General features: G+C 65.8%; 47 protein-coding genes and 1 pseudogene (1 of these 48 running past the window's edge). 29 read left to right on the forward strand and 19 right to left on the reverse strand.

Features of this window, described 5'->3' with window-relative positions; genetic code table 11:
• A protein-coding gene (gene thpR / locus C449_RS16535; RefSeq protein ID WP_006079194.1) for an RNA 2',3'-cyclic phosphodiesterase crosses the window boundary here: on the reverse strand, nt 1-491 show its 5' portion. 61 nt of this gene lie to the left of the window's left edge; the window shows 491 of its 552 coding nt (coding positions 1-491); the start codon lies at nt 489-491; its stop codon lies off the left edge, out of view.
• A gap of 53 nt (nt 492-544) precedes the next feature.
• Between thpR and C449_RS16540 the strand changes: the two genes are divergently transcribed.
• Both C449_RS16540 and C449_RS16545 read left to right on the forward strand, forming a co-directional pair.
• Nucleotides 545-1411 (forward strand): tetratricopeptide repeat protein, encoded by an 867-nt coding sequence (locus C449_RS16540; protein WP_006079195.1) that lies wholly within the window; start codon nt 545-547, stop codon nt 1409-1411.
• Entirely contained in the window at nt 1392-1685 is a 294-nt protein-coding gene (locus tag C449_RS16545) for a DUF424 domain-containing protein (RefSeq protein ID WP_006079196.1), read from the forward strand. Before C449_RS16540 ends, C449_RS16545 begins: the two co-directional genes overlap by 20 nt.
• A gap of 10 nt (nt 1686-1695) precedes the next feature.
• Here C449_RS16545 and C449_RS16550 read toward each other — a convergent pair whose 3' ends face one another.
• Entirely contained in the window at nt 1696-1980 is a 285-nt protein-coding gene (locus C449_RS16550; protein ID WP_006079197.1) for a GYD domain-containing protein, read from the reverse strand.
• Between the two features lie 152 nt (nt 1981-2132).
• On the opposite strand from C449_RS16550, the gene C449_RS18430 reads away from it, so the two are divergent.
• From C449_RS18430 to C449_RS16575, 6 genes are all read left to right on the forward strand, one after another.
• Complete coding sequence (locus C449_RS18430; protein ID WP_006079198.1) at nt 2133-2279, forward strand: hypothetical protein; 147 nt, start codon at nt 2133-2135, stop codon at nt 2277-2279.
• Between the two features lie 60 nt (nt 2280-2339).
• Nucleotides 2340-3587, forward strand: a complete 1248-nt coding sequence (locus tag C449_RS16555; RefSeq protein ID WP_006079199.1) for an aminotransferase class V-fold PLP-dependent enzyme — start codon at nt 2340-2342, stop codon at nt 3585-3587.
• Between the two features lie 250 nt (nt 3588-3837).
• Nucleotides 3838-4290, forward strand: coding sequence for a winged helix-turn-helix domain-containing protein (locus tag C449_RS16560; protein WP_006079200.1), 453 nt, complete (start codon nt 3838-3840; stop codon nt 4288-4290).
• On the forward strand, nt 4290-4565 hold the full coding sequence (locus C449_RS16565) for a DUF7521 family protein (protein WP_006079201.1): 276 nt from the start codon (nt 4290-4292) through the stop codon (nt 4563-4565). Before C449_RS16560 ends, C449_RS16565 begins: the two co-directional genes overlap by 1 nt.
• 148 nt (nt 4566-4713) lie before the next feature.
• Nucleotides 4714-7383, forward strand: coding sequence for an efflux RND transporter permease subunit (locus tag C449_RS16570; protein ID WP_006079202.1), 2670 nt, complete (start codon nt 4714-4716; stop codon nt 7381-7383).
• 97 nt (nt 7384-7480) lie between these two features.
• Entirely contained in the window at nt 7481-7900 is a 420-nt protein-coding gene (locus C449_RS16575) for an iron-sulfur cluster assembly scaffold protein (RefSeq protein ID WP_006079203.1), read from the forward strand.
• 304 nt (nt 7901-8204) lie between these two features.
• Here the strand turns inward: C449_RS16575 and radA are convergent, their stop codons facing one another.
• The 3 genes from radA to htpX form a co-directional block, all read right to left on the reverse strand.
• The gene (gene radA / locus C449_RS16580; RefSeq protein ID WP_006079204.1) at nt 8205-9239 is read right to left on the reverse strand and encodes a DNA repair and recombination protein RadA; all 1035 of its coding nucleotides are present in this window, start codon (nt 9237-9239) and stop codon (nt 8205-8207) included.
• A 124-nt stretch (nt 9240-9363) separates the two neighbouring features.
• Nucleotides 9364-9966, reverse strand: coding sequence for a PspA-associated protein PspAB (gene pspAB / locus C449_RS16585; RefSeq protein WP_006079205.1), 603 nt, complete (start codon nt 9964-9966; stop codon nt 9364-9366).
• 515 nt (nt 9967-10481) lie between these two features.
• The gene (htpX, locus tag C449_RS16590; protein WP_006079206.1) at nt 10482-11351 is read right to left on the reverse strand and encodes a zinc metalloprotease HtpX; all 870 of its coding nucleotides are present in this window, start codon (nt 11349-11351) and stop codon (nt 10482-10484) included.
• Nucleotides 11352-11487: 136 nt separating this feature from the next.
• Between htpX and C449_RS16595 the strand changes: the two genes are divergently transcribed.
• Both C449_RS16595 and C449_RS18895 read left to right on the forward strand, forming a co-directional pair.
• Entirely contained in the window at nt 11488-12594 is a 1107-nt protein-coding gene (locus tag C449_RS16595) for a 60S ribosomal export protein NMD3 (RefSeq protein ID WP_006079207.1), read from the forward strand.
• Nucleotides 12595-12880: 286 nt separating this feature from the next.
• Nucleotides 12881-14554, forward strand: coding sequence for a Na+/H+ antiporter NhaC family protein (locus C449_RS18895; RefSeq protein WP_006079208.1), 1674 nt, complete (start codon nt 12881-12883; stop codon nt 14552-14554).
• Nucleotides 14555-14584: 30 nt separating this feature from the next.
• On the opposite strand, the gene C449_RS16605 is transcribed toward C449_RS18895, so the two are convergent.
• Both C449_RS16605 and C449_RS16610 read right to left on the reverse strand, forming a co-directional pair.
• Complete coding sequence (locus C449_RS16605) at nt 14585-16324, reverse strand: helicase C-terminal domain-containing protein (protein ID WP_006079209.1); 1740 nt, start codon at nt 16322-16324, stop codon at nt 14585-14587.
• A gap of 38 nt (nt 16325-16362) precedes the next feature.
• Entirely contained in the window at nt 16363-16587 is a 225-nt protein-coding gene (locus tag C449_RS16610; protein ID WP_006079210.1) for a DUF7561 family protein, read from the reverse strand.
• A 336-nt stretch (nt 16588-16923) separates the two neighbouring features.
• On the opposite strand from C449_RS16610, the gene C449_RS16615 reads away from it, so the two are divergent.
• Nucleotides 16924-17859 carry an NAD(P)H-binding protein gene (locus tag C449_RS16615; RefSeq protein WP_006079211.1) on the forward strand — a complete coding sequence of 312 codons (936 nt, stop codon included), beginning with the start codon at nt 16924-16926 and terminating at the stop codon, nt 17857-17859.
• Nucleotides 17856-18584 (forward strand): DUF7530 family protein, encoded by a 729-nt coding sequence (locus C449_RS16620; RefSeq protein WP_006079212.1) that lies wholly within the window; start codon nt 17856-17858, stop codon nt 18582-18584. The genes C449_RS16615 and C449_RS16620 overlap by 4 nt, the downstream gene beginning before the upstream one ends.
• Here C449_RS16620 and C449_RS16625 read toward each other — a convergent pair.
• Entirely contained in the window at nt 18571-18753 is a 183-nt protein-coding gene (locus tag C449_RS16625) for a DUF5786 family protein (protein ID WP_049914391.1), read from the reverse strand. The genes C449_RS16620 and C449_RS16625 overlap by 14 nt on opposite strands.
• A 112-nt stretch (nt 18754-18865) precedes the next feature.
• On the opposite strand from C449_RS16625, the gene C449_RS16630 reads away from it, so the two are divergent.
• Complete coding sequence (locus C449_RS16630; RefSeq protein WP_049914392.1) at nt 18866-19861, forward strand: DUF5784 family protein; 996 nt, start codon at nt 18866-18868, stop codon at nt 19859-19861.
• 21 nt (nt 19862-19882) lie between these two features.
• On the opposite strand, the gene C449_RS16635 is transcribed toward C449_RS16630, so the two are convergent.
• The gene (locus C449_RS16635; protein WP_049914394.1) at nt 19883-20170 is read right to left on the reverse strand and encodes a DUF5789 family protein; all 288 of its coding nucleotides are present in this window, start codon (nt 20168-20170) and stop codon (nt 19883-19885) included.
• A gap of 123 nt (nt 20171-20293) precedes the next feature.
• Here C449_RS16635 and C449_RS16640 point away from each other — a divergent pair, with 123 nt between their 5' ends.
• From C449_RS16640 to C449_RS16655, 5 genes are all read left to right on the forward strand, one after another.
• Nucleotides 20294-21076 (forward strand): PHP domain-containing protein, encoded by a 783-nt coding sequence (locus tag C449_RS16640; RefSeq protein ID WP_006079216.1) that lies wholly within the window; start codon nt 20294-20296, stop codon nt 21074-21076.
• A 38-nt stretch (nt 21077-21114) separates the two neighbouring features.
• Entirely contained in the window at nt 21115-21276 is a 162-nt protein-coding gene (locus tag C449_RS18435) for a DUF6757 family protein (protein ID WP_006079217.1), read from the forward strand.
• Between the two features lie 108 nt (nt 21277-21384).
• A complete protein-coding gene (locus tag C449_RS16645) occupies nt 21385-21915 on the forward strand; it encodes a cupin domain-containing protein (protein ID WP_006079218.1) in 531 nt (176 codons plus the stop codon).
• A gap of 63 nt (nt 21916-21978) precedes the next feature.
• Nucleotides 21979-22221, forward strand: a complete 243-nt coding sequence (locus C449_RS16650) for a hypothetical protein (RefSeq protein WP_241430136.1) — start codon at nt 21979-21981, stop codon at nt 22219-22221.
• A gap of 98 nt (nt 22222-22319) precedes the next feature.
• Entirely contained in the window at nt 22320-22706 is a 387-nt protein-coding gene (locus C449_RS16655; protein ID WP_006079220.1) for a DCC1-like thiol-disulfide oxidoreductase family protein, read from the forward strand.
• A gap of 8 nt (nt 22707-22714) precedes the next feature.
• Here C449_RS16655 and C449_RS16660 read toward each other — a convergent pair whose 3' ends face one another.
• The 3 genes from C449_RS16660 to C449_RS16670 all read right to left on the reverse strand — a co-directional run bounded on the left by C449_RS16660 (nt 22715) and on the right by C449_RS16670 (nt 25830).
• The gene (locus C449_RS16660) at nt 22715-23638 is read right to left on the reverse strand and encodes a phosphotransferase family protein (RefSeq protein WP_006079221.1); all 924 of its coding nucleotides are present in this window, start codon (nt 23636-23638) and stop codon (nt 22715-22717) included.
• 272 nt (nt 23639-23910) lie between these two features.
• Entirely contained in the window at nt 23911-25074 is a 1164-nt protein-coding gene (locus C449_RS16665; protein ID WP_006079222.1) for an acyl-CoA dehydrogenase family protein, read from the reverse strand.
• A gap of 42 nt (nt 25075-25116) precedes the next feature.
• Nucleotides 25117-25830, reverse strand: a complete 714-nt coding sequence (locus tag C449_RS16670) for a type 1 glutamine amidotransferase (RefSeq protein WP_006079223.1) — start codon at nt 25828-25830, stop codon at nt 25117-25119.
• Between the two features lie 162 nt (nt 25831-25992).
• Here C449_RS16670 and C449_RS16675 point away from each other — a divergent pair, with 162 nt between their 5' ends.
• The 3 genes from C449_RS16675 to C449_RS16685 all read left to right on the forward strand — a co-directional run bounded on the left by C449_RS16675 (nt 25993) and on the right by C449_RS16685 (nt 29557).
• Complete coding sequence (locus tag C449_RS16675; RefSeq protein ID WP_006079224.1) at nt 25993-27255, forward strand: ABC transporter substrate-binding protein; 1263 nt, start codon at nt 25993-25995, stop codon at nt 27253-27255.
• Nucleotides 27252-28526 (forward strand): ABC transporter substrate-binding protein, encoded by a 1275-nt coding sequence (locus C449_RS16680; RefSeq protein WP_006079225.1) that lies wholly within the window; start codon nt 27252-27254, stop codon nt 28524-28526. Before C449_RS16675 ends, C449_RS16680 begins: the two co-directional genes overlap by 4 nt.
• A 71-nt stretch (nt 28527-28597) precedes the next feature.
• Nucleotides 28598-29557, forward strand: coding sequence for an ABC transporter ATP-binding protein (locus C449_RS16685; protein ID WP_006079226.1), 960 nt, complete (start codon nt 28598-28600; stop codon nt 29555-29557).
• Nucleotides 29558-29587: 30 nt separating this feature from the next.
• On the opposite strand, the gene phaC is transcribed toward C449_RS16685, so the two are convergent.
• The 3 genes from phaC to C449_RS16705 form a co-directional block, all read right to left on the reverse strand.
• Nucleotides 29588-31018: a class III poly(R)-hydroxyalkanoic acid synthase subunit PhaC gene (gene phaC, locus C449_RS16690; protein WP_006079227.1), complete on the reverse strand. Its 1431-nt coding sequence runs from the start codon at nt 31016-31018 to the stop codon at nt 29588-29590.
• Nucleotides 31015-31560, reverse strand: a complete 546-nt coding sequence (locus tag C449_RS16695; protein ID WP_006079228.1) for a poly(R)-hydroxyalkanoic acid synthase subunit PhaE — start codon at nt 31558-31560, stop codon at nt 31015-31017. Before C449_RS16695 ends, phaC begins: the two co-directional genes overlap by 4 nt.
• 671 nt (nt 31561-32231) lie before the next feature.
• A complete protein-coding gene (locus C449_RS16705) occupies nt 32232-32546 on the reverse strand; it encodes an AbrB/MazE/SpoVT family DNA-binding domain-containing protein (protein WP_006079230.1) in 315 nt (104 codons plus the stop codon).
• 227 nt (nt 32547-32773) lie between these two features.
• Between C449_RS16705 and C449_RS16710 the strand changes: the two genes are divergently transcribed.
• Nucleotides 32774-33370 carry a MaoC family dehydratase gene (locus C449_RS16710; RefSeq protein WP_006079231.1) on the forward strand — a complete coding sequence of 199 codons (597 nt, stop codon included), beginning with the start codon at nt 32774-32776 and terminating at the stop codon, nt 33368-33370.
• On the opposite strand, the gene C449_RS16715 is transcribed toward C449_RS16710, so the two are convergent.
• Genes C449_RS16715 through C449_RS16725 form a run of 3 tightly spaced genes read right to left on the reverse strand, consistent with a single transcriptional unit; the run spans nt 33367 to nt 37063 of the window.
• Nucleotides 33367-34230: an alpha/beta fold hydrolase gene (locus C449_RS16715; RefSeq protein WP_006079232.1), complete on the reverse strand. Its 864-nt coding sequence runs from the start codon at nt 34228-34230 to the stop codon at nt 33367-33369. The two genes, C449_RS16710 and C449_RS16715, sit on opposite strands and share 4 nt — an antisense overlap.
• A 44-nt stretch (nt 34231-34274) precedes the next feature.
• Entirely contained in the window at nt 34275-34799 is a 525-nt protein-coding gene (cgi121, locus tag C449_RS16720) for a KEOPS complex subunit Cgi121 (RefSeq protein ID WP_006079233.1), read from the reverse strand.
• Between the two features lie 29 nt (nt 34800-34828).
• Entirely contained in the window at nt 34829-37063 is a 2235-nt protein-coding gene (locus tag C449_RS16725; protein WP_006079234.1) for an ATP-dependent DNA helicase, read from the reverse strand.
• 355 nt (nt 37064-37418) lie between these two features.
• Between C449_RS16725 and C449_RS16730 the strand changes: the two genes are divergently transcribed.
• The gene (locus tag C449_RS16730; protein ID WP_006079235.1) at nt 37419-37661 is read left to right on the forward strand and encodes a ferredoxin; all 243 of its coding nucleotides are present in this window, start codon (nt 37419-37421) and stop codon (nt 37659-37661) included.
• 317 nt (nt 37662-37978) lie between these two features.
• Nucleotides 37979-38344: a nuclear transport factor 2 family protein gene (locus C449_RS16735; protein WP_006079236.1), complete on the forward strand. Its 366-nt coding sequence runs from the start codon at nt 37979-37981 to the stop codon at nt 38342-38344.
• Nucleotides 38345-38378: 34 nt separating this feature from the next.
• Here the strand turns inward: C449_RS16735 and serS are convergent, their stop codons facing one another.
• Nucleotides 38379-39761 (reverse strand): serine--tRNA ligase, encoded by a 1383-nt coding sequence (gene serS / locus C449_RS16740; RefSeq protein ID WP_006079237.1) that lies wholly within the window; start codon nt 39759-39761, stop codon nt 38379-38381.
• A gap of 81 nt (nt 39762-39842) precedes the next feature.
• On the opposite strand from serS, the gene C449_RS16745 reads away from it, so the two are divergent.
• The 5 genes and pseudogenes from C449_RS16745 to C449_RS16765 all read left to right on the forward strand — a co-directional run.
• Nucleotides 39843-40745: an MBL fold metallo-hydrolase gene (locus C449_RS16745; protein ID WP_006079238.1), complete on the forward strand. Its 903-nt coding sequence runs from the start codon at nt 39843-39845 to the stop codon at nt 40743-40745.
• A gap of 36 nt (nt 40746-40781) precedes the next feature.
• Nucleotides 40782-41048, forward strand: a complete 267-nt coding sequence (locus C449_RS16750) for a hypothetical protein (RefSeq protein WP_049914397.1) — start codon at nt 40782-40784, stop codon at nt 41046-41048.
• Between the two features lie 302 nt (nt 41049-41350).
• A complete protein-coding gene (locus C449_RS16755; protein ID WP_006079240.1) occupies nt 41351-43288 on the forward strand; it encodes an AMP-dependent synthetase/ligase in 1938 nt (645 codons plus the stop codon).
• Between the two features lie 84 nt (nt 43289-43372).
• Nucleotides 43373-45253 carry a cation:proton antiporter gene (locus C449_RS16760; protein ID WP_006079241.1) on the forward strand — a complete coding sequence of 627 codons (1881 nt, stop codon included), beginning with the start codon at nt 43373-43375 and terminating at the stop codon, nt 45251-45253.
• Nucleotides 45254-45788: 535 nt separating this feature from the next.
• Nucleotides 45789-45974: pseudogene (locus C449_RS16765) on the forward strand (universal stress protein); the annotation flags it as partial.
• Nucleotides 45975-45989 lie beyond the last annotated feature (15 nt).

A 45989-nucleotide genomic window follows, 5' to 3' on the forward strand; every position in this document is an offset into this window, starting at 1 on the left:
GTCAGTCGGACCTCCCCGATATCGAGCGTCCCGACTGTGGGATCGTCCTCACGGAGCGCGCGCTGGACTCGATCCTTGCCGCCGGCGTGATCCATTCGCGCGATCGTCGCGTGCGGCGTGAACTCGTGATCGGCGGGATCGAACCCCGTCTCGACGGTCCAATCCTCGATCGCCTCGTGGAGTCTGGCAAGCTCGTCGCCACCCTCGCGGACGCCGATCCAGAGCACGCGGATGTACTCCTCGCTCGGGAACGCACCGAATCCACCGAACGCGGCCTCGAACGGCTCGACACCCGCTTCGTCGACTGCCTCGGCCAGATTCTCCCGGAGGTCCGATACTCGATCCGCCTCGACCTCGCCGAGGAACTTCAGCGTCACGTGGACGTTGCCGGGGTCAGTGAGTCGCACCCCACTCGCGTCGGCGATCGTTTCCTGAACGGCCGCGATCTCTTCGGCGAGCCCGTCGAGGTCGACGCTCACGAACAGTCGCATACCCAGCGTACGCGGTCGTAGCCCTTAATCGCGGTCGTCGTCTATGGACCCCCATGACCGACGACGAGCCCGAACGCTCCCCCGACAGCGAACCGAGCCGCGACGCCGACAGCGAACCGAGCCGCGACGCCGACGACCGCGACCCCCGCCCCGCATCCGACGAGCCGGTCCCAGACCCTGCCGACGACGCCGCGGGAGACCACCAGTTCTCCGAGGGACAGGGCTTTTCGGAGCCCGAGGGATTCGATCTCGACCCGCCCGAACTCTCGGTCGACCCGAGCGAGGTCGACCCCGTCGACTCGCGCGCGGTGGCCGACCTGCTCGACGAGCGCCAGCTCGGTGCCGGCGACGTGGATAGCGAGGAGCTCGTCGACGTCGGGCTGAACTACCTCCGGATCAATCGGTACGAGCAGGCGACTGAAACGCTGGAACGCGCGGCCAGATTCGCCGACGACGAACCGATCGAACAGGAGGCGTGGGTCAACAAGGGTGCGGCCCACGCCGAACTCGAAGAGTACGACGAGGCGATCGGGGCGTACCAGGAAGCCCTCCGGATCGACGACCGGAGCGAACACGCCGCGAGCGCCGAGACCAACCTCGCCTCCGCGCTCTGGGAGGCCGGCCGGACCGAACAGGCCTTGGAACACGCCGAACGCGCGGTCGAGATCGACGCGCGCTTCCCGCAAGCGTGGTTCAATCGCGGGTTCTTCCTGCTCGAACGCGGGCTCGCGAGCGAGGCGCTCGACGCGTTCGACAACGCGATCCGGCTCGGCTTCCGGAACGCCGAGGTCATCGAAGAGAAAGCCCGCGCCCTGGAGGAGGTCGGCAAGGACGAGCGTGCGGAGGAACTCGCCGCGGAGGCCCGCGAACTCCGCGAGGAGGCGGAGGAGGAGCTCGTCCGTGATCGTCAACGAGCGTGAGACGCCCGAGGGCCGTCTGGTCTCGGTCTGCGATCCGGAGGTACTCGGCGAGACCTTCGCAAACGGCGAGATCGACTTCGAAGTGAACGAGGAGTTCTACGACGGCCAGCCCGCCGACGAGGAGGAGGTAGTGGCGAGTCTCGCGGGTGCGAGGGTGGCGAACATCGTCGGCAACGACGCCGTGGCACTCGCGGTCGAGCACGGGTTCGTCGACGAGGAGAGCGTGCTCGACCTCGGCGAGACCCGCCACGCCCAACTGCTGCGCTTGGAGTGAATCGCGTCGACTACTCGTCGACGAGCCCGCCGAACTCCTCGATCGGGACGCCCTCCATCGAATCCATGTCGAGGCCGTGGCGCTCGGCGGCCAGCGAGACCTCGAACACCGACTCGCGGTCGGGGGCCTCGAACACCACGAGGAAATCGTATCGCCCGAGCAGCGCGTAGGTCTCCTGGAGTTCGGCCTCGACCTCCTCCAGCTCGATGTTGATGTCGCCCCAGAGCGAGGCGAGTTCTTGGAGGTCCTGAAACTCACCGTCGACGACTTCGACGAGCGCAACCCAGGTCTGCATGGCCGGCGTTCCGCTCGCGGCAACTAAAACCGTTCCGGCCGAGCATATCACTAGACGGCTCGTCGGATGGTTTCGGCCGTCCGTGCTGCACAAAAGCCGGGGCTTGCAGATGCCGACGGGGAGCTTTACCCGTTCGCGTCCGGTGTAGTTCCATGAGCTACTCCACAACTGCTGGTTGGTCGCTGTTCACCTCCGGTATCGTCACGCTGCTGTTGGTCTGGGTCCCCGGCGATTCGCTGTACTGGGGTATCGCGCTGCTCGTGCTTGGTCTACTGGTGATGTCGCGCCGCGTCGTCTGAGCGCCACGAACGCGCGACTGACCGAAGGAATGTTCCCCCTCCGGACCGTACGCAGCGTCAATGAGCAGTCAGACCGCCGAACCGCTCGATGTCGAACGGATTCGGGGCGAGTTCCCGATCCTCGAACGCGAGGTGGGTGACGGCCAGCGCCTCGCGTATCTCGACAACGCCGCTACGAGCCAGACGCCCGATCGCGTGATCGACGCGATGAGCGATTACTACCGGGGCACCAACGCGAACGTCCACCGGGGCATCCACCACCTGAGCCAGGAGGCCTCGATCGCGTATGAAGAAGCCCACGACCGCCTCGCCGAGTTCGTCGGAGCCTCGGGCGGCCGCGAGGAGATGATCTTCACGAAGAACACCACCGAGGGACTCAATCTCGTTGCGTACGCGTGGGGCCTGAACGAGCTCGGCGAGGGCGACGAAGTAGTCCTGACCGAGATGGAACACCACTCCTCGCTGGTGACGTGGCAGCAGATCGCCAAGCGGACCGGCGCGGACGTGCGCTACATCGGGATCGACGACGCGGGTCGCCTCGACATGGACCACGCCCGCGAGGTGATCGGTCCCGACACCGAGATGGTCTCGGTAACCCACGTCTCGAACACCCTTGGCACGATCAACCCGATCGCCGACCTCGCCGACCTCGCCCACGACCACGACAGCTACATTTTCGCCGACGGTGCCCAGGCTGTGCCGCACCAGTCCGTCGACGTCGAGGCGCTCGACGTGGATTTCTACGCCTTCTCGGGCCATAAGATGTGCGGCCCGACGGGGATCGGCGGGCTCTACGGCAAGAAAGCGATCCTCGAAGCGATGGAGCCGTTCATGTACGGCGGCGGGATGGTCCGGAAGGTCGAGTTCGAGAAGACCACGTGGGCCGACCTGCCGTGGAAGTACGAGGCGGGCACGCCGCTGATCGCCGAGGGGATCGCGCTCGCCGAGGCCGCCGATTATCTCGACGAGATCGGTCTCGATCGGATCGATCGCCACGAGCGCGAGCTCGCCGATTACGCGGTGGAGCGGTTGAACGAGTTCGACGACATCGAGATCTACGGCCCGCCGGCCGGCGAGCGTGCGGGCCTCGTTTCGTTCAATCTCGACGGCGTCCACGCCCACGACCTCGCGAGCATCATGAACGATCACGGCGTCGCGATCCGGCCCGGCGACCACTGCACCCAGCCGCTTCACGACGTGCTCGGCACGGCGGCCTCCGCCCGTGCCTCGTTCTATCTCTACAACACGAAAAGCGAGGTCGACACCCTTGTCGAGGCCATCGACGACGCCAGGCAGCTGTTCGCGTAGGCTGCTACGGCTCACTCGATCGATTACCGTCCGCACTCGATCCGAACGAGTATCGAACGCGGTCTCGGGAACGACCTGTCCGGGGTCGGGAGTCGCGAACGGCCGGGAATCGAATGGCGGGTACAACCGTCCCGTTCCGAGATGTTGGGAACGACCGGGACGCCTATACCGGCTCCGGGAAAAACGGTAGCAACGACGGACATGACTCTCGCTGCTCTCCGAACGGCCGACACGGTCGACGCTACCTGACATGAGCGATCGACACGTCGGTTCGAGCCGCCTGCCACTCATCCCGTCGCATACCGATCCGACCGACTCGGCCACCGACCTGGCCCGCTGGTCGACCGACGAGCCGGACGGTCCCGATCTCGAAACGGTGTTGCGATCGCTCGACGACGACAACTGTCGGGCGATCCTTCGACTGCTGGATCGCCCGAAATCCGCGAGCGAGCTCTGCGAGGCGTGTGATCTCTCCAGCTCGACGGTGTACCGAAAGCTCGAACTGCTCCGCGACGCCGCGCTCGTCCGGGAGTACACAGACGTTCGGTCCGACGGGCCGAACGTCACGCGCTACGAGCGCGATTTCACCGATGTCTCGATCACCATCACCGACGACGGGTTCACGGTGTCGGTCGCCCGGCCGGAGCGAGACGCGGAGGATCGCCTGGCATCGTTCTGGTCGGCGATGAAAGAGGAATCGTGATGGAACCGCTCGTCGCTCTGGTCGTCGTCGTCAAACTCGTCGCGCTCGTCCTCGGTGGCGTGGTCTCCGTGCTGGCGTACCGGGCCTACAGACGGACACGGATCGCCGGCCTCCAGTACTTCTCGGTGGGACTGCTCGTCATCACCCTCGGCACGGTTCTGGTCGGTGTCTTCCACCACTTCCTCGGCGTCCCGACTACGATGGGAATGCTCCTCGAAAGCGTGATCGTCTGTGCCGGGTTCGGTGTCATGATCGTCGGACTGTATGAAGGGTGACTCAGAAACGAAGTCCAGTTTCCCACGTTCTGGGAACTCCCCATTGGTCTTTATCGGTCTCCCTCGGAGGGCGTTGCATGACCGACGCTTTGCCCTCCGTTAGCCGCTCCGCATCCGGCGCGACCACAGTCGGTGGTACCGGGAACCGATGAAATCGGGACTGTCGTCTCGATACGCGGACGTTCTCGCCTCGCGAAGCAAGCTGGTGATCGCGCTCTTGCTCGTCCTTACCGCCGTCGTCGGTGCGGGCGCGATCGTCGGCACGACCGGCCAGGGATCGATCGGCCAGGCCGCGATCGACTCACCCGAACAGGCCGCACTCGACCGGATCGACGCGACTTACGACACGGACGAGGCGGTGGTCGCACAGGTCGTCGTCAGGGACGAAGGTGGCGACGTCCTCACCCGCGACTCACTGCTCGAAAGTCTGCGACTCCAGCAGGAACTCCGCACGAACGCGTCGATCAACGCGACGCTCCAGAACGGAACCGGTGTGGTCGGCATCGAGAACGCCGTCGCGACCGCCGCATTCGCCCAGAACGCCAGCGAGCGCACCAACGCACCGAACACCAACGCGTCGGGTGCCAACGAATCGAGCGCCGACGCGTCGAATGCCAGCGCTGGCGCGGATTCGGGCGCGAGCAACGCCACCACCGCAGCGGCGGCGGGCGGGACCGGCCAGCCGCGGGCTCCGACGCTCGACCAGCAGATCGCGGCGCTCGAATCGCGCTCCGACGAGCAGGTTGAGGCGCTGCTCGGTCGGCTTCTCGACTCGAACGCGACCGCTCCGGGCGGCGATCCAACCCAGTTCCTGCCCTCGGACTACGAGCCGGGGACGACGCAGGCCGACGCGCGGAGCACGCTCGTCTTCCAGCAGAACCCGGAGACATCGGGAACGACCGAGGGAGCGGTCTACGACGCCCAGGTGGCGATCGAGTCGCGGGTCGAGGCGCGCTTTGCCGACGCGTTCGTCTTCGGGCCGGGTATCATCGACGCGGAGACCTCCCAGGCCATCGGCGACACGTTCACGATCATCACGCCCGTCGCGCTCGTGCTCCTGTTGACCGTTCTCACGATCGCCTACCGTGACGTGGTGGATGTCCTCGTGAGCCTCTTCGGGGTCGCCGTCGTGCTGGTCTGGTACGCCGGCATTCAGGGCTGGCTCGGCATCGCGATGAACTCGATCCTGATCGCCGTTCCCTTCCTGCTCATCGGCCTGAGCATCGACTACTCGCTGCACGTCATCATGCGCTACCGCGAGGCGCGCGAGGGGGTGCTCGACACCGATGACGGGAGTGCAGCGCGGCGAGATCCCATCACAGCGATGCGTCTCGGGATCGGCGGCGTCGTGCTCGCGCTGGCTACCGCAGCGTTCTCGACGGCTGTCGGTTTCCTCTCGAACTACGTCAGCCCGCTTGGCTCGATTCAGGACTTCGCCGTCCTGAGCGGTGTCGGCATCGTCGCCATCTTCCTCGTCTTCGCGGCGCTCGTGCCGGCGGTCAAACTCGAACTCGAACGCTTCTTCGATCGGCGCGGCCGCGACCGCGAGAAGAGCGCCTTCGGCGTCGGCTCGGGGCTGGTCAACCGTGCTCTCGCTGGGAGCGCCACGCTCGCACGGCGTGCCCCCGTCGTCGTCATCGCCGTCGCGCTGGTGCTCGCCGCCGGTGGCGCGTACGGTGGGACGACCATCGACACGGAGTTCAATCAGGCCGATTTCCTCCCTCAGGATGCCCCGGAATGGATGGACTCGCTCCCGGATCCCTTCGCGCCCGGCGACTACGAGGTGAGTCAAAATCTCAATTACCTGAGCGAGAACTTCCAGCAGCGCGGGCAGGGATCGACGGGACAGGTGCTGATACGCGGGGACGTGACGGCACCGGCGCTCCTCACCGCGGCCGAGAACGTGACCCGGACGACCGAGGGCGGCACGATCGTCGTCGATCCCGACGGACGGGCCGCCATCGAAAGCCCAGCGTCCGTGCTTCGAACCGTTGCCGCCGAGAACGAGACGGTCGCCGGCGCGATCGAGACGCGCGATACGGACGGCGACGGACTCCCCGACAGGAACGTCGCGGCGGTCTACGACCGACTGTTCGACGCCGCCCCCGATCGGGCGTCGTCAGTGCTGTATCGTGCGGAGAACGGTTCGTATGCGTCCGCTCGTCTCACCGTTGGTGTCCAGGGGAACGCCTCCTCCCAGTCGGTCGCGGGCGACGTTCGCGACGTTGCCGCGTCGATCGAGGCGAACGCGCCGGTGCGGGCCATCGCGACGGGCGGGCCGGTCATCACCGGCGTCGTTCAGACCGCGCTCCTCGAAACGCTCATCGAGGGGTTCGCCATCACGCTCGGCGTCATTCTCGCGCTCCTCGTCGGACTGTACTGGTGGCGACACCGTGCGCCGGGGTTGGGCGTCGTGACGCTCGCTCCCGTCGTCGTCGCGCTCGCGTGGCTGCTCGGCACGATGGCGGCGCTCGGCCTGCCCTTCAACAGCGAGACCGCCGTCGTCACGAGCCTCGCGATCGGTCTCGGGGTGGACTACAGCATCCATCTCGGCGAGCGCTTCGTCGACGAACGGAGCCGTCACGACTCGCTCGCGGACGCGCTGTCGGCGGCGCTCACGGGAACAGGTGGGGCGCTGCTCGGGAGTGCGGTGACGACCGCCGCTGGGTTCGGTGTGCTCGCGCTGGCGCTGTCGCCACCGCTCCGACGGTTCGGCATCGTGACCGGGCTGAGCATCGTCTACGCGTTCGTGGCGTGCGTGACGGTGCTTCCCGCGCTGCTCGTGCTCCGGGAGCGGTTGGTCGCACGCCTGGCGTAGATCGCGCGACACTGCCCGGATGGATTCCCCCGTCTGACGCGGCCGTTCGACCCCGCCCGGAATCCTTTTGCGTCGCACGCGCGTACCTCGATTCACTATGAGCATGGGTTCGGATATGTATCGCCAGCAGATCCTCGATCACTACAAGAACCCGCGCAACTACGGCGACCTCGACGATCCCACCTTCAGTCACGTCGGCGAGAACCCGATGTGTGGCGACGAAATCAAGGTCGACGTCAACCTCGCCGACGACGGCGAAACCATCGAGTACGCCGCCTTCTCGGGTGAGGGCTGTGCGATCAGTCAGGCAAGCGCGAGCATGCTGACCGACGAGCTTCAGGGGATGACGCTCGACGAACTCGACGAGCTCGACCGCGACGACGTGATCGATCTCCTCGGGGTGGACATCAGCCCGATGCGGGTGAAATGCGCGGTGCTCGTCGAGATGGTGGCCCAGGACGGTGCGGCGATCTATCAGGGCGAAAAGACCTCGATCGAGAAGACCACGACCGAATAGCGGTTTTTGCTGTGGCTGTGGTGCGGCGGCGGTGCCTGGCGTCCTGCGTTCGCGGAGCGAACGCAGGGCTCAGGCGAGCACTGCTCGCCTGGTGGATGAAGGGCGAGCGGCGCGAACGAACGGAGTGAGTGAGCACGCGAGGGCTTCGGCGGTGCTGTGCGGTGGCGGAAGTGCTAGGAGTCGTACCGTGAGCGACCGCAGGGAGCGAGCGGGCCGACGACCGACCAACGGGAGGGAGGAGGCTTTTGGTCCAGATTTTGCCAGCGAACGAGCGAAGCGAGTGAGCGCAGCAAAAGGTGGGTGTCTACTCGGGCTTCAACCCCTCCTCCTCGACGCGCATCACGGCCTCGCCGTCGGCGAGGTTTGGAGCGTCGACGAGCCGGACGATCCGTTTGGTGCCCTTCGACTTCCGGAGGTACATCCGGAACGTCGACTTGTGGCCGAGGATGTTCCCGCCGATGGGCTGTGTCGGGTCGCCGAAATAGGAATCGGGGTTCGAGGCGACCTGGTTCGTCACGACGGTGGCGGCGTTGTAGAGGTTGCCGACCTTGTCGATGTCGTGGAGATGTTTGTTGAGCTTCTGCTGGCGGGAGGCGAGCTCGCCCCGACCGACGTACTCCGCGCGGAAGTGGGCGGTGAGCGAGTCGATACAGACCAGCCGGACGGGCCACTCCGAGTCTTCGTGTTCGCTCGCGATGTCTTGGGCCTTCTGCGCGAGGAGGATCTGGTGGTTGGAGTTGAACGCCTTCGCGACGTGGATGTTGTCGAGTACGGACTCGATCAGTTGATCCATCGCGTCCTCGCTTTCGGGACCGCCCTCGATCTCGCGAGCCTCCAGCGCGGCGGCGATCGCCTCGTCGGGGAGCCCACGGACCATCTGGGCGATGCGCTCGGGACGGAACGTGTCCTCGCTGTCGATGAAGATCGCGCTACCCTCGAGGCCGCCGTACTCCTTGGGGAGCTGGACGTTGACCGAGAGTTGGTGGGTGACCTGGGACTTGCCCGCGCCGAACTCGCCGTACACTTCGGTGATCGACTGGGTTTCGACCCCGCCGCCGAGAAGGTCGTCGACCTCGTCGACCTGCCAGCTGAGCTTGCCGATCTCGTTGCGGCGTTCGAGGACGTTGGCACCGGTCTCGAACCCGCCGATGTCGGCGGCGTCGCGTGCGGCGTTGATGATGTCTGCTGCCGTGCTCTCGCCGATGTCGGCGGTGTTCGAGAGTTCGCCCGGGCTCGCGACCGCGATGCCCTGATACGAGTCGAAGCCGGATTCGGTGAGCTTGTCCGCGGTTGCCGGCCCGACGCCGGGCAGGCTCTCGAGATCCTCGGTTGTCGCCATACCTCCGGGTTGTGCGGCTCCCCTGATAAAGCCTCGTTAACAGCTCAGTGTAAGTGAAACCTGTCGGCATCGAGGTGTTGTCTTCTCCTGTTCGTCCGATTTGCGTTGCATCAACTTGGGGCGGCTACTCCCACGGATGTCGCCCACTGTCGGGCCAGAGCGGATACCAGTAATCTTTGTCCGACTCGATGTCGAGTTCACCGTCGAGCACCGATTCGAGCTTGAACTCCACGGTCGAGTCGCGCTCGCTGCTCGACCGCGGTGCGAAGGGGTAGTACGCGCCGCGCCGGAAGGAGTAGACCCAGTAGATCGGGCCGTCCTCGTCCTCGAAGCCGAACAGCGCGGCGAGCAGTCGTGAGCCGTACCCGCGCTCGATCAGCGTGTCGGCGGCGAAGTGAACGCTCGTCACCAGGTCCTCGAAGTCCCGATCCGCGAGGACGACCCACTCGTACCCATGAGAGTCGTCGACGAAGCGGGCCTCAGTGCCGGTCTCGACTTCGCCTGCTTCGAGGATCGCCTCGACTTCCTCCACGGCGTCCGCGAAGTCCGTACTGTCGACGCCCGAAAAGCAGAGTGCGGCCACTCCCGCGGGATCGTAGCCGAGATCGGCCTCCATCGTGAGGTAGGCGGTGCTCATCCCGAAGAGGTCCTCGGGGTCGGCGTCGCGGGTCGCGTCCGCCTCCGCGCTCATCCCGAGCGCCGACCGGAGTCCGTCGAAGATGCCCATATCGGGGGTTACGGCGCTGGGAATAAAAACCCGAACCGATCCGGCTCGAACGTCTCCACTATCTCTCGCGGAAGCTCGCGTAGCGAACGGGTTGTGCGGTCACAGTGTGGTTGCAGTGCGGTTGGCGCACGGCTGCGCGCCGCCTGTCGGCGCGCAACTCTCGTGCGAGGGATGACTGAGGGAGCGAACGGAGTGAACGACTGAAAGAGTCGGTTGGGGAGGCGTGTGGCTTGCGGTTCTCATTTGAGTCGGCATCAGTGCGGTCTCGACAGCGGCAGACCGTCGACCACGACTCCTTCGAAAGCCCCCGGCGGCTCGGCTTCCGGGCCTCGCTGTGCTCCGCGCCTCGATCACTCCGTTCGCTCACGAAGACGCCGAGCCGCCGGCCCCTTTCAGTCCCGGAAGACGCGGCGCGTCTTCCGACCCTCACGGTGGCGAAGCCGCCGCTCAGTCCCACCCGTAGCGGTTGCTCGAGGGTCGTCGATCGGTGTAACTCGCAAAAATTCAGTACGCGATCAGGCCGTTTCGAGTTCGCTCTGCATGTCTTTCAGCCGTTCGACGCGCTGTTCGGTCGAAGGGTGTGTCGAGAGCAGCTTTCCGATCGCGCCGCTCTTGATCGGGATGATGAAGAACGCGTTCATGTCGGCCTGGTCGCGGAGATCCCGATCCGGGACGCGATCCATCTGGCCGTCGATCTTCACGAGCGCTGACGCGAGCGCCGATGGCCGGCCGGTGATGATCGCTCCACCCCTATCGGCGGCGTACTCCCGGTAGCGCGAGAGCACACGCACGAGCAGGAACGAGACGATCCCGACCACGAGCGAGACGAGGATCGCGACGATGACCGGTGCGCCACCGCCCTCGCGGTCGCCGCTGAACAGCCAGCCCCACCGCACGATCATGAACGCGAGCGTCGAGAGGAACGTGGCGATCGTCATCACCATCACGTCGCGGTTCTTGACGTGGGTGAGTTCGTGCGCCATCACGCCCTCTAACTCCTCTTGGTTCAGTGTGTCCATGATCCCCTGCGTGACGCAGACGGTCGCGCTCGACTGCGAGCGGCCGGTCGCGAAGGCGTTCGGCGTCCGGCTGTCGGCGACCGCCACCGTGGGCTTCGGGAGGTCGGCCTGCTGGGCGAGCCGCCCGACCATCGCGTGGAGCTCGGGATACTCCTCCTCACTGACCTCGTGTGCGCCCATGCTGTAGAGCGCGATCTTGTCGCTGAAGAAGAACTGTCCGACCATGAACAACCCCATCACGAGAACCATCACGCCGAGGTTCGTATACACCGACAGCACGCCGATGAAGACGACGTAGAGCGCGAGCAGCAGGAGCATCGTCAGGCCCATCCTCGCCTGAAGGCCCCAGTCGGTCTTCCATTCCATATGGGCCTTACTAAGCGTTCAGGTCATAAATCTTCGTCGCTCCGTGCCACGGATTCCCGAGTCCCGCCATACCGACTCCGCGTTCGCCACCGGACGAGTCACGCCGCTTAACCCGCTGAGGGACGTTCCTCGTTCAATGAGCGAGTCGCGGCAGTTCTGTCCTCGGTGTGGCGACCCCGTCGAGTCGACGGTCGCCGCGGCCGACGGACGCGCACCGATCTGTGAGGACTGCTTCTTCGAGGACTTCGATCTCGTCGACGCGCCCGATCGGATCGAGGTTCTCGTGTGTGCGACCTGTGGAGCGGTCCGACGCGGCAAGCGCTGGGTCGACGTCGAGGCGCGCGATTACACCGACGTCGCGATCGACGAGGTGGCCGAGGCGCTGACGATCCACGTCGACGCCGAGGCGTTCGAGTGGCGGGTCGAGCCCGAACAGGTCGACGAGACCACCGTCAGGATGCACTGTCTCCTCTCGGCGAGCGTCCACGACCGCCCGATACAGACCGAACTCACGATCCCTGTCAAAATCTCGCGGGGCACCTGCACCCGGTGTGGTCGGATCGCGGGCGATTACTACGCGAGCACGGTCCAGGTTCGCGCCCGCGGACGCACCCCGACCGACCACGAGGTCGAGCAATCGATCGCCATCATCACCGAGTACGTCGACGAGCGTGAGGCCGACGGCGACCGCGACGCGTTCGTGACCGAACTCGACGAGACTGCCGATGGTGTCGACGCCAAACTCTCGACCACCCAGATCGGCCGGGCGGTCGCCGAGCGGATCGTTCGCCAGCTTGGCGGCACCGTCGACGAATCCGCGACGCTCGTGACCGAGGACGAGGACGGCGACGAGGTGTACCGCGTGACCTACGCCGTCCACCTTCCGGAGTTCACGCCGGGTGACGTCATCGATCCCGACGACGACGATCCGCTGCTCGTCCGGAGCGTCCAGGGGAACTTGAAGGGGGTCCACATCACGACCGGCGAACCCTACGAGGCGGCCTTCGAGGACGGCGAGGCACCCGACGCCCGCCGGCTCGGGGACCACGGGGACGCCGACGAAACCACGCTGGTCGCGATCGAGGACGATCACGCCGTCCAGGTGCTCGATCCCGAGACCTACGCGGCAAAGACGATCCCACGGCCCGACTACCTCGATTCCGACGCCGACAGGGTACGAGTACTCAAGAGCCGCGCCGGTCTCCACGTCCTGCCGGACATCGACGCCAGCGAAACCGACTAATTCCCGGGTTCACAACGACCGATATGACTCGCCAGCAGTGGTTCGCGCTGCTCCTCGTGGTGTTGATGATCTCTTCGACGTTCGTGTCCGTGATCGGGACCTTCCTCTGAGCGCCACCCCTGTCTTCGGCACCGGTTGCTGTCGCCTGCTTGAGTGCCTTCACCGACGGTTGCCGACGTGAACCGACGGACGACGATCCGACGAGTCGTGATCGGTCTTTCGGTGTCCTCTCCCGCGGGAAGCTTCCTTCATCGACTTTTTATCCGCGCCTCCGATCGTGATTGGCATGCCGCTCGAAAGTATTGCCGCGGGCCCGTGGTCGTTGCTGCCCGCGCTCCTCGCTATCGTGATCGCGTGGTACACCCGCGACGCGCTCATCGGCCTGTTCGTCGGCATCGCCGGCGGGGCCGTCGTCTACGGTGCCTTCCGTCCCGGAGTGGTTGGGGTCCCGGACGGTCTCGTCGGGGAACTTCCCGGCACCGTTCTCGGCGGACTGCTCGGTCCGACGGTGATTCCCGAACTGATCGCCACGTCGCCGCTGTTCGCCGACCCCTGGTACGTCAAGAACGTCCTGCTCGCACTCTTCGCGATCGGCGGGCTGATGGGGCTGATGATCCGCGCCGGCGCGATCCGCGGCGTGCTGGAGGCGCTCGCCAGCCGGGTCGACTCGCCCGCTGACGCCGAGAAAGCCTCCTTCCTCGCGGGGATCATCATCCACATCGACGACTACTTCAACTGCTTGGTGGTCGGCTCGATGATGCGCCCCCTCACTGACGAGTACGATGTCTCGCGCGCGAAACTCGCGTACTACGTCGACAGCGCGGGCAGTCCGGCCGCCCGCCTCGCGTTCTACTCGACGTGGGGGGTCGCGCTGGTGGGGTTCATCGGCGCCGGAATCACCGCCGCGGCCCAACAGGACGTCCTCCCGTCGGGGATGTCGAACTACGTCACCCAGTCGGGCGACGGGCTCCAGGCCGCCACCGACGCGGTCTGGCCGCTGTTTTTCAACAGCATTGGCTTCGCCTTCTACTCGTGGACCGCGCTCCTCATCGCCGCCCTCGTCGCGTGGCAGGTCATCCCCAATGTCTTCGGGATGGGACGCGAGGAGGAGCGCGCCCGCAACGGCGGTGGTGTCGTGGGACCCGACGACGACCCACTCGTCTCCGACGAGATGGCGAACTACGAGATGTACGAGGGCGCGACGCCCGACTGGCGTAACTTCGCGATCCCGGTCGCGGTGATCGTCGGCGTCGGCCTCATGGCGATGTTCTGGCGCGCTTCCCCCGTCGTGAACGCGCCGCAGATATCGACGGTGTTTGCGGCGTTCGGCTACGAGTTGATCGTCCCCGCTGGCGGGCCGTGGTCGTTCAACATCGGCGGGATCCGGCTCGGTCTCGCCGCGCTCACGGGACTGATCGTCGGCTTTCTGCTCTTTCGGGCGCGCGGTGACATTCCCTCGAACGCCGACGCGACCGACGCGATGGTCAACGGGTTCAAGGGTATCTTCCTCGCAGCCGCGATCCTCACGCTCGCCATCACGATCCAGAACACCGTCTCGACCCTCGGGATCTCCGATTTCGTTACCGACTGGTTCCGCGGCGTGCCGGTCGGACTCATTCCGGTGCTCGTCTTTCTCGTGACGGGGTTCGTCAGCTTCTCCGACGGGAGCTCGTGGGCGACCTACGGCATCATGTTCCCCATCGCGATTCCGGTGGCGTTTTCGACCGGCGCGAACCTCCCCCTCGTGCTCGGTGCGGTGCTCTCGGGGGGTATCTTCGGCGATCACTGCTCGCCGATCTCCGACACCACGGTGCTCTCTTCGTCGACCAGCGGTGCGGATCACATGGTCCACGTCCGGACGCAGATCCCCTACGCGCTCATGTGTGCGGGGGTCGCTGGCACGCTCTTTCTCGTGCTCGGCTTCGTGGTTCCAGGGGGATTCTCGCTCATCCCGTACTGATTCCTCGGGTGCTTCGCCCGATTCCGTTCCTCAGTCCGATCCCCAGACGTCGGCGAGTGGGTGGTCGTCGGGATCGGTCCGTGAGCTTCGCGTCCGCCGATTCGTGGCGGCGGTACCGACACTGCCACCGTCGCCGCCGGCAGCGTCGGGATCGAACTCTGGTAGTTCCGAACGGCTCATCCGATCGACCTGAGCGGCGAACCAGTCGGGCATCGCGCCGCGCGAGCGATCGAACAGGTCGAGCAGGCTCGCGTCCGCGAGATACGTCGCGCCGTGATCGTCGGGCGCGCGCACGACTCGACCGCACGCCTGGATCACGGTCTTGAGCGCCGTTCGGTAGTACCAGCCCCACTGGCCCTCCTCCAGCCGCCGCGCGACCCGCGAATCACGAGTGTTCGGATACGGGGCCTTGCAGAGCACCTGCCATCGGGCGAGATCCCCCTCCAGATCGAGCGCCTCCTCCATTTTCACCGATACAAATAGTTCGGGATCGTCGGTCGCGAGCCACGTCTCCAGCGCCTCGTCCCGGTTCTCGCGGTCGTGCGTACGGATCCGCTCGCCGACGCCGAACTCCCGCAGACGATCCACGAGACGCTCCGCGATGGCGTAGGAGTGGGCGTGGACGATCCCCTTTTCCTCGGCGTGACGGGTCATGAGCTGGACGATCAGGCGCGCGATCTTCGGGAGGGTCTCGTCGCGGTGCTCGTAGGTCATCTTTCCCTGCGTCACGTCGTACAGTGGTCGATTCTCGACTGGAAATGTATGGGAGACGTCGACCAGCGCCGCGTCGTCGGGATCGAGCCCGACGCCACGACAGAACCCCTCTTTGTCGAGAATGGTCGCCGACAGCAGCGCGAAGTTGTTGGCGCGGTCCCAGACCGTATGCTGGAGGTAGCGTTCGGGGTTGAGCGGCTTGATCGTCACCGTTCCACCCTCACCGCCCGGCTGATCGACGATCCACGTGCTCGCACTCCCCGGGTCCCGGTAGTCCGAGACGAACCAGTCGAGGTTCGAGATGAGTTCTTGCAGTCGGTCGCGCTCGGTGACTTCCGCGATCGTGAGTTCGTCGGCTCCCACGAGCGTGTCCTTCCGGCGACCGCAGACGCCCGAGAGACGGTCGGCGAAGCGGGCTGCGGCCTCAGCGCCGTCGATGTCGGGGATCGAAAGCTCGTCCCACACCGGTACCGTGTCGGGCCGGAGGTCGATGGTGGCGTACATCTCGGCCCACTCGGCGAGTCCGTGAGCCTCGTCGATCACCGCCACGTCGCGCTGGCCGAAGGCCTCGGAGCCCGCGGTCTGCATGAAGTAGGCGAGCGTCATCGCCGCGATCGAACGGTTCGAGGCGATCGCCCGATCAGAGAAGTACGGACAGCGGTGTCTGATCGAACAGTCGAAGCCTGTCTCGCGCGCACACGGCGCACGATCCACCGGGGTGTCGGTTTCGCCAGCGACCAGACACGTGTAGTTGCGCTTGCCGCGGATGACCTGGAGATCAGAGAGGAGGGGATCGGCCGCCACGTCGTCGAGCTGGGAGACTTGCGGGGTGGTGTAGTACGCGCCGACCGGTTCGGCAGGTGCGGCCTCGTCGGCCCGCACCGCACACCCCGCGATCGCCCGTGCGAGCAGCGACTTCCCCGAACCTGTGGGCGCGCGCACCAGCACGACGTCGTTGCCCGCCGCGAACGCCTCGCGGATCTCGTGGAGGGCTGCCTGCTGGTTCCCCCGGTAGGATGGCGCGGGAAACTCGCTCTCGATCCGGGCGGGGTTCACGTTCGGAAAATCGCCGCCCGGAAGGTAAATCCTCCGGGCTACTCGTCGATCGTGTGCTCGTACCCGTCGAGCGCCGCGACGTCCCTCGCCCGCGCGTCCTCGGGGAGTTCCTCGATACAGTCATAACAGAGGAGATGCTCGGAGCCGTCTTCGAATTCGAGGGTCAGCCCCTCGCTCGCGTCACCGCCAAACGTCCAGAGGTTCGCGATCCCGCCCGCGATCTGCACCGCACGCCCACAGCCGTCACACGGCTCGGTAGTCATGTATTGTCGGTGGGTACGCCCAGAGAAAGCCCTTTCTCTGACTCCTGGCGGCCGAAGCATTCGCTACCGGTCGAGCGTCGCGATTACTGTCGATCGGGTCGGTGATGAGCGCTAATTTGTCCGAACCGAACTCCGATACAAATGAGAACCGCAAGCCACACCCTCCCCAGCCGATTCGCTCACTCGCTTCGCTCGTTCGCTCATCCCTCGCGCGAGTCGGGCGTCTTCGACGCCCTCCCGCGCGCCACCGCACCGAAACCGAGTGACAGTCCGACCAATAACGCCCGGATCTACCGGCGAGCGTGGACTTATACTCCGCCGGCCCCTCCCTCGCGTATGCGCGTGTTGGTGACCGGCGCGACGGGGTTCGTCGGAAGTCGCCTCGTCCCGGCGCTGATCGAGGCGGGCCACGACGTCAGAGTGCTCACCCGCGACGCCGACGGGTACGACGGGCCGGCCGGCGAGGTGTGCGAGGGCGACATCCTCGATGCCGGCACGTTCGAACACGCTCTGGAAGGGATCGACGCCGCGTACTACCTCATCCACTCGATGGAGTCCGGGACCGACTTCGCGGCGCGAGATCGCCGAGCGGCCCACAACTTCCAGCGCGCGGCGAGCGAGGCGGGTATCGATCGGGTGCTCTACCTCGGTGGGCTGGGCGAAACCCGCCAGGGCCTCTCCGAGCACCTGATGTCCCGCCGCGAGGTCGAGACCATCCTCGCCGACGGCAGCTACGACCTCACCACGCTCCGGGCTGCGATCATCGTGGGCGAGGGCTCGTCGAGCTTCGCGATGGTCGAACAGCTCGTCCACCGGCTTCCAGTGATGATCACGCCGAAGTGGGTCCGTACCGAGTGCCAGCCCATCGCGATCGCGGACGTGATCGCCTATCTCGTGGGCTGTCTCGACGTCCCCGAAACCGCGGGTGACACCTTCGAGATCGGCGGTCCCGAGGTGCTGACCTACCGCGAACTCCTCGAACGCACCGCCGGGATCGCCGATCGGTCGCTGTTCATCCTTCCCGTGCCGGTGCTCTCGCCGAAGCTCTCGGCGTACTGGGTTGATCTCGTCACCGACATCCCGAAGGCGGTCGCCCACCCGCTGATCCTTGGGCTCAAGAACACCGTCGTGGTCGACGACACGCGGATCGAGGAGCTGGTGCCGATCGAGCGCACCGACTTCACGACTGCTGTCGAACGGGCACTCGGCCAGCAAACGGAGCCTGACTCGGCCGAACGCGCCGAGCGGGCACAGATCGAACCCGAGCGATGAGTCGGCCCACCGACTTCGGCGAGACGTGGACCTACGAGAGCATCGTCGGCGCGCTTCCGGGCATCGAAGTTTCGACCACGCTCGCGCTCGCGATCCAGCTCGGTGTGTTCGAGGCGGGTGTGGTCGTCCTCGCGTGGTTCTACGACCTCTGGGATCTCGTGTTCGTCGGCAGCGCCGCGGTGTTCGTCGCCGGCATCGGCTCCATCGAAATGGTGCGAGTCGCACGGCGCATCCGATCGGTCGACCTGCCCGACGCCTACCGCCGCCTCGTGTTCGGCTCGAACATGGACGTCCTCCTCGCGGTGCTCGCGTTCTGTGCGATGTTGACTTACCTGTTCGTGCCGAACCCCGCCAGCGACCGCGCCCCGCTGCTCGATCGATTGTTGGGCCCCGATCCGCCCGTCCTCGTGGTCTACTTCCTCCTCCTCGTGCTCTGGGACGTCTGTTATCGTATCGGAACGGGCTGGTGGGCGACCGTGACTGCGCTCTGGCGTTCGTACCGCTACCGGTTCGACGCCGACACCGCACACACCTTCTTCTGGGCCGACGTCGAGACGATCGCGTTCGGCGTCATTCAACTCTTACTCGTCCCGTTCGTGCTCGACTATCCGGTGCTTCTCGCGGTGCTCCTCGCTCACGTCTCGGCGGTGCTCGTGGTCACGAGCGCATCGCTCTGGTTGTTACACACGAAACGGAGGGCGGTGGAGGACGCTACCGCGACTTGATCTCGCGGAACTGCGCGAGCAGATCGTCCGCATCCGCATCGCCGACATCGTACTCGACGTCGCCTTCGTACTGGGTCCGCTCGTCGTCGTCAGCGGCGTTCGCGCCCACTTCGCTCGTCTTCTCCTCGCGGCGTTGGTGTTCGGCCGCGTCATAGGCACCCATTGACATGGTAGATACACTCGTCGTTCGTCCCTCATGATTATCAATGTATCGCTGCTGGAACTGACAGTCGACGGGTGGGGACCGACACCGCTAACCGCCCGGCCCGCGAACCACACACGTGGCTGGTCCCCTTCGGTTCCGGCGCTCACGCGAGCGGTGGGACGCCTCTCGCGTGCGACGCGATCTCCACGCGCCGCTCGACGAGACCTTCGGCGCGACGCTCTCCTCGGCGTGGTACAAACCACCCGGCGGCTACACCGCCTGCCGCCTCGAAATGAAAAACGGCGACCGCGCGCTGTTCGTCTGGGACGAGAACGCCTACTGGCTCGGCAACACGAAAACTCCGGAAGCGCTGTGGCGCACCGAGAAGTACACCTTCGAGGAGGTGCCCTATCCCGTGGCGCGGTGGGCCCAGCGCGAACTTCTCGCCGAACTCGACATGACCGATCCGTGGCTCGCGGCGTACGAACACGTCGCGTGGTTCTTCCTGCCGATCCTCTTCTCGAAAGACGGCCGGGCGAGCTCGCGAGCCTTCTTCGCCGACCACGCCGCGGGCTTTCCGGACGCTAACGCCGAGGACGCACTCGGATTCTACGAGCGATTCCTTTCTTCGGGCGTGTTCGACGATCACCGCTACACCATGGCGGCGAAGCTCGGCACCAGCGAGCACGTCGATCGGACGCGAATGAGCGCGACGATGGGCGAGTTCAACGCCGCGAAACTCCTCACCGACGCCGGCTACGCTCCCACACCGGAGATCGAACTCGACTCGGGCTACGCCCTGGATTTCCGCGTGACGACCGACCGCGGCCCCGTTCTGGTCGAGGTCACGCGCCCCGGACGGCCCGCCGGGCGATCCGCGGGCACGCCGGCGGCCGCGATCCGCCAAACTGGTGCGGCGAAGACCGACGACCAGCTCGCCGCCCATCCCGACGCCGTCCTCTTCGTCGACTGTTCGTCGTTTCACGACGACGAGTGGGCTGCACTCGCGGGCGAACGTCCCGACGCCGGCCATCGGCCGGCGGTCGTCTTCCGTGCGCGGCCCGATGGCTCGGTTGCGGGTTACGAGAAAGGGTCGGTCCCGCTCGCACTCGACGACGTTCTCGGGAAGTAGCGGGAGAGCCGTTTTCGATCGTTAAAGTGACACCTGATCGTGGCCGGACTCGCCGGGCGCGGTCGGATCGCGGTCGGAGTACCCCTTCCGGCCGATCGCCGCATCGCCGACTGCGCTGTAGGCCACGAGCCGCGCGGCCTCCGCCGATTCCACGGTGTCGGATCCGATCCGCCCCAGCGCATCGCCAAACGTCTCGGTGCCGTTCGGGAGCGAGAGTTCGATTCCGCCGTAGGCGTCGATCAGCTCGTCGGTCGTCGCGGGATAGCTGTGGGCGTCGAGCCGGTCCTCCACTTCGATCATGCACTGCATGCTCGTTGCGGGGTGTGTGAACATCATAAACGTTCCCTACAATCTCTTGGGTCGGATATTCATTGATTAAGGACCTTGGACTCGCCCGGAAGAGGCTTGTCGCCGGCGGTGCACGTCCCCGGCATGCCGCCCGTCGCCGACCTCCACGTTCACACGACGAACTCCGACGGGACGATGAGTCTCCACGAGGTCCCCCACGCGGCCCGCACGGCCGGCGTCGAGATCGTCGCCATCACCGATCACGAGCGCCTCCACGACGATCTCGACACCCCGACCGACGACCTCGATGGCGTGCCCGTGATCCACGGGATCGAACTCCGGGTCGAGACCGACGCGGGCCAGGTCGATCTGCTGGGCTACGGCGTCGAGCCGACGCCCGAACTTGCCCGCGAGATCGACCGGCTCCAGGCCGACCGGGTCGAACGCGGCCACGCGATCGTCGACTGTGCCGAGGACCGTCTTGATACTGAGCTCCCGCTCGAACCCGCCGCGGGCATCGGCCGACCCGACATCGCGCGCGCGATCGCCGACGTTACCGAGTACGACTATCAGGGAGCTTTCGAGGAGGTGATCGGTCGCGGCTGTCCGTGTTTCGTCGCCCGGAACCTCCCGGATTTCGAGCGTGGGGCCGCCCTCCTCGCCGAGACGTGTGGTCTCGTCTCGCTCGCTCACCCGCTGCGCTACGGTGATCCCGAGACCGCGCTCGAACTTACGGGCTCGGCGTACGTCGACGGCGTCGAGCGCCACTACGAGTACGGTCGGTCGGTGGATCCGACGCCGGTCGACCGCGCGATCGAACGCCACGATCTCGTTCCAACCGGTGGAAGCGACGCCCACGACGACGTACTCGGGCGTGCGGGGCTCGACCGCGAGGGGTTCGATCGCGTCGCCAAACGTCTCCCCTAACGGAGGATTGAACCTTCGTCGGCTCCGAGGGGCAGGTGATGCAGTGTCACTACTGCGAGACCGAAGCCGCCGTCGCCGTCGAGAAGAACGCTCTGAAGGTCGGTCTCTGCCGAACACACCTCCGCGAGCGACTCCAGGAGCTCGCCGACGACGACGCGCTCGCCGGGATCGAAGACGAACTCGACATCGATCGATCCTGACGGTACTCGCCGTCTGCTCTCTGCCACCCCGCAGTCGACGACACGGGGGACACCGTCGGTCTTCGTCCGTCCGAGCGCCTATCACGCCGTGGCCCTTCGTGCCGAGCGATGCCCGTCGACGAAACCGACCTCGACTGGAGCCCGATCGGCCCCGACGACACCGACTTCCGGCGCAAACAGCTCGGCGACGCCGACGGTGGCGACCAGTTGGGCTGTAGCCTCTACGAACTCCCCGCCGGCGAGCGCTCGTGGCCGTACCACTACCACACGAAAAACGAAGAGGCGGTGTACGTCCTCGCTGGTGCTGGAATCCTGCGCCTCGACGACGAGGAGTACTCGCTGTCGGCCGGCACGTACGTCGCGCTTCCGACCGGCGAGGAACACGCCCACCGGATCGTGAACGACGGCGACGAGACGCTCCGCTACCTCGTGCTGTCGACGATGGACGAGCCCGACGTGGTGGGCTATCCCGACGCGGGTGCGGTCGGGGTGTACGCCGGCTCGCCGCCCGGTGGCGACGAGGACGACCGTGTGCTCTCGGGGTTCTTCGATCCCGAGGATCGGCTCGACTTCTGGTCCGACGTGGCCGATGCGGGATCGACGACGGTGGCGGAGTCGAGCGATGCGTCCGAAAACTGACGCAGGTGGCTTGCAACTGACGGCAGCAAGTATAGCCCGTCATCGCTCGTGGTAGCAATCGCCATGTTGGGGGATACCTCTGAAATCGATTCGGGGATGGACGTACTGGACAGCAACGGCGACGAGGTCGGAACGGTCGCCTCAGTGGACGACGACACGGCCTACGTCGACCTCGATCCGAGCCTGACCGACGAGGTGAAGTCGAGCCTCGGGTTCGGCGACACCGACGACGACACCTACGCGCTCCGCGACGAGATGGTCGACACCGTCAACGACGACGGCGTCCACCTCCACGGCGACCACTGATCGGCGTCGTCAATTCGGCGCTATCGCCAGCGGAAGGCCGACCGGTGGACCGCTGCAACGACCGACGTCGTTTTTCGTGGCCCGCCCGTGCTCGGGACATGAGCAGCGCCGACCGATCCGCGCGGCCGCGACTCGTCTACGACGACGACTGTGGGTTCTGTACGTGGTGGGCCGAGTGGGCCGTGCTGAACGGCGAGTTCGAGCCGTGCGGCTTCTCGGAACTCACCGACGCCGAGCGCGACCGCCTCCCCGACGGCTGGGAGGAGTGCGTCCACCTCTTCGCTGACGGCACGGTGTACTCCTGTGGGGCGGCCACCGAGGAGGTCCTCGCGCGCACCGGCACGGTTCCACCTACGATTCTCGGCTTCTTGAACGGGTTTGCGGACTACGAGGGGCTCCGCGAGGACCTCTATCGAAAGGTCGCCGACCGACGAGATCTGCTCGGGAAGATCGTCAGCGCCGAGCCGCCGGCCAAGTCCCGATAGTATTCGAACTACCCGTACATCTCGCGCAGGTCGACGAGCGCATCGTGGACGTAGCCGGCCATCCGTTCGGCGCGGCGTTCGGCCTCGTCACCGGTGATCTGTTGCTGGAGATGGAGAGCTTTCAGGTACGACACGCTGTTGACCATCCGATAGCACTCGGCCCGTCGATCGAACCCGTCCGGCAGCGCCCGGATCGATTCGTAGCCGGTCCGAAAGGATCGCTGGAGGTCGGGCCGCTCTCGCGCCTCGAACGCCGGAAGCGCAGTCCGCCAGTAGTCGTACTCGCCCGGTCCCACGAGCGCGTGCTCGAAGTCGATGATGCAGGCGACGCCGTTATCGTTGATTCCGAGGTGAGCGGGCAGGAGGTTGCCGTGACAGAGGACGGGATCACCGCAGTCCTTGAACGCTACGGGATACTCGCGGACGAACTGGAGCGCCTCGTGGGCCACGTCGGCGTACCCCACTCCAGCGAGATACTCGCGTCGGTCTTCGAGGACGGTCTCGATCGTCTCGGGCCACGTTTCGTGTGCGTCGAGGCTCAGTCCGTCTTCACTAGTGCGTAGCAGTCCTGTCGCCTCGACGTCGGCAGTGGTTTCGGCGTGGAGCGTCGCCATCCCAGCGCCAGCGATGCGTGCCCATCTCTCACCGATCTCGTCCGTTTCGGGGACGCCGTCGTGCCACTCTGCAATGAAGTGGTTCTGCCCGATGGCGATGATTCGTGGAACCGGAATCGACGTATGTTCACCGACGTACCGTACGATACGCGCCTCCGTCGCCGGGTCCGCCTCTGAGCCAGTGGCGAGTTTGCAGACCGCACGGGCTCCGTCGATCGAAACATCGTAGGTACGATGCGGTGGGACGTCGTGGAGTTCCCGGTGGATCTCGTACTCGGTCGTGTGCGATGCGAGCGCGTCGTGAGCGTCTCGTGTCATGGTGGTATCGTCGCGTGACGGGCGACGACCGGCCGGAGTCTCGGGTGCCGCGGCTCCGGCCGAGAAGAGAATAACGGTACTGTGTAGCTATCTTCTGATAGTTCTTTCGTCATTTTGCCCGGTAACAGAAGTGTCCGCGAGCGCGAAGCGTTCGCGGGGGTTTTTGATGCGGAGTTTCACGAGGCCGTACGGAACGGCTTTGCCGTTCCGTGATGCCAGAAAAACCGATTTCTGAACACCCCGAGCGGAGCGAGAGACGAAGTAAAACGGTGCTATTCGAACGCCGGGATCCCAGTGAGATCGTGGCCGAGGATCAGCGAGTGGATATCGTGGGTCCCTTCGTAGGTGTAGACCGTCTCCATGTTGGCGAGGTGGCGCATCGGCGAGTAGTCGAGGGTGATCCCGTTGCCGCCGAGCATCTCGCGGGCCACGCGGGCCTGGTCGCGTGCCATGCTGACGTTGTTGTACTTCGCCATCGAGACCTGCTGGGGTCGGAGGTCGCCGCGCTCTTTCAGGTCGGCGAGGCGATGTGAGAGGAGCTGAGCGGTCGTGATTTGGGTCGCCATCTCGGCGAGTTTTCCCTGCTGGAGCTGGAATCCGCCGATGGGCTTGCCGAACTGCTCGCGGTCGGTGGCGTAGTCGCGCGCGGTCTCGAAGCAGTCCCGGGCCGCGCCGATCGCGCCCCACGTGATGCCGTAGCGGGCCTGGGTCAGACACGACAGCGGCCCCTTCATGCCTGAGACGCCGGGCAGCACCGCCGACTCGGGAACCCGGACGTTCGAGAGCCCGATCTCGCCGGTGACGGACGCGCGCATCGAGAGCTTCTCGTCGATCTTGTTGGTACTCACGCCGTCTCGATCGGTCTCGACGAGGAAGCCCCTGACTGGCGAATCCTCGGCCGAGGTGTCGCGCGCCCAGACCACCGCGACGTCGGCGATCGGCGAGTTCGTGATCCACGTCTTCGAGCCCGAGAGCACGTACTCGTCGCCGTCCTTCTCCGCGCGGGTCTCCATCGCCGACGGGTTCGAGCCGTGTTCGGGCTCGGTGAGCCCGAAACAACCTACCTTCTCGCCGGTTCCGAGATCGGCGAGCCACCGCTCCTTCTGCTCGTCGGAGCCGTAGGCGTGGATCGGGTACATCACCAGCGCACCCTGGACGCTCGCCATCGATCGAATCCCCGAGTCGCCCGCCTCCAACTCCTGCATCAGAAGTCCATACGCCGTCTCGGAGACGCCAGGCAGACCGTACCCATCGAGGTTCGGCGCGTAAAAGCCCAGTTCGCCCATCTCGGTGATGAGCTCCTCGGGGAACGTACCGTTCTCGAAGTGCTCGCCGATGTCGGGGTTCACTTGCTCCTCGACGAACTCTCTCGCAGTGTCGCGGATCAGTCGCTCTTCCTCGTCGAGGTCCGCCTCTAGCCCCACGTAGTCGAGCATACACCGCCGCCTCGCGGCGCGCGGCAAAAAACCCTCGTACCCTCAGTCGCCGGCCGCTTCGCCAGACCGTGTCGTCGATTCCCCGCCGTTGCGCACTTCACGGACCGAATCGGTGAAGTTCGCGAAGAGGGTCTTGGCCTCGCACGCCGCCGCGTAGTTCCCTTCAGTGATCCCGTCGAGCACCCGATCGATCCGCTCGTCGGAGAGGTCCTTCCCGCGGGTGACCTCGCGGGCGGTCGCCGGATCGTACTCGGGGTGGAACTGCACGCCGACCGCGTGGCCGACCCGGAACCCGTGGACGCCGTAGTCGTTTGCGGCGATCTGCTCGGCCCCGGGCGGGAGTTCGGTCACGGTGTCGGAGTGGGTGGTGAAGACGGTGGCGGGGCTTTCGACACCCGCGAACAGTGGATCGTCCCCGACCTCGACGTCGCGGTACCCGATCTCGTAGCTCCCCATGTCCTCGACGGTGCCACCGAGCGCGGCCGCGAGCACCTGATGGCCGAAACACACTCCCAGAACGGGCAGCCCGCGCTCGACGGCCGTCCCGACCCATTCGACGAGGGGATCGATCCATGGCTCGTCCCAGTACACCGATGCGCGTGAGCCGGGAACGACTGCTCCGTCGAACGCGAACGTGTCGGGCACGTCGTCGCGGACCGCGAACTCCGCGAGGTCGGCGTCGAGTTCTCGACGGAAGTTCCGCTGGGTGTTCTCGTTCTCGGACGGATCGAGCAGGGCGATGCGTGGCCGCGTCATCAGTTCGGAATGACCGCTCGTGCCTGTTGTACGTTGTGTTCCTGTACGCATCCGACACGACGTTCGGTGCCACTCGGACTGTACCACCCGTATGTCTCTCCGTTGACTTTAGGAACGCCTAAAACCGGAAGGTTTACTACGTTTTAGGGCCGCCGAAATCGTATGCAACGTCGACGGTTCCTGGTGGGTACTGCGACAGCGAGTGTACTGCTTGCGGGCTGTACCTCCAGCGGTGAGGGCGGCGACGGGAACAACAGTTCTGCGGGCGACAGCGAGTCGACGACCGCCGCAAACGGGACGAGCACTGCGGTGGCCACCACGACGGCCGGATCGACCGCGAACGAGTCCGCCAACGGAACCGACGCCGGGGCCGACAACGGGACCGAATCGGGTACCCAGGGCGGGACCGAGACCGGGAGCTCCTACAGCGTCTCGATCGCGCCGATGGGTGAGGTCACGTTCGATGGCGTCCCGGAGACGTGGGTCGCGAACAACGGGAGCTGGGCGGACATGGGAGCCGCACTCGGCGTCGCCCCGCCGAAAGCGGTCTGGCTCCCCGAGCGCTACCACACCCAGTACTACGACGAGGTTCCGGGAGTTTCGGTCGACAAGAGCGGGATGCAGGCGCTGTCGAGCGACGGCGTGAGCAAGGAGCTGTTCTACGAACTCGACGGCGACGTGCACGTCATCGATCCCAACTTCCTGCTCAATCGGTTCAAGGGATGGCAGCAGTCGGACATCGAGGAAGTCCGGACGAACGTCGGTCCCTTCTTCGGCAACAGCATCTTCTCGCGTGGCTACCCGTGGCACGAGAGCTACCAGTACTACACGCTCTACGAGGCGTTCGGCAAGCTCGCGGAGATGTTCCAGCGCGAGGACCGCTACGAGCAGTTCGTGACGCTCCACGACGAGATGCAGTCGAACCTCTCGGAAGTCGTCCCATCGACGGAAAGCGAGCGCCCGAGCGTCGCGATCCTGTGGGCGTCGGGCAACGAACCGGAGGAGTTCAGCCCGTATCTCATCGGCGAGGGGACCAGTTTCAAGCAGTGGCGCGATCTCGGGGTCCGCGACGCACTCGCCGAAACCGACGTCGAGAACTTCCACGCGAGCCGCTCGGCGGTCGACTTCGAGACTCTCCTCCAGATCGATCCCGAGGTGTTGCTGTTCCGTGGCCACGAGAGCCAGACCGCCGAAGAGTTCCAGAACACCGTGGTGGAGTTCATGAACAACCACTCGACGGCGAGTGCGTTGACAGCCGTCAAGAACGACGACGTCTACCGTGGTGGGCCGCTGTACCAGGGACCGATCACGAACTTCGTCATGACCCAGCGCGCCGCAGAGCAGGTCTACCCCGACCGCGTCTCCGGTCAGCTGTACGATCCAGAGCGCATCGCGCCCATCGTCAACGGAAACGGTGAATCGTGACCGACCGCGACACCACGCGGCCGACACGACGCGCGTATCTCAGAGCCGGTGCGATCGTCGGCGGTGGGCTGCTCGCTGGCTGTGCCGGCAGTTCCGGAAACGCCAACTCGGACACGGAAAACGGCAGTCAGGACGGCGCAAACGGTAGTGCGAACAGCGATAACGCCAGCGGCGGTTCTGCGAGTGACGGAGCGGGGACGAACGCCACCGCCGGCGGTAGCGGGAGCTACACCGCGACGATGGCACCGATGGGAGACGTCGAGTTCGAGTCCGTTCCCCAGAGCGCCTTCGTGATCTTCCCGCAGTACGCCGACATGGCGGTCGCGCTCGGTCACGGCGACGCCGTGAATTCGGTTTACGTGCCCGAGATGTCCGGCACGACGATGAACCACTACTACGACCGGCTCGACGGCGTCTCCTTCGACTGGCAGGGACTCCCGGACCCGCTGAGCGACGGCCTCGCCAAGGAGCAGCTCTACAGTCTCGGCAGCGACGTCCACCTCGCCGATCCCGCACACGCCGCCACCAACGACAACTGGAGCCAGGCCGATGTCGAGGAGGTCGGGGCGAACGTCGCGCCGTGGTTCGGAAACTTCTACAGCGGAACGCACGCCGAACCACCGTCGTCGTACCGTGATTCGTACCAGTACTACGGGCTTTGGGAGCTGTTCGGCAAGGTCGCTCAGGTGTTTCAGGAACGCCAGCGCTACGAGGCGCTCGCGTCCGTCCACCAGAACCTCCGATCGTCGATCGAAACGGGTCTCCCACCGGAAAACGAGCGCCCGACCGCCGTCCGCGTCACCCTCAGCGAGGGATCATTCTACACCTATCATCTCAACAAACCCGGTTACTGGCTGGCCGACACCCGGCCGCTGGGTGCGAACGACGCGTTCGCGGACGAGGACTGGTCCGACCTGTGGGGGACGGTCGGCTACGAGACCATGCTCGAGGCCGATCCCGACGTGATCCTCCATCTCTGGGGACTCACGCCGAACTACGACATGACGGAGGTCCGCAGCCAGCTCGCGAACCACTCCGTCGGCAGCCAGCTCTCCGCGGTGCAGAACGACCGGGTCTACCCCGCCGGAATGCGCTATCAGGGCCCCATTATGAACCTCTTCCAGCTCGAGATGGGAGCGAAGCAGCTCTACCCCGAGCAGTTCGGCGAGTGGCCGGAGTACTCCGACGGGAACCCTTATCCCGACATCCCCGACGACGAGCAGTTGTTCGATCGCGATCGCGTGGCGCGCATCGTCACCGGCAACCAGTGATGGCTGCTCGGTGCGTCCTCACTGGCGAGACAGCCGAAGCGTTTTTGAGTACTTAGGGAGACCTAAAACGCATGGACGACGAGCGACGGACCGGATCTGCGACAACCGACGAGGACGAGCGAACCGCCGGTTCGCGATCCACGTCGGACTCGCCTCGCGTGACCGACGGTGGCGTGACTGCGGCGTCGGCTGCAAGCGAGGCGGTCCACCGTCGAGCCGAGGCGGACGATGCGGAGCCGCCACGGAGCGCGCTCGTCGGCGAGGATCTCGCCATCAGCTATCCGACCACCGAGGAGCCGGTCGTCGAGTGCACGCGCGTCGACGTCCCCGAGGGTGAGATGACGGCGCTCGTCGGGCCGAACGGCTCCGGGAAGTCCACGCTGCTGAAGACCCTCTCCGATCACCTCGCGCCCGACGGCGGCGCGGTCGCGCTGAACGGGCGCGCGATCAACGAGTACGGCTCGAAGGAGCTCGCCCGCGAGCTCGGCCACCTCTCTCAGGAGAACGACTCGCCCGGCTCGATCACCGTCGAGGACCTCGTCTCCCACGGTCGATACCCGTATCGCGGCACGTTCGAGTCGGTCGACGACGCCGACCGTGCGGCGGTCGACCGTGCGATCGACCTCGCGGGGATCGATCACCTCCGCGATACCGAGATCGGCCAGCTCAGCGGTGGCCAGCGCCAGCTCGCGTGGATCGGAATGGTGCTGGCCCAGGAGACCGATGTCCTCTTGCTCGACGAGCCCACCACCTTCCTCGATCTCCACCACCAGCTCCGGGTGATGGAGACCGTGCGCCGGCTGAACCGCGAGGAGGGCGTCACCGTCGCGGTCGTGCTCCACGACATCGCCCAGGCTGCACGCTTCGCTGACTACCTCATCGCGCTCAAGGACGGCGAAGTCTACGACTGGGGCCCGCCGGCCAACGTCGTGACGGAGGGACTGCTCGCCGACGTGTTCGGTGTCGAGGCGGTCGTCGAGGGCACCGAACACGGTCCGCGGCCGGTCCCTATCCGGCCGCTCGACGGCTGAAAAGCGTTCTCTCTACGTTCTATCGACGACTCAGGATGCGTCGTCGATCCACTCGGCAGCGCGACTCTCGGATACGTCGGCAGCCTCGGCAACGAACGCGGCGTCGGCAGCCGTGAGGTCCGCCGTCGTTTCGATTCCCGCCTCGCGCAGCCGGTCGGCGTAGGTGTCGCCGATCCCCGAAACGGTTTCGAGACCGGACTCGTCGTCGGTCTCTGTGTCGCGTTCGTCGTCGCCAGCAGCCGCGTCATCGCTTGTCTCGTCGGTATTCTCGGCGGTACTGGTCGGTTCCTGGTCGCTAACTGCTTCGTCGGTCGTCTCGCTCGCGTTCTCGATTTCGATTTCGGCGGCGTCAGCGTCGAGCTGTGACCGCTCCTCGAACCACTCACAGACCTGCGGCCAGACGTTCTCGTGGGAACTGCCCGAGACCGAGAGCCCGATGTGACCCGTCGGACACTCGATAATTTCGGTGTCCTCGCTCGCGATGACGTCGTTGAACGGTTTGCTCGTTTCCGAGGGGATGAGATGGTCGTACTCGCCCGTGATCTGGAGGACGGGCATGTCGATGCTTGTGAGGTCGACGTGCTCGCCTCCCAGATGGAGCTCGTTGGCGTAGAGTTTGTTGTCCTGATAGATGTCCTCGACGAACTGGGCGAACGTTGCGCCCGCGACATCGATCCCCTCCGAGAGCCACCGCTCCATCCGGCCGAAGTTCTCCACGAAGTCGTCGTTTTCGAGGTTGTCGTACAGACGAACGTACTTCGAGACGTAGTTCGAGACCGGATCCATCAGCGCGAAGCCGACGTCCAACATCTCGGCGGGCGCGTTGCCGTAGGTCGCCCGGAGCTCGTCGGGCGAGAAGAACTCCTCGTCGCCCCAGAGTTCGAGCACTCCTCCAGTATCGTCGAAGCAGAGCCCGGCAGCCATCAGTCCCAGATTTCGGACCTTCTCGGGGTGGAGCGCGGCGTACATCGCCGACATCGTGCCGCCCATGCAGTAGCCCAGCACGTTGATCGCGTCCTGGCCCGAGCGCTCGCGGACCTCGTCGACGCAGTTGTCGATGTAGCGGTTCACGTAGTCGTCGAGGGTGAGGTGCTGATCGAGTCTGGATGGCTCGTTCCAGTCGATCATGTAGACGTCGAAGCCCGCCTCCAGCAGCCGGCGGATCACCGACCGATCGGGCTGGAGGTCGAGGATGAACGGCTTGTTGATCAGCGCGTAGATCACGAGAATCGGCACGTCGTGCTGTTCGTCGGTCCGGGGTTCGTAGTGGAGGAGTTCGAGCTTGTTCTCAGTGTAGACCACCTCGCTCGGTGTCTCGCCCACCTCGACCGAGAGCATCTGGTTCAGCTGCTCGGGCGCGACCGTGGTCTTCTCGACCGCCTCGGCGGCCGCCTCGAAGCTCCGGCGCTGGGTGTCGAGCGCCGTCGTGAACGGGTTGAACGCCGCGCCGCGATCGCTCATTCGTCCTCCAGCAGGCGATCGAGCTTCTTCGAGACCTCGTGCTGGCGGCGTTCGAGCTCCACGAGGCGCTCGGCCACCTCGTCGACGTCGTCGCGGGTGGCGAAGCCGAGCGCTTCGAGCGTGTCCTGATTCAGGTCGTCGACGTCCTCCTGGAGCTCCATCAGGTTCCCGACCATCTCACCGGTTCCTGCGGCGAACGCGCTGGTGCCCATCACTTCCGAGAACGCCTCGTTCGCGCTCTGGAGCCAGATGTCACGGAGCTCCCGCACGTCGACGTCCTCGCCCTCGGCGGCTGTCATCAGTCGTGTGGTCATCTGCTCTGCGGCCTCCATCCAGACGTCGACGGCGCGCTCGTACCCCTCGATCCCCTCGCTCGCCGTCTCCTCGTCGGGCATCGAGCCCTCGAACGCGCCCATCCACGACTCCATGAACGCGGCTTGGGCCTCCATGTTCTGCTCGAACGAGTTCGCGACCGCGTCGTTCATCTCGGTCATCATCGCCGCCCAGTTCTCCTGTACGTCCTCCGGGTTCATCTCGCTCATGGTGGTTCTTGGTCGGGTAGTGGCTAAAAGGTGTGTCGCCGCTCAGGCCGTCTCGTCCTCGACCGCGATCTCGAACGCTGCGGCCTGGGACTGGAGCTGCTCCTCGAACGCCGCGGTCTGCTCGCGGAGGCGTTCCTGGAATGCCGCCGCCTCCTCAAGCTGGTCGTCCATCCGCGCCTCGAACTGCTTTTGGAGCTCCGCCGTCCGTTCGAGCTGCTCGTCGAGCTGTGTCTCGAACGTCTCCTGGAACTCCTCGGTGTGTTTCTCGGTTTCGTCGATCGTTGCGAGCGTCTCTTCGTGGAGTTCCTCGTGGGCGTCGAGCAACTCCTCGACGCCTTCGTCGAACGCATCGACGTACTCGGTCGAGACATCGTCGTGGCTTTCGAGGGTTTCCTCGGTTGCTCGCTCGAACGCGTCGAAGGTCTCGGCGTGGGCCCTGTCTCTTATACACATCTCTGATGGTGCGNGCGCCATCAGAGATGTGTATAAGAGACAGGTGCGGAACAGTTCGACGCCCTGGCGCTGGGCCGTCTCTTGGCTTTCGAGGCCCGACAGCGCCAGACGTCCGGCAGTTCGCTGGAGATCGAGTCCCTGCTGCATCGCCTGGCGGCTGCTGGTGATCGCGGACCGTTGCATCGTGAACGCTGCGTCGATAGGTGTTGTGTACTGGCTCATGAGTCGTCCTCGCGATTGCGCTTGACCGGCACGACGACGGTCTGGACGATGTCACCTTCCTCGATGTCGAGTGCCTCGCGCTCGGCGTCGGGGATCGAGATCCGTCCGCCGCTCTGGACGCGGGTCTTGAACGTCGCCGTCCCCATGCTCGACGCCGCGAACTTCGGAAGGCCGTTCGGCCCCGATCCGATGCCCGCGGTCATCATCTGACGGGCGAACTCCGTCTGTCGCTCGACGGCCTGCTCGCCCGCCTCCTGGAACTGCTCCGCCCACAGCGCCGGCGGCCACGTCGTCTCGTCGTTGTCGGTCATCGCTCATACCAGTCTACTCGTGCAGACGACATAAGGTTTACTTCCAATACCATTTGTTGCCATCGAGAACCGGAGGACACCACGAATCGACTGTTACTCCCGCTACTTTATCGAACGATGTTTCGCGCTCCGACGTATTACTCGCCCGAAAAACGGCGATATCGGCCGATTGTCGACGCTTCCGCTTAGCATCGTTTAAGTATGTTCGGGGATGATAACTACTGTCAATGAGTTCCGGATCTCGGCACGACACGTTCGCGGATGCGTGGCTCCGCGGCTCGACCCGATTTCTCGAAAGCGTCTTCGAAGCGAACCGGGCCGCGCTCGCGGCGTTCGGCGGACGTGAGATCGACGAGACGTCGACTGAGGCCGCGTTGGCCGGCGAAAAGCACCCGGAGTGGGAGGTCAATCTGACCGAACGTCGGCGCGATGCGCTCTCGGTCGGCGACCGTGTTCGCTTCGCGAAGTCGATCACCGACGCCGACGTTCGGGCGTTCGCACGCGCCAGCGGCGACACCAACCCTCTTCATCTCGACGAGACGTTCGCCGAACGCACCCGCTTCGGCGGCCGCATCGCCCACGGCACGCTCGCTTCCGGACTCATCAGCGCCGCACTCGCCCGCCTGCCGGGGCTCGTGGTCTACCTCTCTCAAGACGTCGAGTTCCAGAATCCCGTTCGAGTCGGCGACCGCGTGACCGCAGACTGTGAGATCGTCGAGGATCTCGGCGATCACCGCTACCGAATCGCGACGCAAGTGACGACTGACGACGCGACCGCGATCGACGGCGAGGCAGTCGTCCTCCTCGACGAGGCCGATCCCTAGAGAAACTCGCTGACGACGCGGTTGAATTTCTCGGGGCGTTCCCGCGGCGGCCAGTGTCCGCACTGTTCGATGACCTCACACCTCGCCGTCGGTATTCGTTTCGCGGCCCGCTCGGACCACGCGACAGGGAATATCGGGTCCTCGCGGCCATGGACCAACAGGGTCGGTATATCCAGTTCACCGAGTCGATCGCGATAGCACGTCCGGAGCCCGCTTGCGCGGAACTCGTCACGCTGCCACCGCGCGAGCGCTTGGAGTGAGTTCGGCGTGACCGTCCGCTGTACGTCGGCGACGAATTCCGGTGATGTGGCGACGGTGAGGCTCGCGAGGCTGCCCGCGACGGCAGCCGGGTTCAACCTGAAGCCCGCGCTCAGGAACTGGTCGAACCCCGGCACGCGGAGCAGCCCGTACCCGCCTGGCCGCCACGGTGCGTCCCGTCCCAGTCCATAACTGTCTACGAGGACGAGCCCTTCGACCTGCCCGCCGTCGAGTGCGTGGCCGAGCGCGAGCGCGCCACCCATCGAGATACCGACGAGACGGACGCTCTCGACGTCGAGCGACGCGAGGAACGCCTGGAGCGTGTCACGATAGTAGTCGGTCGTGTACGCGATGTCCGGCGCGTCGCTCTCGCCGTGGCCAGGCAAGTCGGGCGCGAGAACCGCGTGCTCGCGCCCGAGCTGTGGAAGGAGGTGTTTCCACGAGACTCCTGCGGCGTCGAGCCCGATCCCGTGGAGCAGGACGATCGGCGACTCGTTTGCCTCGGCTGGGCCGGCAGCGAGGTATCGTAGTTCGATCGCGTCCCCGTCGACGACGACCTCGGCCCGTTTCGATTCGACGTGTGCCGTCGACTGGGTTCGCATACTTCAGCTCCGCTCGCGGCGGCTATGACGTTTCGGGAACCCACTCACTTCTCGACGTCGAGCAGCGCGACCCGCTCGCCCACCAGTGCGTCGAGTCCCGCGTGCGTGGCCGCGAGTTCGGCATCGCCGATTCCGAAGAACTCACACACCTGCACTTCGTCGAACCCGTCGAGCGTGTCGTCTTCGCCGAGAACGGCGGCTGTATCGAGCAGCTCTCCGACCGCTGCCGCAGCCGCCCGTTCGTCGTTCGTCTCGCCGTCTTCCTCGGCCGCCACGAGCACGACGACCGGCCCCTCGCCCGCGTCGATCCCGAGCTCGAATGCGCGTTCGATCTGGCGGCGTCCAGCGGCGTACAGCAGTATCTCGACCGCGCGCTCCCGCGCGACCGCCTCGCCCCGCGCCCGTGCACGATCGGCCAGTTCGAGCGCGCGTTCGAGGTGGCCGCGCGAGACGATATAGCGCGCGTCGAACGCCTGGATCGCACAACCGTGTTCCTCGCCGATCGCTGTCAGCTCAGCGACGAACCGATCGATGTCCTTGATCGTCACCCGCCCGTCGACGAGTTCCATTCAGTGTTCACCCTGTTCGACCGATCTCATCAGAACTCACCGAGGCTCGACTGGTCTTCCTGGCTGTTCGACCCGCTGCTCTCGACGGTCACCGATCCTTCTGGCTCGACGCCCTCCATCGAGGAGTCGGCTCGACCCACGTTGTCGAGGACGTTCTCGGCGGTCTTCCGTCGGCCGCGGAGCGCCCCCAGGACGACGGGTTTATCGGCGTTGCGGAGGTCGGCGCGGGTCTCGATCCCGGTCTCGAAGAGCCGGCGGGCGCGCTTGCGACCGACGCCGCGCACGCCCGCGAGATCGATCAGTTCGGACTGAATGCCGTGCTGGACGCGGGTTCTGGCCTCCCTGACGGCGGGTGCCCACTCCAGACCGAGCTCGCCCGCGAGTCGCTCGGCCGCCGACAGCAGCCACTCCGCGGTGTCGACCTTCCCCCGGAGGTCGCCCGGTCCGATCCCGTATCGGTCGGTGATCTCGCCCTCGTCGAGTTCGCTCGCCCAGTCTTCGAGCATTCGCGCGGTTTTGAGCGCCGAGAGCCAGTCCTCCCACCGATCCTCGAACTCGCTCGGCACACTCCCCAGAAGCTCGGTCTCGCGCTCGTGGGCGAGCATGGTGTACTCCTCGCTGTCGCCCGATCGGAGGTAAAGTTCGTACATGTCGGGCGTGCGACTCGCGAGATGAAAGAGGCCGAGCGCGCTCGGGCGGTCGTCGGCCGCGCGGAGCCCGTCGACGATCTCGGCAGCGCTCATCGGGTCGAGATAGAGCCGCGAGACGGTGTGGCCGAGCGACGTGGCTTGGAGGTCCTCTCCATTGCGATCGAGGAAGTCGTTGACCACGAGGTAGTCGAGCACGTCGTCGGTGACGCGCTCCAGGCGACCGCTCTCGTCGGTCTGGGTCGCATAGAGCGTTCGATCGAGGAATTCGAGGAGTCCGGATCGCGAACTCGCAAAGCCCGACGCCACGGTTGCGAGGAGGTGAGTCCGAAGGGCGGGTTCGGCGGCGAGCTTCGAGCGGACGGGTTCGGGTTCGGTCCAGATGTAGCGATCGAAGAGCTCGTCGAGTTCGTCGTGGCTGTTCGCGAGCAGGAGTGCCTCGCCGTAGGGATCGAGTCCCGGCCGACCCGCTCGGCCACACATCTGGTGGACCTCCAGCACCGAGAGGGGTTTCATCCCGCCCGCCGCGCCGTCGTAGCGCCGCCAGTCCCGGACCACGACTCGCCGGCTCGGAGTGTTGACCCCGGCGGCGAGCGTGGGCGTCGCCGAGACCACCTTGAGCGCGCGCTCGCGGAAGGCGTCCTCGACGAGTTCGCGGTGGTCGCTCGCGAGCCCCGCGTGATGGAAGGCCGCGCCGCGCTCGACCGCGCTCGCGAGGTCCTCGCTGGTCTCGGTGTCGCTCACGTCCCTGATCTCGGCGGCCACGTCCGCCAGGCGCTCGCGCTCCTCGTCGGTGAGTCGTGATTCGACCGTGTCGGCGAGCCGCCGCGCCGCCGCCTCGGCGTTGCGCCGTGAGTTCACGAACACGAGCGTCGAGCCCCCGTCGTCGAGCGTGTCGCGGACGATCGCAGCGGTCGGCTTCTCGCCGTCTCGGACCCCGAGTTCGTGCTGTTCGCCGTCCTCTAACTGAATGGCCTGGCCGTAGTGGACGCCCTTCTTGAGGTCGATCGGCCGCCACGTCGAGTCGACGAGTTCGGCGTCGAGCCACTCGGCGAGAATCTCTGGGTTGCCGATCGTCGCCGAGAGCGCCACGACCTGGAGTCCGGGATTGCGCTGGCGGAGCTTCGCGAGCGTGACTTCGAGGGTGGGACCACGATGCCCGTCGTCGACGAGGTGGACCTCGTCGCTCACCACACAGGAGAGGTCGTCGATCCACGGGGCGTCGTTGCGCACGAGCGAGTCGACCTTCTCGCTCGTGGCGACGATGATGTCACACGTCGCGAGCCACTCGCCGTCGGACTCGTAATTCCCCGTTGAGACACCCACGCTGAGACCGTACTCCTCGAAGGCTTCGAACTCCGCGCGCTTCTCGCCCGCGAGCGCGCGTAGCGGGACGATGTAGAGTGCTTTCCCGCCGCGCGCGACGCTCGCACACATGGCGAGTTCGGCGACGAGAGTCTTCCCGCTCGCGGTCGGCACACTCGCGACCAGGCTCTCGCCCTCCGTGACGCCCGCGTCGACCGCGTCCGCCTGTGGGGGGTAGAGCTCCTCGATGCCCTCCCGCTGAAGATGGTCGGGCAGCCACTCGGGGACGCCCGACAGCGCCGAGACGTTCATTACCTACTCTCTGCCCGTTCCGCGGTTTAAACTGTTGTCTCGCACGGCGGAAGTGAACAACGTGGAACGACGACCTTCATCTCACTATCACGTTATAGCGAACCGACCGCCGCGAGTGCCGAGACAAATGAGAAACCGCCTCTGCACCGCGACAGCCACACCCTCCCCAGCCGATTCGCTCCGCTCGGTCTTCGACCTCGCTTCGCTCATCCCTCGCACGAGTCGCACGCCTCCGGCGTGCTCCCGCGCGCCACCCAAACTCCGAAGCCCACCGACAGCGTCGTTGCGGTCCGCGGTTCGGGTCGGGCTGTCGGCCTGCCGTCAGCCATATGCCTGCGCCGCCGAAACCGACGGTATGCGCATCGAGTACGACCGCGACACCTGTATCGGGATGTTCCAGTGCGTCGCCGAGTGGGACGGGTTCGAGGCCGACGAGGACGAAGGCAAGGCGATCCTCGTCGACGGCGAGGAGCGTGAAGAAAATACGGTCGTCCGTGAGATCCCCGACGACGCGGAACTGGACGCGAAGTTCGCCGCCCGAGCGTGCCCCGTCGACGCTATCGCGGTCTACGACGACGACGAGCGCATCATCCCCTGAACGCCGCCGCGACGATTCCTTCTCGAACGGACACAACTGTTATATCGATCGGCGGAGATACTCCGGGTTGAAACAATATGTCACGGCGCGAGGGACACTCCCATCTCGCCGAGTGGGCGGCCCTCATCGGGGCCGACCTCCCCGAGGGCGTCCTCGACGACGATTCCGAAAACAGCTGCTGAGTCCGCAACCGTCTGCCGAGAGCCCCGGACCAGGACGATGCGCCACTCGTTTCGAGAGCCTCCAGCCGACCGCCGTGCGGTCGGTCGCGACGATAGTGTCGGTAGGTTCTTCATCCCGAACGCCGATCCGCGCGTATGAGTGCGACGGCTGTCGTTCGATCGTACTACGCCGCCATCGACGAGAGCCGATACGACGACCTCGCCGGCCTGCTCGCGGCCCACTTCGTCCACGATCGTCCCGATCGGACGTTCGAGGGACGCGAAACGTTTGTCGCGTTCATGCGGGACGACCGTCCCCGAACCGACACGACTCACGAACTCGATGCACTCTACGTCGATCACGACGATGAGCGCGGAGCTGCCGACAACGAGACGTCCAGCAGCGAGGTCGCCGTCCGCGGTCGGCTGCTCGGCGCTGACGACGAACGACTGTTCGGGTTCCTCGACGTTCACACCGTCGAGGATGGGTCGATCGTGCGCGTTCGCACCTACACCGACTGACGTCGACCGTTCGGCCGTGTCGAGCGCCGACGGGTCACTCTTTCTTGCCCGCGCCGACCGCGCTCTCGCCGACCGGTTCGTGGCCCTCGATGACCTCCTGGCCACCCATGTACGGTCGAAGCGCTTCGGGCACCTCGACGGTCCCATCCGAATTCTGGTAGTATTCGAGGATGGCGACCATCACGCGCCCGACCGCGGTCCCCGAGGCGTTGAGCGTGTGGAGGTACTCCGCCGACTCGTGGCGCTCCGGCCGGTAGCGCAGGCCGGCTCGGCGAGCCTGGAAGTCCTCGAAGTTCGACGCCGAGGAGACTTCGAGCCACCGGCCGCCCTCCTCGGGACCGTCGTCCATGTCGTCGCCCGGTGCCCAGACCTCGATGTCGTACTTCTTCGCGGGCGCGAACCCGAGATCACCGGTACACATGTGGAGCACCCGGTAGGGAAGTCCGAGCCGCCGCAGCGGTTCGGCGGCCTCCTCGACCAGTTCCTCGTGGCGGTCGTAGCTCTCCTCTGGACGCACGAAGTTCACCAGCTCGACCTTGTTGAACTGGTGGACCCGGACGATTCCCCGCGTTTCGGTACCGTGTTCGCCCGCCTCGCGTCGGAAGTTCGGCGTGTACGCCTGGTGTTTCACCGGGAGGTCGTCGTCGAGCAGGATGTCGTCGCGGTACATGTTCGTCACCGGCACCTCCGCGGTGGGACAGAGCCAGAGATCGTCGTCGTCGTAGCCCTCGTGCTCGTCCCCGCCGACGCGGTAGGCGTCCTCGTTGAACTTCGGGAGCTGGCTGGTGCCGGTCATCGACGCCGAGTTGACCGGGATCGGCGGGAACACGTCGACGTATGACTGTTCGCGGTGGACGTCGAGCATGAACTGGATCAGGGCGTGTTCGAGGCGCGCCCCGTCGCCCTTCAGGAAGTAAAACCCGCCACCCGTGACCTTCGCGCCGCGTTCGAAATCGAGGATATCGAGCTCCTCGCCGAGATCGTAGTGCGGCACGACGGGATCGGCGAGCTCCCGCAGGTCGTCGAACCCCTCGCGGCGGACCTCGACGTTGTCCGATTCGTCCGCACCGACGGGCACGCTCTCGTGGGGGACGTTCGGGATTTCGAGGAGCGCCGTGTCGAGTTCGGTTTCGAGTTCGTCGGCGCGCTTCTCAATCTGCTGAATCTCGTCTTTGAGCTCCTGCGAGCGCTCGATCGCGCCTTCGGCCTCCTCGTCCTCGCCGGCCGCCTTGAGGTCGCCGATGCGATCGCTGATCTGGTTGCGCTCGTGGCGGAGTTCGTCCCCGCGGTTCTTGTGATCGCGCCACTCCGTGTCGATTTCGAGCACGCGATCGAGATCGACGTCGTCGGCCCCGCGATCGACGAGTGCCTGCCGGACCTCGTCGGTGTGCTCGCGGAGATACTGTCTACTGAGCATTTGGTGGCGATTCATGACCGCGGGGCAAAGACGTATCGCTCTCTACGGGGGACTTTTGGCCCCACCTCGCGTGGGGTCGGCATGGCTATCGGCGATGTCTTCGCGGTCGAGGGGTGCCCGGACCTTTACTACGTCGACACCGGGATGTACGACACCGAGGAATACGGCGCGGTGTACGTCCTCGACGCCGAGCAACCCGCGCTGATCGACACCGGGATCGGCACGCGCTACGAGAACATTCTCGACGCGCTCGACGAGGTGGGAATCGCCCGCGAGGACCTCGCGTACATCCTCCCGACCCACGTCCACCTCGATCACGCTGGCGGCGCAGGCTATCTCGCCGAAGCGTGCCCGAACGCCACGGTGATGACCCACGAGATCGGCGTCCCGCATCTGATCGATCCCGGGGCGCTCGTCGCGGGCACCAAGGCCGCAGTCGAGGATCAGTGGAGCTTCTACGCCGAACCGAAACCCGTCCCCGAGGAGCGGATCGAGGGACTCGCGGGTGGCGACGCGATCGATCTGGGCGATCGCACGCTCGACGTCTACCACGCACCGGGCCACGCGCCCCATCAGGTAACCTTCCACGATCGGGCGAACGATGCGCTGTTCACCGGCGATGCCGCCGGAATCTGGATTCCCGGGATCGAACGGGTCCGCCAGACGAGCCCGCCCTCGAACTTCGATCTCGACGCCTGTCTCGACGACGTCGAGATCGTCCGGGAGATCGAGCCCGACGTCCTCTGCTTCGGCCACTTCGGTCCCCGCGAGTACGACGACGCGCTGATGGCCGAGTACGCACGTGTCTTGGAGGAGTGGGTCGCTGCCGTCGCGGACAAACGCGCCGAGTTGGACGACGACGAAGCGGTGATCGACCACTTCGTCGAGACGAGCGAGATGGTCGATGTCTGGGGCGAGCGCAAGGCCCGCGCCGAGGAGCGGCTGAACACCCGGGGCGTGCTCGGGTATCTCGACGAGCAGTAGCACAACGGTTTTGTGAGAACCGAACAGTACGCCGACATGGACAGTTCACGCCTCGCCGGCATCGGGTTCCTCGTGGCCGGTCTGGTTGCCCTACTCTGGTTCAGCGTCGATCCCGCCGTCACTGTTCCGGCGATTTTCAGCGCCGTTATCGGTGCTGGACTCTGCTCGCTTGGCGTCCTGTGGCTGCGAGACGGCACCGAACCCGATCACGCTCGTGACGGACGACGAATCTCGGTTCCCGTCGCTGTTGGGGCTGCCGCCGTGCTCTTTGCGATCGGGGTCGCAGCAGCCGTCGGCGTTTGAAAACGCACCGTCGGCCGTGAGGAGCGAACGATCGTTGCATAGAACCCAGTGACGGCAGCCGGTTCATCCGCAACAAATCACGACGCAAATGAGAGCCGCGAGCCACTCCCTCCCCAGCCGATCCCTTCGCTCGTTCGCTCCGCTCACTTCGCTCAGTCATCCCTCGCACGAGTCGCGGGTCTTCGACCCGCTCCCACGCGCCACCGCCGACAGGACGTGAACGGTCTTCCAATCGACGGCGGAGGGGACGCCACCGACGAACGATGGCTGACGTTTATTAGCCGTCCAGTCCGTGGCGGGACATGGCCTGGCAAGATGCGGAAGCGGCGTTCGAGAGCGATGTTCTCGGCGAAACGACTATTCCCCGGATGTTCGAGGCCAGCGCCGGCCGGAACGCCGAATCGGTGGCCCAGCGGTACAAGGGCGGAATCTACGACCGCTCGCTCACCGGCCCCGTTTTCCCGACCGCACCCGACGGCGAGTACGCGAACCTGAGCTACGCCCGGATGCGCCGGTCGGTCAGACGGCTCGCAGCGGGCTTTCGCGATCTCGGCGTGGAGGCGGGCGATCGGGTCGGTATCTTCGCGAACACCCGCATGGAGTGGGCCCAGACAGACTTCGCGCTCTTGGCCGCCGGCGGGGTCGTCACCACCGTCTACACGGGGTCGTCGCCCGATCAGGTCGAGTACCTCCTCGACGACCCCGGCGCGACGGGCGTCGTGGTCGAGAACGGGGAACTCCTCGAACGCGTGCTGGCGGTCGAGGACGAACTCGATCTGGAGTTCGTGGTCTCGATGGACGAGATCGACGGCTACGGCGACCGCGACGACGTACTCACGCTCGCCCAGGTCCACGAGCGCGGCGTCGGTGCGTTCGACGTCGACGAATACGAGGGTTGGCTCGACGATCGTGCGCCCGACGACCTCGCCAGCCTGATCTACACCTCCGGCACGACCGGTCAGCCGAAAGGCGTCCAACTGACCCACCGGAACTTCAAGGCGAACGTCGACCAGGTCTACCGCCGGTTCGGCCCCCGGCCCGACAAGGGCGACACACCGGCCATCGACACCGATTCCGAGGCGATCTCTTTCCTCCCGCTCGCACACGTCTTCGAGCGACTCTCGGGCCACTTCCTGATGTTCGCGGCTGGCGCGACCGTCGGCTACGCCGAGAGCCCCGACACCCTCCAGGAGGATTTCGGCCTTCTCCAGCCCACGACCGGCGCGAGCGTCCCCCGCGTGTACGAGAAGCTCTACGACGCCATCCGCGACCAGGCGGCCGAGTCCGCAGTCCGGGAACGTATCTTCGAGTGGGCCGTCGACGTCGGGCGCACCTACCAGGCCGCCGACTCGCCCGGGATCGGACTCCGTGCGAAGCGCACGGTCGCTGATCGCCTGGTGTTCAGTCAGGTTCGAGAGGCGCTGGGCGGCAACATCGAGTTTCTCATCAGCGGCGGCGGCAGCCTCTCGCCCGACCTCGCCGAACTCTTTCATGGAATGGGGATCCCGATCCTCGAAGGCTACGGCCTAACCGAGACCGCACCGGTCGTCAGCGTCAACCCGCCCGAAGAGCCCGAAATCGGCACCATCGGACCACCGATCCACGACGAGGAGGTCCGGATCGATTCGACGGTCGTGGCCGACGACCTCGCCGCGAAGAGTGGGGGCGAGGTGGGCGAACTCCTCGTTCGTGGCCCGAACGTCACCGATGGCTACTGGAACCGCCCCGAAGAAACCGAGGACGCTTTTCGGGACGGCTGGTTCCGGACCGGTGACGTCGTCGAGCAGCGTCCGGATGGTTACATCGCGTTCCGCGAGCGCTCGAAACAGCTCCTCGTGCTTTCGACGGGCAAGAATGTCGCGCCGGGTCCGATCGAGGACGCCTTCGCCCAGCACTCGGCGGTCGAGCAGTGTATGGCGATCGGCGACGGCGAGAAGTTCGTGAGCGCGCTGATCGTGCCGAACGAGGCTCACGTCCGCGAGTGGGCCGACGACGAGGGAATCGATCTCTCCGACGATTCACAGGAACTCTGTGAGAACCCCCGCGTTCAGGAGCACATTCAAGAAACCGTCGCGACCGTCAACGAGAACTTCGAGGCCCACGAGAAAATCAAGAAGTTCGCGCTGGTGCCAGAGGAGTTCACCGAGGACAACGACCTCCTGACCCCGACGATGAAGAAGAAACGCCGGAACGTCCTCGACCGCTACGCCGACGAGATCGACCGGCTCTACGGTCGGTAGCGTCGGCATCGTTCGCGATGTCGGCGAAGAGTGGTGGGCTTATGTGTGCGGGTCCCCTGAAAAACGCTATATGGAGGTGTGTGAGTGGCAACTGGTGGCGCTGGACTGATCGCGCTCGTCGCGGGGATCGTCGCGCTCGGGATCGTCTCCCAAGTGCTCGGCGATCGGTTCCGCGTGCCGAGCATTATCTTCCTGCTGTCGGTAGGACTCCTTCTCGGGCCGTTGTCCGGGCTCGTCCTCTCCGAACGGATCATCACCGTGGACACGTTCGGTGGCGCGCTCCCGGCGATCGTCGGCCTCGCGGTCGCGATCATCGTGTTCGAGGGGGCGTTCCATCTCCGCATCGAGGACCTCCATCAGGCCTCCTCGGCGTCGTTCTGGCTCGTCACGCTCGGGGCAGCCATCTCGCTCGTCGGCACCGCCGCGGTGGTCCACTACGCACTTACGACACCGTGGGACATCGCCTTCCTAATCGGTGCGCTGCTGGTCGCCACCGGCCCGACCGTGATCTCGCCGATCCTCGAGGTGGTGCCGGTCCGCGACCGGGTCGGGACCGCGCTCGAAACCGAGGGGATCGTCAACGACGTCACGGCCGCGGTCCTCGCGGTCGTGGTGTTCGAGGTCGTCGTCCTCGGCGAGGGGTTCGGCACCGCCGAAATCGTCGTCGAGTTCCTGACGAAGATCGGTGTCGGTCTCCTCGTCGGCACGGTGGTCGCTGGCGCGCTCTGGTATCTGCTGCAGTACGTCGACCTCTCGCCAGGCAACGCCCCACAGAACGCCCGCCTGCTGGTGCTCGCCGGCGCGTTGGTGGCGTACGCGCTCGCGAGCAGTTGGACCTCCGAAGCCGGCATCGCGGCGGTTGCGACCGCCGGAATCATCGTTGGCAATGTCGATATCCCCTACGAGGCCGACATCACCGAGTTCAAGGGCGACGTCACGCTGATCGTCCTTTCGTTTGTGTTCATCGCGCTCGCTGCCCTCCTCAACTTCGAGGATCTCCCGCTCGGGCTCGGCGGCCTCGTCGTGGTGATCGTCGTGGCGCTCGTACTCCGTCCCCTCCTCGTGTTCCTCTCGACCACCGGTGGTCGATTCACCCGCGAGGAGCGCGTATTCATGAGCCTGGTCGGGCCACGGGGGATCATCCCGGCCTCGGTGGCGACGCTGTTTGCGGTCCGGCTCCGGGCCGAAGGACTCGATGCGGCGGCGACGACGCTTGTTGGCACCGTCTTCCTCGTGATCTTCGCGACGGTGGTGTTTGGAGGCGGACTCGCCAGATACTTCGCGGAGTATCTCGACGTGATCCCCATGCGCTCGCTCATCGTCGGCGGTGGGAAGGTCGGCCGTGATCTCGCGACGCGGCTCGAAGCCCGCGGTGAGAACGTCGTGATCGTCGAGGACGACGAGTCGATCGTCACGACCGCCCGGGACGAGGGGTTCGCGGTTCACGCCGGCGACGGCACCGCCAACGACGTGTTGCGGTCGGCGGGGGCCGAAAACGCCTCGACGGTCGTCGCGACCACCGGCGACGACGACGTGAACCTCCTCGTCGCCCGGCTCGCGGCCACGACGTTCGACACTGATCGGGTCATCTCGCGGGTCAACCACCCGGAGAACGTCGAGGCGTTCGAGGACCTCGATGTCGATACCATCTCCTCGACGGAGGCCACCTCGTGGGCGATCGACAACCGGATCGAACGCCCCGCACTCTGGAACTGGATGACCGAACTCGGCCAGTCGGGTGACGTCCAGGAGTTCGAGGTCACTGCCGAGGACGTCGCGGGCAAGACCATCGCTGGTCTCAGCGGTGCGATCCCCGAGGGCTGTCTGATCGCGCTCGTCAGCCGCAACGGCGAGAACAAGGTCCCCGACGGCGATTTCGAACTCCAACAGGGCGACCGCATCACGCTCGTCGGACTCAACGAATCGGTCCAGAACGCACTCGAACGGTTCCATCCCGCGGACTAAACACGACCTTCGACCTTTTGCTACGCTCGTTCGGCTCCGCCTCACTCGCTCTCTTCGCGCGGCTCCGCCGCGCGAATGGTCCGAGGCGCTACGCGCCTCGCTAGCAAAATGTCGATCAAAAGCCTACGTCCCTCCCTGCGGTCGGTCCTGGGCCCGCTCGCTCACTTCGTTCGCTCGCGGTAGAACTGCTCACGCTCTCCGTGACCGCCATCCGCACAGCACCGCCGAAGCCCTCGCTCGCGTTGCTCGCTCGCCCTTCATCCGCCAGGCGCAACCACAGACCGCCACCGCCCACACCGTCGAGGATGCGCTCGCGTGCTCCACTCCCGCTGACTGACGCCCTGTCTCGTCGTGATCGTGACTCGTCAGCGAGCGCATCGCTTCATTCGGTGACCGTTTCGTCCCTTCCACCGCATCACTTAACGTGCGTCGCCTGCGTGGATACTATCATGATTCGACCGTCGCGCGGATCTGCCGCCGCATCGTCTTCCGTGAAGACACGCTCTCCCGCACGCGCCCTGAGCGTCGACACCGCATGACCGCCACGAGAGACCTCTTCGAGACTGTGGTACTCCCGGTCGCGAGCGCCGAAGACGCACGCACCACCTGTGCGGGCGCGGCAGCCCAGCTCCGCCGAGCCGGCGGGCGTGCGGTCGTCGTCCACGTGATCGAGAAGGCCGGTGGCGCGCCGGACAAGGCCTCTGTCGAGCAGCGCGAGGAGAAGCCATAGATCGGA

It is taken from the genome of Halococcus saccharolyticus DSM 5350 (assembly GCF_000336915.1).
Taxonomy (GTDB): Archaea; Halobacteriota; Halobacteria; order Halobacteriales; family Halococcaceae; genus Halococcus; species Halococcus saccharolyticus.

Coding starts and splice junctions, on each gene's coding strand:
- C449_RS16725 (WP_006079234.1), bottom strand. CDS start 37,063: ATGAACGTCTCGGCGCTGTCGGGCGTCCCCGAGTGGCTGCCCGACCAT.
- C449_RS16685 (WP_006079226.1), top strand. CDS start 28,598: ATGGACGACGAGCGACGGACCGGATCTGCGACAACCGACGAGGACGAG.
- C449_RS16645 (WP_006079218.1), top strand. CDS start 21,385: ATGCCCGTCGACGAAACCGACCTCGACTGGAGCCCGATCGGCCCCGAC.
- C449_RS16575 (WP_006079203.1), top strand. CDS start 7,481: ATGAGCATGGGTTCGGATATGTATCGCCAGCAGATCCTCGATCACTAC.
- C449_RS16730 (WP_006079235.1), top strand. CDS start 37,419: ATGCGCATCGAGTACGACCGCGACACCTGTATCGGGATGTTCCAGTGC.
- C449_RS16625 (WP_049914391.1), bottom strand. CDS start 18,753: ATGTCAATGGGTGCCTATGACGCGGCCGAACACCAACGCCGCGAGGAG.
- C449_RS16650 (WP_241430136.1), top strand. CDS start 21,979: ATGTTGGGGGATACCTCTGAAATCGATTCGGGGATGGACGTACTGGAC.
- C449_RS18430 (WP_006079198.1), top strand. CDS start 2,133: ATGAGCTACTCCACAACTGCTGGTTGGTCGCTGTTCACCTCCGGTATC.
- C449_RS16640 (WP_006079216.1), top strand. CDS start 20,294: ATGCCGCCCGTCGCCGACCTCCACGTTCACACGACGAACTCCGACGGG.
- C449_RS16665 (WP_006079222.1), bottom strand. CDS start 25,074: ATGCTCGACTACGTGGGGCTAGAGGCGGACCTCGACGAGGAAGAGCGA.
- C449_RS16660 (WP_006079221.1), bottom strand. CDS start 23,638: ATGACACGAGACGCTCACGACGCGCTCGCATCGCACACGACCGAGTAC.
- C449_RS16705 (WP_006079230.1), bottom strand. CDS start 32,546: ATGACCGACAACGACGAGACGACGTGGCCGCCGGCGCTGTGGGCGGAG.
- C449_RS16670 (WP_006079223.1), bottom strand. CDS start 25,830: ATGACGCGGCCACGCATCGCCCTGCTCGATCCGTCCGAGAACGAGAAC.
- C449_RS16755 (WP_006079240.1), top strand. CDS start 41,351: ATGGCCTGGCAAGATGCGGAAGCGGCGTTCGAGAGCGATGTTCTCGGC.
- C449_RS16695 (WP_006079228.1), bottom strand. CDS start 31,560: ATGAGCGAGATGAACCCGGAGGACGTACAGGAGAACTGGGCGGCGATG.
- C449_RS16610 (WP_006079210.1), bottom strand. CDS start 16,587: ATGACTACCGAGCCGTGTGACGGCTGTGGGCGTGCGGTGCAGATCGCG.
- cgi121 (WP_006079233.1), bottom strand. CDS start 34,799: ATGGAACTCGTCGACGGGCGGGTGACGATCAAGGACATCGATCGGTTC.
- htpX (WP_006079206.1), bottom strand. CDS start 11,351: ATGGAATGGAAGACCGACTGGGGCCTTCAGGCGAGGATGGGCCTGACG.
- C449_RS16540 (WP_006079195.1), top strand. CDS start 545: ATGACCGACGACGAGCCCGAACGCTCCCCCGACAGCGAACCGAGCCGC.
- C449_RS16655 (WP_006079220.1), top strand. CDS start 22,320: ATGAGCAGCGCCGACCGATCCGCGCGGCCGCGACTCGTCTACGACGAC.
- C449_RS18895 (WP_006079208.1), top strand. CDS start 12,881: ATGCCGCTCGAAAGTATTGCCGCGGGCCCGTGGTCGTTGCTGCCCGCG.
- C449_RS16620 (WP_006079212.1), top strand. CDS start 17,856: ATGAGTCGGCCCACCGACTTCGGCGAGACGTGGACCTACGAGAGCATC.
- C449_RS16555 (WP_006079199.1), top strand. CDS start 2,340: ATGAGCAGTCAGACCGCCGAACCGCTCGATGTCGAACGGATTCGGGGC.
- radA (WP_006079204.1), bottom strand. CDS start 9,239: ATGGCGACAACCGAGGATCTCGAGAGCCTGCCCGGCGTCGGGCCGGCA.
- C449_RS16570 (WP_006079202.1), top strand. CDS start 4,714: ATGAAATCGGGACTGTCGTCTCGATACGCGGACGTTCTCGCCTCGCGA.
- C449_RS16715 (WP_006079232.1), bottom strand. CDS start 34,230: ATGCGAACCCAGTCGACGGCACACGTCGAATCGAAACGGGCCGAGGTC.
- C449_RS16595 (WP_006079207.1), top strand. CDS start 11,488: ATGAGCGAGTCGCGGCAGTTCTGTCCTCGGTGTGGCGACCCCGTCGAG.
- C449_RS16710 (WP_006079231.1), top strand. CDS start 32,774: ATGAGTTCCGGATCTCGGCACGACACGTTCGCGGATGCGTGGCTCCGC.
- phaC (WP_006079227.1), bottom strand. CDS start 31,018: ATGAGCGATCGCGGCGCGGCGTTCAACCCGTTCACGACGGCGCTCGAC.
- C449_RS16675 (WP_006079224.1), top strand. CDS start 25,993: ATGCAACGTCGACGGTTCCTGGTGGGTACTGCGACAGCGAGTGTACTG.
- C449_RS16550 (WP_006079197.1), bottom strand. CDS start 1,980: ATGCAGACCTGGGTTGCGCTCGTCGAAGTCGTCGACGGTGAGTTTCAG.
- pspAB (WP_006079205.1), bottom strand. CDS start 9,966: ATGGGCATCTTCGACGGACTCCGGTCGGCGCTCGGGATGAGCGCGGAG.
- C449_RS16560 (WP_006079200.1), top strand. CDS start 3,838: ATGAGCGATCGACACGTCGGTTCGAGCCGCCTGCCACTCATCCCGTCG.
- C449_RS16745 (WP_006079238.1), top strand. CDS start 39,843: ATGGCTATCGGCGATGTCTTCGCGGTCGAGGGGTGCCCGGACCTTTAC.
- C449_RS16635 (WP_049914394.1), bottom strand. CDS start 20,170: ATGCAGTGCATGATCGAAGTGGAGGACCGGCTCGACGCCCACAGCTAT.
- C449_RS16565 (WP_006079201.1), top strand. CDS start 4,290: ATGGAACCGCTCGTCGCTCTGGTCGTCGTCGTCAAACTCGTCGCGCTC.
- C449_RS16735 (WP_006079236.1), top strand. CDS start 37,979: ATGAGTGCGACGGCTGTCGTTCGATCGTACTACGCCGCCATCGACGAG.
- C449_RS18435 (WP_006079217.1), top strand. CDS start 21,115: ATGCAGTGTCACTACTGCGAGACCGAAGCCGCCGTCGCCGTCGAGAAG.
- serS (WP_006079237.1), bottom strand. CDS start 39,761: ATGCTCAGTAGACAGTATCTCCGCGAGCACACCGACGAGGTCCGGCAG.
- C449_RS16750 (WP_049914397.1), top strand. CDS start 40,782: ATGGACAGTTCACGCCTCGCCGGCATCGGGTTCCTCGTGGCCGGTCTG.
- C449_RS16615 (WP_006079211.1), top strand. CDS start 16,924: ATGCGCGTGTTGGTGACCGGCGCGACGGGGTTCGTCGGAAGTCGCCTC.